The organism is Nocardioides salarius (assembly GCF_016907435.1).
Lineage (GTDB): Bacteria > Actinomycetota > Actinomycetes > Propionibacteriales > Nocardioidaceae > Nocardioides > Nocardioides salarius.
Genome location: NZ_JAFBBZ010000001.1, coordinates 55,726 through 110,552, shown reverse-complemented (window position 1 = coordinate 110,552; position 54,827 = coordinate 55,726). Strand labels below are relative to the sequence as shown.

57 protein-coding genes (2 of these 57 only partly in view) are annotated in these 54,827 nt (G+C 72.7%); 20 read left to right on the top strand and 37 right to left on the bottom strand.

The annotated features are described in order from the left end of the window. A protein-coding gene (locus JOE61_RS00555; RefSeq protein WP_193668784.1) for a lysylphosphatidylglycerol synthase domain-containing protein crosses the window boundary here: on the bottom strand, nt 1-108 show its 5' end (the start). It extends 777 nt beyond the left edge of the window; only the first 108 of its 885 coding nucleotides appear in the window; the start codon lies at nt 106-108; the stop codon falls past the left edge of the window. 146 nt (nt 109-254) lie between these two features. Between JOE61_RS00555 and JOE61_RS00550 the strand changes: the two genes are divergently transcribed. The 3 genes from JOE61_RS00550 (at nt 255) to JOE61_RS00540 (ending at nt 2,192) form a co-directional block, all read left to right on the top strand. Beyond that, entirely contained in the window at nt 255-1,106 is an 852-nt protein-coding gene (locus JOE61_RS00550) for a DUF1963 domain-containing protein (protein WP_193668785.1), read from the top strand. Between the two features lie 77 nt (nt 1,107-1,183). After that, the gene (locus tag JOE61_RS00545; protein ID WP_193668786.1) at nt 1,184-1,750 is read left to right on the top strand and encodes a nucleotidyltransferase domain-containing protein; all 567 of its coding nucleotides are present in this window, start codon (nt 1,184-1,186) and stop codon (nt 1,748-1,750) included. Nucleotides 1,751-1,799: 49 nt separating this feature from the next. Then, nucleotides 1,800-2,192 carry a VOC family protein gene (locus tag JOE61_RS00540; RefSeq protein ID WP_193668787.1) on the top strand — a complete coding sequence of 131 codons (393 nt, stop codon included), beginning with the start codon at nt 1,800-1,802 and terminating at the stop codon, nt 2,190-2,192. Here JOE61_RS00540 and JOE61_RS00535 read toward each other — a convergent pair whose 3' ends face one another. The 3 genes from JOE61_RS00535 to JOE61_RS00525 all read right to left on the bottom strand — a co-directional run bounded on the left by JOE61_RS00535 (nt 2,193) and on the right by JOE61_RS00525 (nt 4,399). Next, on the bottom strand, nt 2,193-2,633 hold the full coding sequence (locus JOE61_RS00535) for a DUF309 domain-containing protein (RefSeq protein ID WP_193668788.1): 441 nt from the start codon (nt 2,631-2,633) through the stop codon (nt 2,193-2,195). Nucleotides 2,634-2,804: 171 nt separating this feature from the next. Beyond that, on the bottom strand, nt 2,805-3,632 hold the full coding sequence (locus tag JOE61_RS00530) for a phosphotransferase family protein (RefSeq protein ID WP_193668789.1): 828 nt from the start codon (nt 3,630-3,632) through the stop codon (nt 2,805-2,807). Then, nucleotides 3,629-4,399 carry a 2-phosphosulfolactate phosphatase gene (locus tag JOE61_RS00525; RefSeq protein WP_193668790.1) on the bottom strand — a complete coding sequence of 257 codons (771 nt, stop codon included), beginning with the start codon at nt 4,397-4,399 and terminating at the stop codon, nt 3,629-3,631. The genes JOE61_RS00530 and JOE61_RS00525 overlap by 4 nt, the downstream gene beginning before the upstream one ends. Nucleotides 4,400-4,522: 123 nt before the next feature. On the opposite strand from JOE61_RS00525, the gene JOE61_RS00520 reads away from it, so the two are divergent. Beyond that, nucleotides 4,523-5,755: an HNH endonuclease signature motif containing protein gene (locus tag JOE61_RS00520; protein ID WP_193668791.1), complete on the top strand. Its 1,233-nt coding sequence runs from the start codon at nt 4,523-4,525 to the stop codon at nt 5,753-5,755. Between the two features lie 22 nt (nt 5,756-5,777). Beyond that, complete coding sequence (locus JOE61_RS00515; protein ID WP_193668792.1) at nt 5,778-5,921, top strand: hypothetical protein; 144 nt, start codon at nt 5,778-5,780, stop codon at nt 5,919-5,921. A 19-nt stretch (nt 5,922-5,940) separates the two neighbouring features. On the opposite strand, the gene JOE61_RS00510 is transcribed toward JOE61_RS00515, so the two are convergent. The 4 genes from JOE61_RS00510 to JOE61_RS00495 form a co-directional block, all read right to left on the bottom strand. Beyond that, on the bottom strand, nt 5,941-6,705 hold the full coding sequence (locus JOE61_RS00510) for a tyrosine-protein phosphatase (RefSeq protein ID WP_193668793.1): 765 nt from the start codon (nt 6,703-6,705) through the stop codon (nt 5,941-5,943). Beyond that, a complete protein-coding gene (locus JOE61_RS00505; protein WP_193668794.1) occupies nt 6,705-7,313 on the bottom strand; it encodes a GrpB family protein in 609 nt (202 codons plus the stop codon). Before JOE61_RS00505 ends, JOE61_RS00510 begins: the two co-directional genes overlap by 1 nt. 317 nt (nt 7,314-7,630) lie before the next feature. Continuing rightward, a complete protein-coding gene (locus tag JOE61_RS00500; protein ID WP_193668795.1) occupies nt 7,631-8,434 on the bottom strand; it encodes an alpha/beta fold hydrolase in 804 nt (267 codons plus the stop codon). A 9-nt stretch (nt 8,435-8,443) separates the two neighbouring features. Further along, nucleotides 8,444-9,370 carry a LysR family transcriptional regulator gene (locus JOE61_RS00495; protein WP_193668796.1) on the bottom strand — a complete coding sequence of 309 codons (927 nt, stop codon included), beginning with the start codon at nt 9,368-9,370 and terminating at the stop codon, nt 8,444-8,446. A 95-nt stretch (nt 9,371-9,465) separates the two neighbouring features. On the opposite strand from JOE61_RS00495, the gene JOE61_RS00490 reads away from it, so the two are divergent. Next, nucleotides 9,466-10,500 (top strand): YeiH family protein, encoded by a 1,035-nt coding sequence (locus JOE61_RS00490; protein WP_193668797.1) that lies wholly within the window; start codon nt 9,466-9,468, stop codon nt 10,498-10,500. Between the two features lie 190 nt (nt 10,501-10,690). Beyond that, nucleotides 10,691-10,882, top strand: coding sequence for a hypothetical protein (locus JOE61_RS00485; RefSeq protein ID WP_193668798.1), 192 nt, complete (start codon nt 10,691-10,693; stop codon nt 10,880-10,882). A gap of 19 nt (nt 10,883-10,901) precedes the next feature. Here JOE61_RS00485 and JOE61_RS00480 read toward each other — a convergent pair whose 3' ends face one another. Together JOE61_RS00480 and JOE61_RS00475 are read right to left on the bottom strand one after the other, a co-directional pair. Beyond that, a complete protein-coding gene (locus tag JOE61_RS00480) occupies nt 10,902-12,569 on the bottom strand; it encodes an alkaline phosphatase D family protein (protein ID WP_204797115.1) in 1,668 nt (555 codons plus the stop codon). After that, entirely contained in the window at nt 12,566-13,597 is a 1,032-nt protein-coding gene (locus tag JOE61_RS00475) for a zinc-dependent alcohol dehydrogenase family protein (protein WP_193668799.1), read from the bottom strand. Before JOE61_RS00475 ends, JOE61_RS00480 begins: the two co-directional genes overlap by 4 nt. A 97-nt stretch (nt 13,598-13,694) precedes the next feature. Between JOE61_RS00475 and JOE61_RS00470 the strand changes: the two genes are divergently transcribed. From JOE61_RS00470 to JOE61_RS00455, 4 genes are all read left to right on the top strand, one after another. Then, entirely contained in the window at nt 13,695-15,239 is a 1,545-nt protein-coding gene (locus JOE61_RS00470; RefSeq protein ID WP_193668800.1) for a helix-turn-helix domain-containing protein, read from the top strand. A 26-nt stretch (nt 15,240-15,265) separates the two neighbouring features. After that, the gene (locus JOE61_RS00465; protein ID WP_372440042.1) at nt 15,266-16,132 is read left to right on the top strand and encodes a glycerophosphodiester phosphodiesterase family protein; all 867 of its coding nucleotides are present in this window, start codon (nt 15,266-15,268) and stop codon (nt 16,130-16,132) included. Continuing rightward, nucleotides 16,110-17,477, top strand: coding sequence for an MFS transporter (locus JOE61_RS00460; protein ID WP_193668801.1), 1,368 nt, complete (start codon nt 16,110-16,112; stop codon nt 17,475-17,477). The genes JOE61_RS00465 and JOE61_RS00460 overlap by 23 nt, the downstream gene beginning before the upstream one ends. 126 nt (nt 17,478-17,603) lie before the next feature. Beyond that, complete coding sequence (locus JOE61_RS00455) at nt 17,604-17,990, top strand: RNA polymerase-binding protein RbpA (protein ID WP_193668802.1); 387 nt, start codon at nt 17,604-17,606, stop codon at nt 17,988-17,990. Nucleotides 17,991-18,000: 10 nt separating this feature from the next. On the opposite strand, the gene JOE61_RS00450 is transcribed toward JOE61_RS00455, so the two are convergent. From JOE61_RS00450 to JOE61_RS00435, 4 genes are all read right to left on the bottom strand, one after another. Further along, a complete protein-coding gene (locus JOE61_RS00450; protein ID WP_193668803.1) occupies nt 18,001-18,528 on the bottom strand; it encodes an FxsA family protein in 528 nt (175 codons plus the stop codon). Then, entirely contained in the window at nt 18,525-19,295 is a 771-nt protein-coding gene (locus tag JOE61_RS00445; RefSeq protein ID WP_307822725.1) for a polyprenol monophosphomannose synthase, read from the bottom strand. The genes JOE61_RS00450 and JOE61_RS00445 overlap by 4 nt, the downstream gene beginning before the upstream one ends. After that, nucleotides 19,292-20,872, bottom strand: a complete 1,581-nt coding sequence (lnt, locus tag JOE61_RS00440) for an apolipoprotein N-acyltransferase (RefSeq protein WP_307822724.1) — start codon at nt 20,870-20,872, stop codon at nt 19,292-19,294. The genes JOE61_RS00445 and lnt overlap by 4 nt, the downstream gene beginning before the upstream one ends. Nucleotides 20,873-21,246: 374 nt before the next feature. Further along, the gene (locus tag JOE61_RS00435) at nt 21,247-21,873 is read right to left on the bottom strand and encodes a TetR/AcrR family transcriptional regulator (RefSeq protein WP_193668804.1); all 627 of its coding nucleotides are present in this window, start codon (nt 21,871-21,873) and stop codon (nt 21,247-21,249) included. Between the two features lie 71 nt (nt 21,874-21,944). Between JOE61_RS00435 and JOE61_RS00430 the strand changes: the two genes are divergently transcribed. The 5 genes from JOE61_RS00430 to JOE61_RS00410 all read left to right on the top strand — a co-directional run bounded on the left by JOE61_RS00430 (nt 21,945) and on the right by JOE61_RS00410 (nt 27,959). Beyond that, on the top strand, nt 21,945-22,706 hold the full coding sequence (locus tag JOE61_RS00430; protein WP_193668805.1) for an enoyl-CoA hydratase/isomerase family protein: 762 nt from the start codon (nt 21,945-21,947) through the stop codon (nt 22,704-22,706). Then, entirely contained in the window at nt 22,699-24,177 is a 1,479-nt protein-coding gene (locus JOE61_RS00425) for an AMP-binding protein (protein ID WP_193668806.1), read from the top strand. Before JOE61_RS00430 ends, JOE61_RS00425 begins: the two co-directional genes overlap by 8 nt. Then, nucleotides 24,174-25,787: an amidohydrolase gene (locus JOE61_RS00420; protein ID WP_193668807.1), complete on the top strand. Its 1,614-nt coding sequence runs from the start codon at nt 24,174-24,176 to the stop codon at nt 25,785-25,787. Before JOE61_RS00425 ends, JOE61_RS00420 begins: the two co-directional genes overlap by 4 nt. Beyond that, complete coding sequence (locus JOE61_RS00415) at nt 25,775-26,413, top strand: GNAT family N-acetyltransferase (RefSeq protein WP_204797114.1); 639 nt, start codon at nt 25,775-25,777, stop codon at nt 26,411-26,413. Before JOE61_RS00420 ends, JOE61_RS00415 begins: the two co-directional genes overlap by 13 nt. A 79-nt stretch (nt 26,414-26,492) precedes the next feature. Beyond that, a complete protein-coding gene (locus JOE61_RS00410; protein WP_193668809.1) occupies nt 26,493-27,959 on the top strand; it encodes a KamA family radical SAM protein in 1,467 nt (488 codons plus the stop codon). A 42-nt stretch (nt 27,960-28,001) separates the two neighbouring features. Here the strand turns inward: JOE61_RS00410 and JOE61_RS00405 are convergent, their stop codons facing one another. Further along, a complete protein-coding gene (locus JOE61_RS00405; RefSeq protein ID WP_204797113.1) occupies nt 28,002-28,478 on the bottom strand; it encodes an Lrp/AsnC family transcriptional regulator in 477 nt (158 codons plus the stop codon). A gap of 85 nt (nt 28,479-28,563) precedes the next feature. On the opposite strand from JOE61_RS00405, the gene JOE61_RS00400 reads away from it, so the two are divergent. After that, complete coding sequence (locus JOE61_RS00400) at nt 28,564-29,472, top strand: 5'-3' exonuclease (protein ID WP_193668933.1); 909 nt, start codon at nt 28,564-28,566, stop codon at nt 29,470-29,472. A gap of 48 nt (nt 29,473-29,520) precedes the next feature. Here the strand turns inward: JOE61_RS00400 and JOE61_RS00395 are convergent, their stop codons facing one another. From JOE61_RS00395 to JOE61_RS00370, 6 genes are all read right to left on the bottom strand, one after another. After that, the gene (locus JOE61_RS00395; RefSeq protein ID WP_193668810.1) at nt 29,521-29,826 is read right to left on the bottom strand and encodes a hypothetical protein; all 306 of its coding nucleotides are present in this window, start codon (nt 29,824-29,826) and stop codon (nt 29,521-29,523) included. Nucleotides 29,827-29,956: 130 nt separating this feature from the next. Further along, nucleotides 29,957-30,601 carry a leucine-rich repeat domain-containing protein gene (locus JOE61_RS00390; RefSeq protein WP_193668811.1) on the bottom strand — a complete coding sequence of 215 codons (645 nt, stop codon included), beginning with the start codon at nt 30,599-30,601 and terminating at the stop codon, nt 29,957-29,959. A 235-nt stretch (nt 30,602-30,836) separates the two neighbouring features. After that, complete coding sequence (locus JOE61_RS00385) at nt 30,837-32,081, bottom strand: tyrosine-type recombinase/integrase (RefSeq protein WP_193668812.1); 1,245 nt, start codon at nt 32,079-32,081, stop codon at nt 30,837-30,839. Beyond that, a complete protein-coding gene (locus JOE61_RS00380) occupies nt 32,078-33,091 on the bottom strand; it encodes a tyrosine-type recombinase/integrase (RefSeq protein ID WP_204797112.1) in 1,014 nt (337 codons plus the stop codon). Before JOE61_RS00380 ends, JOE61_RS00385 begins: the two co-directional genes overlap by 4 nt. A gap of 627 nt (nt 33,092-33,718) precedes the next feature. After that, nucleotides 33,719-34,099 (bottom strand): hypothetical protein, encoded by a 381-nt coding sequence (locus JOE61_RS00375; protein WP_193668813.1) that lies wholly within the window; start codon nt 34,097-34,099, stop codon nt 33,719-33,721. A 56-nt stretch (nt 34,100-34,155) separates the two neighbouring features. Next, nucleotides 34,156-34,518 (bottom strand): hypothetical protein, encoded by a 363-nt coding sequence (locus JOE61_RS00370; protein WP_193668814.1) that lies wholly within the window; start codon nt 34,516-34,518, stop codon nt 34,156-34,158. Nucleotides 34,519-34,710: 192 nt separating this feature from the next. Between JOE61_RS00370 and JOE61_RS00365 the strand changes: the two genes are divergently transcribed. Continuing rightward, nucleotides 34,711-36,027 carry an HNH endonuclease signature motif containing protein gene (locus tag JOE61_RS00365; RefSeq protein WP_193668815.1) on the top strand — a complete coding sequence of 439 codons (1,317 nt, stop codon included), beginning with the start codon at nt 34,711-34,713 and terminating at the stop codon, nt 36,025-36,027. Here the strand turns inward: JOE61_RS00365 and JOE61_RS00360 are convergent. The 13 genes from JOE61_RS00360 to dop form a co-directional block, all read right to left on the bottom strand. Next, nucleotides 36,000-38,828: a DEAD/DEAH box helicase gene (locus JOE61_RS00360; RefSeq protein WP_193668816.1), complete on the bottom strand. Its 2,829-nt coding sequence runs from the start codon at nt 38,826-38,828 to the stop codon at nt 36,000-36,002. The two genes, JOE61_RS00365 and JOE61_RS00360, sit on opposite strands and share 28 nt — an antisense overlap. 52 nt (nt 38,829-38,880) lie before the next feature. Continuing rightward, the gene (locus tag JOE61_RS00355; protein WP_193668817.1) at nt 38,881-39,774 is read right to left on the bottom strand and encodes a YegS/Rv2252/BmrU family lipid kinase; all 894 of its coding nucleotides are present in this window, start codon (nt 39,772-39,774) and stop codon (nt 38,881-38,883) included. Between the two features lie 16 nt (nt 39,775-39,790). Next, nucleotides 39,791-40,228 (bottom strand): hypothetical protein, encoded by a 438-nt coding sequence (locus JOE61_RS00350; RefSeq protein WP_193668818.1) that lies wholly within the window; start codon nt 40,226-40,228, stop codon nt 39,791-39,793. Next, complete coding sequence (tatC, locus tag JOE61_RS00345; protein WP_307822722.1) at nt 40,225-41,064, bottom strand: twin-arginine translocase subunit TatC; 840 nt, start codon at nt 41,062-41,064, stop codon at nt 40,225-40,227. The genes JOE61_RS00350 and tatC overlap by 4 nt, the downstream gene beginning before the upstream one ends. 47 nt (nt 41,065-41,111) lie before the next feature. After that, complete coding sequence (locus JOE61_RS00340) at nt 41,112-41,411, bottom strand: twin-arginine translocase TatA/TatE family subunit (protein ID WP_227491661.1); 300 nt, start codon at nt 41,409-41,411, stop codon at nt 41,112-41,114. 73 nt (nt 41,412-41,484) lie between these two features. Further along, nucleotides 41,485-42,501: a helix-turn-helix transcriptional regulator gene (locus JOE61_RS00335; RefSeq protein WP_193668819.1), complete on the bottom strand. Its 1,017-nt coding sequence runs from the start codon at nt 42,499-42,501 to the stop codon at nt 41,485-41,487. Next, complete coding sequence (locus tag JOE61_RS00330; protein WP_193668820.1) at nt 42,498-43,484, bottom strand: helix-turn-helix transcriptional regulator; 987 nt, start codon at nt 43,482-43,484, stop codon at nt 42,498-42,500. The genes JOE61_RS00335 and JOE61_RS00330 overlap by 4 nt, the downstream gene beginning before the upstream one ends. A gap of 70 nt (nt 43,485-43,554) precedes the next feature. Beyond that, a complete protein-coding gene (locus tag JOE61_RS00325) occupies nt 43,555-44,631 on the bottom strand; it encodes an FKBP-type peptidyl-prolyl cis-trans isomerase (RefSeq protein ID WP_193668821.1) in 1,077 nt (358 codons plus the stop codon). 98 nt (nt 44,632-44,729) lie between these two features. Beyond that, a complete protein-coding gene (gene pafA, locus JOE61_RS00320; RefSeq protein ID WP_193668822.1) occupies nt 44,730-46,091 on the bottom strand; it encodes a Pup--protein ligase in 1,362 nt (453 codons plus the stop codon). 48 nt (nt 46,092-46,139) lie between these two features. Beyond that, entirely contained in the window at nt 46,140-46,892 is a 753-nt protein-coding gene (gene prcA, locus JOE61_RS00315) for a proteasome subunit alpha (protein ID WP_193668823.1), read from the bottom strand. A gap of 4 nt (nt 46,893-46,896) precedes the next feature. Then, nucleotides 46,897-47,742 carry a proteasome subunit beta gene (gene prcB / locus JOE61_RS00310; protein WP_193668824.1) on the bottom strand — a complete coding sequence of 282 codons (846 nt, stop codon included), beginning with the start codon at nt 47,740-47,742 and terminating at the stop codon, nt 46,897-46,899. Next, nucleotides 47,739-47,936 carry a ubiquitin-like protein Pup gene (locus JOE61_RS00305; RefSeq protein WP_193668825.1) on the bottom strand — a complete coding sequence of 66 codons (198 nt, stop codon included), beginning with the start codon at nt 47,934-47,936 and terminating at the stop codon, nt 47,739-47,741. The genes prcB and JOE61_RS00305 overlap by 4 nt, the downstream gene beginning before the upstream one ends. 27 nt (nt 47,937-47,963) lie before the next feature. Then, on the bottom strand, nt 47,964-49,472 hold the full coding sequence (gene dop / locus JOE61_RS00300; protein WP_193668826.1) for a depupylase/deamidase Dop: 1,509 nt from the start codon (nt 49,470-49,472) through the stop codon (nt 47,964-47,966). Between the two features lie 52 nt (nt 49,473-49,524). On the opposite strand from dop, the gene JOE61_RS00295 reads away from it, so the two are divergent. Then, nucleotides 49,525-50,151 carry a class I SAM-dependent methyltransferase gene (locus JOE61_RS00295; protein ID WP_193668827.1) on the top strand — a complete coding sequence of 209 codons (627 nt, stop codon included), beginning with the start codon at nt 49,525-49,527 and terminating at the stop codon, nt 50,149-50,151. A 20-nt stretch (nt 50,152-50,171) separates the two neighbouring features. On the opposite strand, the gene arc is transcribed toward JOE61_RS00295, so the two are convergent. The 3 genes from arc to JOE61_RS00280 all read right to left on the bottom strand — a co-directional run bounded on the left by arc (nt 50,172) and on the right by JOE61_RS00280 (nt 54,232). Further along, nucleotides 50,172-51,956: a proteasome ATPase gene (gene arc / locus JOE61_RS00290; RefSeq protein ID WP_193668828.1), complete on the bottom strand. Its 1,785-nt coding sequence runs from the start codon at nt 51,954-51,956 to the stop codon at nt 50,172-50,174. Between the two features lie 89 nt (nt 51,957-52,045). Further along, on the bottom strand, nt 52,046-52,957 hold the full coding sequence (locus JOE61_RS00285; protein WP_193668937.1) for a tRNA (adenine-N1)-methyltransferase: 912 nt from the start codon (nt 52,955-52,957) through the stop codon (nt 52,046-52,048). 129 nt (nt 52,958-53,086) lie between these two features. After that, the gene (locus JOE61_RS00280; RefSeq protein WP_193668829.1) at nt 53,087-54,232 is read right to left on the bottom strand and encodes a site-2 protease family protein; all 1,146 of its coding nucleotides are present in this window, start codon (nt 54,230-54,232) and stop codon (nt 53,087-53,089) included. An 86-nt stretch (nt 54,233-54,318) separates the two neighbouring features. Between JOE61_RS00280 and JOE61_RS00275 the strand changes: the two genes are divergently transcribed. Further along, nucleotides 54,319-54,827, top strand: partial view of a RecB family exonuclease gene (locus tag JOE61_RS00275; protein ID WP_193668830.1) — the 5' portion only. 382 nt of this gene lie beyond the right edge of the window; only the first 509 of its 891 coding nucleotides appear in the window; it begins with the start codon at nt 54,319-54,321; its stop codon lies off the right edge, out of view.

Genomic DNA, 54,827 nt, shown 5'->3' with positions numbered 1-54,827 from the left:
GCTGACCTGTGGCAGGCGGGGGAGGGTGAGCGCCGGCACGGCCAGGGCCACGGCGATGCCGACGACCATGAGGGCCCGCGAGTGCAGGACGGCGCGAAGACGGTTCACAGGTTCTCTCCCGTGGTCGAGTGTGCCGGTCGCTGACAACCTCGCCGTCGGGCGTCTCGGCCGGCGGGATGAGTGACAGGTGCACCGGGCGCTGCGATGCTGGGCGGCCCGTGCGGCGCCGGACCGTGCGCGGGAGGGGAGTGGTGGTGGGCTACACGGAGGCGCTCGAGGCGCTGGTGGCGGCGGCACCGCCCGGGTCGGGGGTGCGCTCGCTGGTGCGGCCGGGGGCGGCCGGGCTGGTCAGCGAGCACACGGAGCGCAGCGGCCTGCTGCGGCGGCGTACGACGGTGGCGCCCGAGGTGACGAGCTCCTACGTCGGCGGGCACCCCTTCCAGCCCGACGACGCGCAGTGGCCGCAGGACACCGATGGCTGGCCGATGCACTTCGTGCTGCAGGTCGCCTTCGCCGAGGTGCCGGCGCTGCCCGGCTTCCCGCGCGAGGGGCTGCTGCAGATGTTCGTGCGCGACGACCCGGTGCACGGGCTGACCTTCGACGACACCGCCGGCACGCGCGGGCTGCTGTGCCGCTGGTACGACGCCGACGCGCTCGCGCAGCCCGTCGAGGCGACCTCGACGACGCCGGTCTTCAGCAGCGACGACACCCCGTTGGCGGACCCGCAGCACCCGGTGGCGCTGGAGTTCGCCGCGATCGGCATGCTGCCGCTGGGCTGGGAGAACCTCGCCGACGACGTGGCCGACGCCCCCGAGGCCTTCGAGGCCCTCGAGGAGCTGCTCGAGACGCGCGAGGACCTCGTCGAGGCGCTCGAGCAGGCGGTCGAGGAGCACGGGCGCTGGAGCGGCGTGCACCTGGGCGGCTGGCCGTCGTTCGTGCAGTCCGCGCCGGACGTGCCGGCGTACGGCTCGAGCCGGCTGCTGGTCGGGATGAGCGGCGGGCTGTTCCAGTGGGGCGACGTCGGCAGCGCACACCTCTTCGGCGACCCGGAGGCCGTGGCCGAGGGCGACCTCTCGCACCTGTGGTGGGAATGGGCCTCCCACTGAGGGTCCCGGTCGTCCGCAGCGCTGCGGAGCAGGCGGAGGATGAGGCGTTCCTGCGGCTGTACGGCGAGTGGGCGCCCTTGACGCCGCTGCAGATGGCCGCCGAGCTGGAGGGCTTCGACCGGCCGTGGTGGGTGGTCGGCGGCTGGGCGGTCGAGGCCGCGACCGGCTTCCGGCGCGAGCACGAGGACCTCGACGTCTCCATCCTCGCCTGCGACGTGCCGGCCCTCGTCGCACACCTGCGTGGCCGGTGGCACGTGTGGAACAACGCCGGCGGCGTGCTGCGGCCGCTGGGGGAGCGGTGGAGCGACGTCGAGGACCCCGCCAGCCAGCTGTGGCTGCGCGCGAGCGCGGCCGACCCGTGGGTGGTCGACGTGCCGCTGACCCCCGACGTCGACGGCCGCTGGTCCCACAAGTTCCTGCCCGGCGAGGACACCGAGGTCGACGAGGTGACCTGGCTCGGCGCCGACGGCATCCGCTACCTGGCGCCCGAGGTCGTGCTGTCCTACAAGGCACGGCTGCGGCGCCCGAAGGACGAACCCGATCTCGAGGCGTGCCTGCCGGTGCTGTCCGCCACCCAGCGCGAGTGGTTGCGCAGCGCGGTCGAGCGGACCGACCCCGGGCACCCGTGGCTGGGACGGCTCTGACGCCCGAAACGGATCGCCAACGGGGGAGCGGTGTCCTAGTGTCCTGCGCATGGCTTCTCGAGTCGCCAACATCTCCGTCGACGCCCACGACCCGATCGCGCAGGCACGCTGGTGGGAGCAGGTGGTCGACGACTTCCACATGGTCCCGGAGGGCGTCTGGAGCGAGGACGACGCCGAGCTGCTCGGCCCGGGCGGGCGGTCGTTGGAGTTCCTGCGGGTGCCCGACGCCAAGACGGTCAAGAACAGGATGCACCTGTGCCTGCGCCCGGTCGGCACGACCGTCGACGCCGAGGTCGAGCGGATCGTGGCGCTGGGCGCCAGCGTCGTGGACGACCGGCGCAGCCTCGAGGACGGCGGCTGGGTGGTGCTGGGGGACCCGGAGGGCAACGAGTTCTGCGTGCTGGGCACCAGTGCCGAGGACGCCGGCATCGAGCCGGCCTGACTACTCGGGGACGGCGGTCTCCACACAGCGGCGCGCCCCGTCGAGCACCTCGTCGAGGTCGAGGCCGTACGTCGGCCCGCTGGTGCCGGCGTACGCCGTCAGGTGGCTGGTGGCGCGGTCGAGCAGGCGCCGCGCGCCGGTGGGGTTGCCACGCCGCGCATGGGTGACGCCGACACACAGCTGCGCCAGGCCCTGCCACAGCGGGCGCTCGGGCTCCGGGCAGTCCTTCCAGCGGGCCTCCAGCACCTCGTGGGCCGAGAACGGTCGGCCGTCGTCGAGCAGCGCCCGAGCGGCGGTGAGCGTCTCCAGCGGCGGCAACGGTTCCTCGGAGACCGGCTCGACGCCGACGGCGCCGTACGGCAACGGTCGGCCGAGGGCGTCACGCGGCCGGGCCTGCTTGGCCCTGCCGTCGTCGTCGCGGTCGCGGTCGGTGGTGGTCATCCGTCGACCCTACGTCGGGTGCCGGGAGAGGGGCGGAAGCACGACAACCATGTAGTTCTCCGGGAAGCCAGATCCACAGTAGTTGACATAATGTCAGTTATCGGCGACCCGTGGACGTTGAGAGAAGCGGCTCTCCGGCCGTGCTGACGCAGCACCGAGTGGGCCACGACGTCACAGTTGTTCCTGCCACCGGTCCAGCCGAGCTCGCAGTACGTCCGCCGAGATCTCTGGGCGCCCTATGCCGTCGTAGTTCTTGGACCAGGTCTCGACGTCGGAGTCGGCGAGAGCTGCGGCCTGCAGGTCCCAGGCCGACACGTCGTGACAGGGATGGCCGCTCCGGCGCCGGTACTCGTCGAGGAAGACGTCGGCAGCGCGGTGCGAGCCCAGCAGCACGAGGTCCTGGCGACACCAGGCGACGTCGACGCCGCGCGGCCCCTGCCGGGCGCCGGACCAGTCGACGATCCCCGTCAGGGCGTCTCCGGTCCAGAGCGTGTTCCCGCACCAGAAGTCGAAGTGGGTCAGCACCGGGCGGCCGAGGTCGAGAGAGCTCCAGGCGGCCCGGGCGCGACGGGCGACGGCCGTGGTGCCGGGCGGCGGCGACACGGGCGTGGTCCGCAGACCGTCGCCGGACAGGGCGTGGACCTCGGCGAGGGCGCGAGCCATCTCGGACGCCACCACTTCGAGCGGCAGGTCGGGCGCCGGCGGACCGCCGGGCAGGTGGGTCGTGACGAGGATGGGCCCGGCCCTTCCCAGGTCGGCGGCGACGACACGCGGCACCAGGTCCCCCAGTGCATCCAGGCTGCCCAGGACCTGCACCTCATGTTCCGGCGCTGGGTCGTGCTCCGGGAACATGCGCACCACGTAACGGGCGTCGGCGGCGTCGTCGACGAGCAAGGTCTCGGCGTGCTGACCACCCAGCAGTCGTCGTCGCGCCGTCAGCGGGACGCCCACGAGCAGCGCCGCCTCGGCCGCGAGCTGGTCGTCGGTCAGCGGGATCATGTGCGGGACTTCGTGAAGGCGCCGCGGTCGAGCACCGGGATCTCGTGGCACGCGTCGAGGTCAGCCGCGACGTCGACGTCTGCGCTGAACCCCTTGGCGGTGAGCTCGCGTCCGCCGACGCAGGCGTGCAGCGTGGGCACGAGCTGGTCTGCGGTCGCGTCCCACAGCGCTACAGCGGCTCTGGCCTCGGGGCTCAGGTCGCCTCCGTGCCCGAGCCGCACCAGCGCGCTGAGCACGGCGCCGGCGCCCAGGTGGTCCTCCAGGGCCGGGCGCAGGGAGTCGTCGTGGTGCCAGCGCTCCCCTGCGGCGACCACCGCGACAGACCGACCGTCACGCAGGTGGCGGGCCAGCTGGCGACCGACGGCGCTGGCGTTGCGCAGGCACCCGGCCAGCACGGTGGCACCGGTGGCCTGCAGGGCTGTCGAGATGGTCGACCCGTTGGGCGAGGGCAGCACCAGCCTCGACACCGGCTCGCACTCCATCAGCCCGGCCGGTGACAGCGACGGTGCCGGGACGGCTCCCGCGCACGTCGCCTCGAGCCGGCCGACGGCGAGCACGGCGTCGAGGTCTGCGGCGTACGACGCGGCACGCGCGTCGTTCCACGCGAACGGGAACACCCGCATGCCGCGCTCGACGGCGATCGTGACCGAGGTCGAGAAGCTCAGCACGTCGACGACGACGCACACGTCGGCAGCCGCGGCGAGCGCGCCGGACAGGCCCCAGTCGAAGCGGACCGCGTGGTCGCGCTGCCCGAAGATCTCGTCCACCGGTGCACCCTAGGGGACCACTCCCCTGGCGTCCTGGACCGACTGACGAATTGCCCGAAAAAAGTTTCGAGAAATGGTCTCTGACCAGGTCGGACTGTCGGTGCTGCCTGCTTGGATGAAGTCATGAGCACGACGCCCCGGCACCCCCTCGCCGAGGCCGTCGCGCGCCTGCACTCGATCTTGGACGAGGCGGCCCAGACAGCCGCGTGGTCGTTGGACCAGACGACCACCGCAGACCTCCTCGGCGACCTCGCCCGGGCCCAGTCGCGCTTCGCCGAGCTGCAGGCCCGGGTCCTCTCGCACGCCGAGACGGTGGCCGTCCACGAGCGCTCGGCGGCCCCGTCGGTGGCGGTCTGGCTGGCCAACGCCACCACCGCGACCAAGCGCGACGCGGTGCGACAGACCCGGTTCGCCGCGGCCTTGAGCCGGTACGACGAGCTGCGGCGCGCCCTCGCCGCGGGCGACCTGAACCTCGAGCAGGCGCAGGTCGTCGCCCGAGCGCTCGACGAGCTGCCCGACGACCTCGAGGCTGGTGTGCGGCGGGAGGCGGAGGTCGAGCTGGTGCGTCTCGCGCTGGTGCACGACGCCAAGGCGCTCCGCATCCTGGGTCGTCGCATCCTCGACGTCGTCGCACCCGAGGTCGGTGAGGCGTGGGAGGCCGAGAAGCTGGCCGAGGAGGAGCGCGAGGCCTACCGCACCGCCTCCTTCCGGATGCGCGACCAGGGCGACGGCCGTACCCGTGGCAGCTTCACGATCCCGACGCTCGCCGCCGAGATGCTGCAGAAGGTGTTGATCGCCTACGGCTCCCCGCACCGCGACGACCGGGCCGCCACGGATGAACCGACGCCGTCACGCTCGCGCTGGGGCCGCGCGTTCGTCGAGCTGGTCGAGCGGTTGGACCCACGTGCGCTCCCCCGCAGCGGCGGGGTCAATGCCGCCGTCGTGGTCACCATGACCACCGCCACGCTGGGCGGAGCGCTCGCCTCGGCCACGCTCGACACGGGGTCCCGGGTCTCCGCCGGCACGGCCCGTCGACTGGCCTGCACGGCGGGCGTGCTGCCCGCGGTCCTGGGCGGACCCAGCGAGATCCTCGACCTCGGACGCTCCCGGCGCTTCTTCAGCCCGCCCCAGCGCGTGGCGATGATCCTGCGAGACGGCTGCTGCACCGCCGTGGGGTGCGACGCCCCGCCCGGCATGTGCGACTCCCACCACGAGGACCTCTGGTCCCACGACGGCAGGAGCGACCTGGGCCGAGGCCGGTTGCTGTGCGGCCACCACCACCGGCGCGCCCACGACCCGGCCTACGAGACCCGCGTCGTGGAGCGCAACCAGGTCGAGTTCCATCGGCGGACGTAGGCCGACCTCTACCGTTCCAAGCGTGACCGTCGATCGTTCCTTCATCCGCGTGAAGGCGATGCTGCTCGCCCCGAACCCCGAGCGAACCGCGCACGCCGTCCGCGAGGTGCTGCCGCTCTACCCGGCGGTCCCGGGCAGGTGGAGCAACAGGCTGTCGGCGCTGTGAGCCGCACCGCCCACTGCGGCTAGTGCTGCTTGCTCGGCTCACTCCCCCGCAGCCGGTCCCCCAGCCGGCGCAGCAACAGGGCGTCGACGCCCGCCTCCTCCAGGTAGCCCGTGACGTCGAACGTGGCGTACCACTCGCGCAGCGCCGGACGGCGCGCCTCGATGGCCCGTTCGAGCTCGTCCGGGTCCCGGTCGGCGTCGGGCCGGTCGGGTGCCCAGGCTCCCGTAGTGGCGTCGTAGGCCATCGTGTGCCCGCGGTGCGCGGCGGCGCCGCGGAAGCCGCGCTCGTAGTTGAGCAGCAGGCCCTCGACGCCGACGCCGGCCAGGACCAGCAGCAGCGAGCCGATCATGCCGGTGCGGTCACGACCCCCGGCGCAGTGCAGCAGCACTCCCCCGTCGGCCTCGCTGACGGCCGTCATGGCGTGCGCGATCTTGTCGGGGTAGCGGCCCAGGTTGGGCGCCCACGACCTCGGATGGTCGAGCCACGGTCCGCACTCGGCGAGGAAGTCCTCGTCGTCGGGATCCTCGGTCGGGGCGTGCACCACGTCGACGCCCTCGGGCGTGACCTGCTGCTCGCGCTCCACCGCGTTGCGCAGGTCGACGATCCGGCGCAGCCCGGCTGCGCGGGCGTCGGTCCAGCCCTGCGCGCTGACGTCGTCGGGTGCCCCCGAGCGCCACACGATGCCGTACGCCGTGCGGCCGCCGTCGTGCAGCGGGAGTCCGCCCAGGTCGGCGAGGTTGCGGGCGCCCTCCCAGGGCAGCGACCCGTCCTGCACCGCCGCCATCAGTCCACCAGCCCGGCGGCCGCGAAGGCGCGCGCGTAGATCTCGCGCACGACCTTCTCCTTGCGCGCGTTGTACTGCATGGAGTGCTCCCCCGCGGCCCGCGCCGCCTCGGCCGCCTCCCGCTTGGTGGCGGCGTACAGGTCGCGCTCGTCGGCGTTGCCGCGCAGCCAGTCGCGGAAGACCCGGTGCTTGACCGGCTCGGGCGCCTCGGGGCCGAAGACGTGCAGGTGGCAGCGCGGGTCGGTGTGGCGCAGCACCCGGTGCTCGAACCACCACGGCTCGCGCACCCGCAGCTGGAAGCCCTGTGCCTCCAGCGCCGGCACGTACGCCGCCTCGTCGGCGGCGTCGGCGACCACCAGGTCGATGTCGATGATCGGCTTCGCGGCCAGGCCCGGCACCGACGTCGACCCGACGTGCTGAAGGTCCAGCACCCGCCACCCGAGGGCCCCGCGCACGCGCTCGGCCAGCACGTCGTACCACTGCGCCCAGCGCTCGTCGGGCTCGTCGACGCGGGCCCCGGTCCACGGGCCCGCACCCGGCAGGTAGCGCTGCTCGCCGGGCGGCGGGGGCGGGTCGTGGAAGGTCACGATGTCGGCGCGGGAGGGCATCCTCGGAGAGTAGGCGAGCCGGCGCCAGCGAACGTGAGCGACATCATGTGCTCGCCGGGTTGGGTTGCCCTGCTACGGGCCCCACACTGGTACATGAAGGCACCTGGTGGAGCCTTCTGACCCAGTCACCGATCACACCTGAGGAGGTGCGCATGACCACCATCATGACCCTGTTCCGTCGCTTCGACTCCGAGTTCCTCGAGGCGTTCGTCCCGTGGCACCAGCGCACCTGGGAGCGCACCGGCCGCTGAACCCAGCTGTGAACCGCACGGCCCCCGACGCACCGCGTCGGGGGCCGTCGTGCGTCCGGACCCAGGTCAGTCGTCGCGGCCGGCGCCGAGGAAGGTGCGCAGCGCCGAGACGAACGCCTCGGGCTTCTCCGAGTGGACCCAGTGGCCAGCGCCCTTGATTGTGACCTGGACCGTGCGCGGGAAGAGCCGCTCCATCTCCTCCTCGGCGTCGGCGGTGACGTAACCCGAGCGCTCGCCGGCCATCCACAGCACCGGGCGCTCGAAGGTCTCCTCGACGCGGGGGAAGTCGCCGATGGCGGCCAGCTCCTCGCGCAGCAGCCCCAGGTTGGCCTGCCAGGTGAAGCCTTCGCTGCCCGAGCGGAGGTTCTGCAGCAGGAAGCCCCGCACCCGCTCGTCGGGGATCGCCTCGGCTAGATGCTCGTCGGCGTCGCTGCGCCGCGACAACCCCTCCAGCTCGAGGCCGGCCAGGCTGCCGAGCAGGTGCTCGAACTCGCCGGCGCCGGTGCTGGGCGCCGGCGAGATGTCGACGACGACCAGCCGCTCGACCAGGTGCGGGTGGCGCAGCGCCAGCAGCATCGCGACCTTGCCGCCCATCGAGTGCCCCACGAGGTGCACCGGTCCGTCGCCCGCGAACCCGTCGGCCAGGTGCTCCGCGACCCGGTCGGCGGTGTCGGCGTACGAGAAGGTCTCGCTCCACTGCGAGCGGCCGTGGTTGGGCAGGTCGACCAGCAGGCTGTGGAAGGCGGGCGTCATCGCCTTGGCGATCTGGGTGAAGTTGCGGCCCTGGCCGAAGAGGCCGTGCAGGAACACCACCCGCTGCCCGGTCTCGCCGACCTCGGTGCTGTGGATGGCGGGGCTCGTCTGGCTCACGCGCCCAGGCTAGGGGGCGGTCCGGGGCACCTCGGCGCCCGGGCCACCGGTGGAGGCCGCCTCGACCGCGATGGCCAGCAGGTCACCGGCCGCCTCGTGCAGGCGCTCCTCGCCACGCCACACGCACGTCAGGGGCCGGGCCAGGTCGAGCTCGGTGGGCACGGCGACGAGACGTCCCAGCTCGAGCTCGGCGCGCACCGACATCTCCGAGACCACGCCGGGCCCCACCCCGGCGGCGGTGGCGCCGGCGAGCGCCGCCGTCGACGTCGCCTCGAGCGCGACGTCCGGCTGCTGGCCCAGCGCGGCGTCGAAGGTGCTGCGGGTGCCGCTGCCGCTCTCGCGCAGCACCCAGCGGGCCGCTCGCAGCTCAGTGGTCGACAGGGCCGCACGTCGACGGGCCCAGGCGTGCTGCGGTGCCACCACGACGACGAGCCGGTCCTGGCCGACCTGCCGGTGCGCCAGTCCGTCCGGCAGCACGGCGGACTCGATGAAACCGATGTCGGCCTGCCCCGATCGCACGGTGTCGGCGACCGTCTCGCTGTTGACCACCCGCAGGACCGGCTGCACCTCGGGGCGTCGGACGTGCAGCTCGCCGAGCCAGCGCGGCACCAGGGACTCGGCCACGGTCAGGCTGGCGGCCACGACGACACCGGCGCGCCGACGGGTTGTGAGTGCCTCGAGCGAGGCACGCACGGTGTCGACCTCGTGCAGCACGCCGCGCGCCCACGACACCACGGCCTCGCCGTCGGTGGTCATCCGCGATCCCCGGGCGGAGCGGTGCACGACGGCCAGGCGCCACCGGCTCTCGAACTCACGCACCCGCGCACTGGCCGCGGGCTGCGAGATGCCTCGGCGGGCGGCCGCGGCGCTGAGGCTGCCGGTCTCGGAGACCGCGACCAGCAGCCGCAGCGTGTCGAGGTCGAGGTCCGGGGTCACCCACCGACCCTAGCCCGCGACCCATCACCTCTGCTGATGGGTCGCCTGGTCCCGGAGGTCTTCTGCCGGCCCTCGGCGCGCCGCAGGCTGGTGCCGTGACCCTCCTCCGCGCCACCGCTCCGTCGCCCCGGCCGCTCCAGCACCAGGCCCGGCCAGGTCGTGTGACGGCCTACGGGCCACCGTTGGTCACCGCGGCGGTCTGCGTGCTGATCAGCCGGTGGGTCCCGCTGCTGGGGCCGCTGCTGCTGGCGCTCCTGGTCGGCGCGGTGGTCGCCAACAGCCGGCTGGCCGGGCACCGGGCGCTCCGGGACCATGCCCGGGTCACGCGGGCGCTGCTGAGGGTCGGGGTGGTGGCGCTGGGCCTGCGGCTCCCGCTGAGCGACATCGCCGGGATCGGGTTCGGCGGCGTGCTGGTCGTGGTGGTGACCGTGACGACGACCTACACCGTGACCCGTCTGGTGGGGAGCAGGACGGGGCTGCCCCCCGGGTTCGTGACCCTGCTGGCGGCGGGGTCCTCGATCTGCGGGGCCGCGGCGATCGCCGCGGTCAGCGACGCGGTGCGGGCCCGGGAACGCGACGTGGCCCACGCGGTCGCGCTGGTGACCCTGCAGGGCACCGCGCTGATCGTGCTGCTGCCCTGGGCCGCGCAGCGGCTGGGCCTGAGTGGCGAGCAGAGCGCGACCTGGGTCGGGGCGAGCATCCACGAGGTGGCCCAGGTGGCGGCGGCGGCCTCGGTCGTGGGCGGTGGTGCGATCGCGGTCGCGATGACGGTCAAGCTCGGCCGGGTGACGCTGCTGGCGCCGACCTACCTGGTCGCTGGCCGCGGCTCCGGGCCCTCGACCGGGCCCTCGACCGGGCCGGCCTCGGGGAGGCCGCCGCTGCTGCCGTGGTTCCTCGTCGGCTTCGTCGTGATGCTCGCGCTGCGTTCCAGCGGCTGGCTCCCGGGTGCCGTGGTCGGGGCGGCCGAGCCCGGCTCCACCCTCCTGCTCGCGGCGGGGATGGTCGGTCTGGGGCTCGGGCTGAGGGTCCGCGACCTGTGGCCGCTGCCCCTGCCGGCCCTCGCCCTGGCGAGCCTCTCGACGGTGGTGGCCGCTGGGACCTCGCTGGTGCTCGTCCTCGTGCTGGTGTGACCGGCCGGCGGCCTGGTGGCCGCGACCGCCCGTCCGGGCCGTCCGGCGTACCCCGTCTGGGGGATCTGCGTACCCCGCATCGGCGACACGCGGGCGTTCGTCCCACCGGCGCCGGCGTCGAGGCCTACCGTCGAGACGTGGACCGGGGCCAGGGGTGGCCCCGCGCAGGTCCGGCACCAGGAGAAGCACCATGTGGGACACCGTCGACGACCAGCCCGACCACTCCAGCCAGCCCGGGGACCCCGGCCGGCACCACGGCGCGCACCTCTCGCACGACCGGCCCTGCCCGCGCTGCGGGCACGCCATGCACGTCTTCCTGGCGTGCGACAGCGGCTGCGACTGCCAGCCCGCCGCCGTGCCCCAGCACCTGGCCCACGCCTGAGCGCCCCGGGCGCTCGGCCCTAGACGTCGACGCGCGCCACCTGCTGCCACTGCGGCCGCTCGTGGTCGCCGTCGACGACCACTCCGGTCGACCAGGTCAGCCGCAGGCCCTCGGGGCCGGCCTCGAGGGTGGCCAGGAGGTTCTCGAACCACGGCCCGTGTGTCATCCGCCAGTGCAGCGGCGAGGGCGGGACCCGGCGCCCGAGCATCCGCCCGGTCGGACGGGCCCGGCCCCTGGCCGCCACCCGCACCCCGGCCCGGACCGCGCGCGGCAGCGGGTTGCGCATCGGTGAGCAGACCGCCTGGAGGATCCGGCTGGCCGCCCCGGTGCCCGGCCCCTGCAGGTCCGGCCCGTCGGGGGCCGGCTCCGCCTCCACGAGGTAGCTGTGGTGCACGTCGCCGGAGAGGAAGGTGATCGTGGCCGGTGCGCGCCCGCGTCGCCCGGCCGCGACGTCGCGCACCATGGAGCCGACCTGGACGAAGCCCTCCTGGAAGGCGGCCCAGTGCTCGATGTCGAGCGCCCGGCGCAGCCACTCCCCCACACGCCTGCCGTGCCGGCCCAGGAGGCCGCCGTTGACCACCTCGACGGCCGCCTCGACGTGGTGCAGCCCCGGGGAGAGCAGGAAGGGCAGCGAGGTGGCGATCAGCAGGTGGTCGACGTCGCCGCGCAGCTGCCGGTCGAGCCAGTCCATCTCCTCGTCGTCGACCATCGAGCGGCGCTCGTCCTCGAAGACCCGCGCGGCGCGCGAGTCGACGACCACCAGCCGGACCTGGTCGTCGACCTGGCGCGCGAAGCTCCACCGGAAGGTCGTGGGCTGCTTGTCGGCGCGCTCGACCAGCTCGTCGAGCGCCGCGCTGAGGTCGAGCTCGTCCGGGCCCTCGTGGGCCACGACCTGTTGCCACAGCGGGTCCTCGGCGCGGGAGGCCGCGCCGAGGTTGCCCAGGTGCTGGTGCACCCAGTAGGCGCCGAGGCCACCGACGATCCGGTTGCGCCACCAGTCGGTGGCCCACATGTCGCGCCGCCAGCTGGCGCTGATGTTCCAGTCGTCGCGGATGTCGTGGTCGTCGAAGATCATCGCGCTGGGCACCGTCGAGAGCAGCCACCGCGTCGCCGGGTCGCTCCAGGCCAGCCGGTAGATCTCGGCGTACTCCTCGTAGTCGCGCAGCTCCCAGCCCGGCGGGCTGTCGGGGTCGCGACGGGCGCTGATGAAGGCGCGCATCGCCTCGCTGGTCTCGTCGGCGTAGACCTGGTCGCCGAGCAGCAGGAGCAGGTCGGGCGCCGCCTCGTGGCCGTCGGCCAGGTGCAGCCCGTAGGTGCGCAGCGCGTCGACCCCGAAGCGGGCGTGGGTCGCCTCGTCGTGCGGGGCGCTGACCCGGCACGAGCCGTAGGCCAGCCGCAGCGCACGCCCGGGCTGCAGGGTGTGGATCCGTGAGGGCGGGTGGGCCGACCCCGGCTCGGGCCAGACCTGCTCGCCGTCGACCTCGACGACGTACGCCGTCGCGCTGCCGGGCTCGAGCCCGGTGACCTCGACGAGCGCGTAGTGGTGCCCGTGCACCGCGAAGGTGCGCGCGCTGCCCGAGGCAGGCCCGGCCCGGACCACCACCGCAGCCGCCGACGCCGTCTCGACCCACACGGTGGCCGAGTCGGCGTCGACGTGCCGCAGCAGCGGGCCGAGCACGAGGCTCACGGCTCGAGGAGCACCTTGATCGCGCGGCGCTCGTCCATCATCTTGTAGCCCTCGGCGACCTGGTCCATCGGCAGCGTGGCGTCGAAGACCTTGCCCGGCTGGATGGTGCCGTCGAGGACCAGGCCCAGCAGGTGCGGGAGGTACTGGCGCACGGGGGCCATGCCGCCGGCGAGGCCGACGTTCTTCTGGAACATCCGGCGCACGGGCAGCTCGACCCCGTGCGGCACCCCGACGAAGCCGACGGTCGCGCCGGGACGGGCGACCGCGAACGCGGTGCCCATCGCCTGGTCGGTGCCCACGCACTCGAGCACGGCGTCGGCGCCGATGCCGGCGGTGATCTCCTTGATGGCCGCGGCGCCCTCCTTGCCGCGCTCGGCCACCACGTGGGTGGCGCCGAAGGCGCGACCGATCTCCTGGCGCGGCTCGTGGCGCGACATCAGCACGACCTTCTCGGAGCCCATCTGGGCCGCGGCGAGCACGCCGCACAGGCCGACCGCGCCGTCGCCGACGACCACGGTGGTGCCGCCCGCGCGCACCTGGGCGGCCACGGCCGCGTGCCACCCGGTCGGCATCACGTCGGAGAGGGCCATCAGGTGCGGCACGAGCGCCTTGTCGGGGCCCTGCTCGCCGACGTCGGGCACGACGACCAGGCTGCCGTCGGCCTGGGCGACGCGGGCGAGCTCGCCCTGGCCGCTGCTGGTCATGCCGAGGTTGACGCAGGCCGACTGCATGCCGGCGCGGCAGTGGGCGCAGGTGTTGTCGCAGTGGTCGAAGGGCACGACGACGAAGTCGCCGACCCTGACCTCGCGCACGTCGGCCCCGACGGCCTCGACGACGCCGATGCATTCGTGGCCGATCGTGTCGCCGGCGGTGATGTCGTTCTCGCCGCGGTAGGGCCACAGGTCGGAGCCGCAGATGCAGGCGCTGGTCACCCGCACGACCGCGTCGGTCGGCAGCTGGATCGTGGGGTCGGGGACGTCGTTCGAGAAGCGGATGTCACGGGCGGCGTGGATGGTGGTGGCTCGCATGCTCCGAGCATGGCATCCGTCACCCCCACCCCGCCTCACCGGCGCGTCACCCCCCGGTGGCGTGCCTCTATCTCACATGTGAGTTACCGTCGACGCCATGAGTGACGACGTACGCAGCAGCGACGGCTACAAGGGCCGCATCGGCAACCTCATCCGCGACGCCCGCAAGCACCGCGGCCTGACCCAGCACCAGCTCGCCGAGCTCCTCGCGACCAGCCAGAGCGCGATCAACCGGATCGAGAAGGGCCACCAGAACCTCTCGCTCGAGATGCTCGCCCGCATCGGCGCGGCCCTCGACTCCGAGATCGTCGCCCTCGGCGCCGGTCCCACGCACCTGCGGATCCAGGGCCCGACGACGCTGTCGGGCTCGATCGAGGTCAAGACCTCCAAGAACGCCGGCGTCGCGCTGCTGTGCGCCTCGCTGCTCAACCGCGGTCGCACCACCCTGCGCAAGGTCGCGCGCATCGAGGAGGTCAACCGCCTGCTCGAGGTGCTGGGCAGCCTCGGCGTGCAGACGCGCTGGCTCAACGAGGACAACGACCTCGAGATCATCCCGCCCAAGACCCTGCGCCTCGACGCCATCGACGAGGCCGCCGCCCGGCGCACCCGCTCGGTGATCATGTTCCTGGGCCCGCTGCTGCACCGCGCCGAGACCTTCGACCTGCCCTACGCCGGCGGCTGCAACCTCGGCGAGCGCACCGTCGAGCCGCACATGTCGGCGCTGCGCCCCTTCGGCCTCGAGGTCAAGGCGACCGAGGGCAGCTACCACGCCAGCGTCGACCGCGCCGTCGAGCCGGTCCGCCCGATCGTGCTGACAGAGCGCGGCGACACCGTCACCGAGAACGCCCTGATGGCCGCGGCGCTGCACCCCGGCACCACCGTGATCCGCAACGCCTCGTCCAACTACATGGTCCAGGACCTCTGCTTCTACCTGCAGCGCCTCGGCGTGCAGGTCGAGGGCGTCGGCTCGACGACCCTGACCGTCACCGGGCGCACCGAGATCGACGTCGACATCGACTACGCCCCCTCCGAGGACCCGATCGAGGCGATGTCGCTGCTCGCGGCCGGCATCGTGACCGGCTCGACCATCACCATCCAGCGGGTGCCGATCGAGTTCCTCGAGATCGAGCTGGCGACGCTGGAGGAGATGGGCTTCGGCTACGACCGCTCCGAGGAGTACGTCGCGCGCAACGGCCAGACCCGCCTGGTCGACATCACCACGCGGCCCTCGGTGCTCAAGGCCCCGCTCGACAAGATCCACCCGATGCCCTTCCCCGGCCTCAACATCGACAACCTGCCGTTCTTCGCGGTGATCGCGGCGGTGGCCACCGGCCAGACGCTGCTGCACGACTGGGTCTACGAGAACCGGGCCATCTACCTCACCGAGCTGACCAAGCTCGGGGCGCAGGTCAAGCTCCTCGACCCGCACCGGGTGATGATCGAGGGTCCCACGCACTTCTCCGGCACCGAGATCGTCTGCCCGCCGGCGCTGCGCCCGGCCGTGGTGATCCTGCTGGCGATGCTGGCCTCGAAGGGCACCAGCGTGCTGCGCTCGACCTACGTCATCCACCGCGGCTACGAGGACCTCGCCGAGCGTCTCAACGAGCTCGGGGCCAACATCGAGACCTTCCGCGACATCTGAGGCCCCGGGGAGGCGATACTGCTCCGGTGACCTCCCCGGCGACCTCCCCCACGACGGGTCATCCCTACCTCGACCGGGTGCTCGACCGCCCGGGCACCGTGCTGGCGCTCGCGCACCGCGGGGGTGCCTTCCACCCCGAGATCGAGGGGCTGGAGAACACCGTCGCGGCCTTCGAGCACGCCGTCGCGCTGGGCTACGGCTACCTCGAGACCGACGTCCACCTCACCCGCGACGGCGTGCTGCTGGCCTTCCACGACAGCGTGCTCGACCGGGTCACCGACCGCAGCGGCGCGATCCTCGACCTGACCCTGGCCCAGGTGCGCGAGGCCAGCGTCGGGGGGCGCGAGCAGGTGCCGACCCTGGCCGAGCTCTTCGAGCGCTTCCCGCACGCGCGGTTCAACATCGACATCAAGTCCGAGGGCGCCGTGGCGGCGCTGGCCGACTTCGTCTCGGCCCACGACGCCTGGGAGCGGGTGCTGGTCGGCTCCTTCTCGCCCGGGCGGCTGGCGACGTTCCGCAGGCTGACCGGGGGCCGGGTCCCGACCTCCGCGCACCCGTGGGAGGTGCTGGCCTTCCGGCTGCTGCCCAGCGCGCGGCTGGCCCGCGCGCTGACCGGGGGCAGGGTCGCGGCCCTGCAGGTGCCGCACCGGCGCCGGCTGCCGCTGGCCGGCGGGCGCTCGGTGCGGGTGGTCACGCCCGGCCTCGTGCGCCGGGCGCACGCCGCCGGCGCGCACGTCCACGTCTGGACGATCGACGAGCCCCAGGAGATGCGCCACCTCCTCGAGCTGGGTGTGGACGGTCTGTTCACCGACCGCACCGACGTACTCCGCGACGTGCTCCGCGCGCGCGGTCAATGGGAGGAAGCACGCGATGAGCCGCGCAACGAGCACTGACCCGGCCGGCCCGGCCACCGCACGCAGCCGCTTCGGCTGGCCCGTCTACGCGTGGGGGCTGTGGGACTGGGGGTCGGCGGCCTTCAACGCCGTCATCACGACCTTCGTGTTCAGCGTCTACATCACCTCCGACGACTTCGGCCCCAATGCGGACACCAACCTGGGGTGGGCCCTGGCCGGGGCCGGGCTGCTGGTGGCGCTCTTCGCGCCGATCACCGGCCAGCGCGCCGACCGGTCGGGGCGCCGCGGCTTCTGGCTGGCGGTCAACACGATGCTGGTCGTGGCGGTCTCGGCAGCGTTGTTCCTGGTGCAGCCGTCCGAGGAGTACCTCTGGCTCGGCCTGGTGCTGCTGGCCAGCGGCAACATCTTCTTCGAGTTCGCCTCGGTCAACTACAACGCGATGCTCAACGAGATCTCCACGCCCACCACGATCGGACGCGTCTCGGGGCTCGGCTGGGGCCTGGGCTACATCGGCGGCATCGTGCTGCTGCTGGCCGTCTACTTCGGGCTGATCAGCCCCGACGTCGGGATCTTCGGGATCACCGGCGAGAACGGCATGGACGTGCGCGTCACCATGCTCGTCTGCGCGGTCTGGACCCTGGTCTTCTCGCTGCCGGTGCTGGTGACGCTGCGCGACGACAAGGCGCTGCGCACCCCGCGGGGCCCGCGGGTGGGCATCGTCGACTCCTACCGCCACCTGATCGCCATGGTGGCCGACCTGTGGCACACCGACCGCAACACGGTGCGCTTCCTGCTGGCCTCGGCGGTCTTCCGCGACGGCCTGGCCGGCGTGTTCACCTTCGGGGGCGTGCTCGCCGCGGGGACATTCGGCTTCAGCGCCGGCGGCGTGATCATCTTCGGCGTGGCGGCCAACGTCGTGGCCGGGCTGGCGACCATCGGCTTCGGGGTGCTCGACGACCGGATCGGCCCCAAGCGCGTCATCGTCTTCTCGCTGGTGTGCATGATCGGTGCCGGCCTGGCGGTCTTCGCCCTCAACGCCGGCGGCAGCACCGTCTTCTGGACCTTCGGGCTGATGCTGGCGGTCTTCGTGGGCCCGGCCCAGAGCGCCTCGCGCACCTTCCTGGCCCGGCTGATCCCCGAGGGCCACGAGGGCCAGGTCTTCGGCCTGTACGCCACCACCGGCCGCGCCGTGAGCTTCCTGGCCCCGGCCGCCTGGTCCCTCTCGATCGCGCTCGGCGCGGCGGTGACCGGGGTCGCCGACAAGGACGACGCGCAGTACTGGGGCATCCTGGGGGTGCTGGTGGTGCTGGTGGCGGGCCTGCTCCTGCTGCTGCCGGTGCGCTCGGGCGTGCGCGACGACTCGGCCCTGGTCACGCACGCGTAGCGCAGGTCTCACCCCCGGCGGCGATTGCCGGAATTGTCGGGCCCTCGCTACCGTTGAACACTTCGAGAGCGCGACTGCGAGCGCAGTCGGAACCCCACCAGGCACACGAGAGGACGGGAGCGTCCCATGGCAGAGCGCACGCTACGAGGGGCACGGCTCGGAGGCCAGAGCTTCGAGGACGAGCGGGGCATCGAGTTCGCCGCGCGCCAGCAGGTGGGCTACCGCTGCCCGCAGGCGCACGAGTTCGAGATCACCATGTCGGTGGAGGCCGAGGTCCCCGCGGTGTGGGAGTGCCCGCGCTGCGGCGCCGAGGCCGAGAGCACCTCGGGCATCGAGCGCCAGGTGAAGGCCGAGAAGCCGGTCCGCACCCACTGGGACATGCTGCTCGAGCGCCGCTCGGAGAAGGAGCTCGAGGAGATCCTCAAGGAGCGCCTCGACCTGCTGCGCGGCGGCCAGATCGGCCCCGCCCACCTGCACAAGGCGAACGCCAAGCGCCGCCAGGCCAAGGCCTGAGCAGCACCCGCTAGGCGCTCGGCCCGGAGGGGTCCTCAGGATCCTCCACCACGTCGCCCCGGACCACCGGCCCCGTGCCCGGTCCGGGGCGTCCTGCGTCTGCGGGGCCGCTCGTCGCCCCCGGTGCGCCCGGCCAGCCCCCGAACGTCACCGGCACCAGCCTGGTCGCCAGCGCCCGGGTCAGCAGGCCGCGGAAGAGCGGGCGCGAGAACGGCAGCACCAGCAGCAGCCCGAAGGCGTCGGTGACGAAGCCCGGGGTCAGCAGCAGGGTGCCGCCGACCAGCACCAGGGCGCCGTCGGCGAGCTCCTTGGCCGGCACTCCCCCGCGCGCCAACGTGTCGCGCAGCGCCCGCCACGCCCGCGCGCCCTCACGGCGTACGACGACGGCGCCGACGACGCTGTCGAGCACCAGCAGCAGGATGGTCCAGGCCGCGCCGATGACCTGGCCCACCTGGATGACCATGTAGAGCTCGAGCAGCGGCAGTGCCACGAACAGCACCAGCAGCACCCAGCCCAGCCGGCCACGGCGGCGGCTCATCGCGCTCCTCGCACCAGTCGGGCGGCCTGCTCGCGGCGCTCGGCCAGGCCCCACGCGGTGATCCGCTTCAACGACTCCACCGCGACCGCCCCGCTCATCTTGGAGTCGCCGCGCACCCGCTCCACGAACTCGATCGGGACCTCGCGCACGACGAGGCCGGCGCGCAGGGCACGCACCACCAGGTCGGTCTGGAAGACGTAGCCGGTCGAGCGCACCGAGGCGAGGTCGATCCGCTCGAGCGTGGAGCGGCGGAAGAGCCGGTAGCCGGCCGTGGCGTCGCGCACCCGGACGCCGAGCAGCAGGCGGACGTAGAGGTTGCCGCCGCGCGAGAGCGCCTCGCGGCGGCGCGGCCAGTTGACGACCGACCCACCGGGCACCCAGCGCGAGCCGATCACCAGGTCGGCGGGCGAACGGGGGTCGTCGAGCGCGTCGAGGAGGCGCTGCAGCTGCTCGGGCTGGTGGGAGCCGTCGGCGTCCATCTCGCCGACGACCTCGTAGCCCGCCTCGAGCGCGACGTCGAAGCCGGCGCGGTAGGCCGCGCCCAGGCCGCCCTTGGCGGTGCGGTGCAGCACGCTGACGCGCGGGTCGGCGGCGGCCAGGTCGTCGGCGACCCGGCCCGTGCCGTCGGGCGAGTTGTCGTCGACCACGAGCACGTCGACGCCGGGCTGGGCGGCGTGCAGCCGCTCCACCACCCAGGCCAGGTTCTCGGCCTCGTCGTAGGTCGGCACCACCATCACGACCCGGGCGCCGGTCTCGGCGCGGCTCACGGCTGGTCGACCATCGCGTCGTCTCCTCGTCGTGACGGACCCTGGGCGCCGTCGTGTCGCGGTGCGGTCGCGCGGCTGCGCTCCCGGCGCGCGCGACGATACGGGAGCAGTGCGGCACCGAGGGCCAGGAGGGTCGCGACGACCGCGACCTGCCAGGGCAGGCGCCCCATCCGGACCGCCGGGGTCAGTGCCTCGTGCAGCGCGAGCTCCTCGACCAGCACCTCGGTCTCCTGCAGCCCGGCCCTCGCGACCACCTCGCCGTCGGCGCCGATCACGCCGCTGACGCCGTTGGTGGAGGCCACCACGGTGGCCCGGCCGGTCTCCAGCGCGCGCAGCCGCGTCATCGCGAACTGCTGCTGCACCTGGTCGGAGAAGATGAAGGTGGCGTTGGAGGTCTGCACGCTCACCAGCTGCGCCCCGCGCGCGACCTGGTCGTAGATCGCGTCCTCGTAGGCGACGTCGAAGCAGATCGCGTCGGCGACCCGGGTGCCGGCGATGCTCAGCGGCTCCTTGCCGGTGCCGACCAGCATGTCGCGCTGGATCCGCGCCAGGTCGCCGAAGCTGAGCTCCAGGGCGGTGCCCCGGAACGGGATGAACTCGCCGTAGGCGACCGGGTGCCGCTTGGTGTAGCGCTCCCCCGCCCCGGTGACGGGGTCCCAGACGATGCCCTGGTTGAGCACCGCGCCCGGCGGGCCGTCGACCAGGGCCCCGACGAGCACCGGCACGCCGATCGCCTCGGTGGCGCGCAGGATGCCGGCGTTGGTCTGCGGGTCGCGCCAGGGGTCGGTGGCCGTCGAGTTCTCGGGCCACACCACGAAGTCGGGGCGCGGCTCGAGCCCCGCGGCGACGTCGGCGGCCAGGTCGACGGTGGCCTGCACGTGGTTCTCGGTCACCTGGCGGAAGTCGTAGAGGATGTCGTTGCCGGGGCCCGGCACGTCGCCCTGCACCACGGCCACGGTCGCGGTGCCGGTGCTCGGGCTGGTCCAGGGCAGCGCCACCGAGGCCGCGACGCCGGCGACGACCGCGCCCAGGGCGACGAGCCCGACCAGCCGGTCCCGGGCCGTTGCGGCCACCAGCGCCGCGAGCGCGGCCCCGGCGAGCGCGAGCAGGAAGGTGACCCCGGCCATGCCGACGTACGGCAGCGTGGCGGCGACCGGGGTGTCGACGACCGCGAAGCCCAGACGGCCCCAGGGCATCCCGCTGAAGGGCCAGCCGCTGCGCCAGACCTCGACGGTGACCCACGCCGTGGCCACCCACAGCGGCCACAGCGGCAGCCGCGAGACCAGCGCCACGGCGCTGCCGAGCAGGCCGTAGAAGAGGGCCTGCGCCGCGGACAGCCCGAGCCAGGCGGCGAGGGCGACCGTCGTCATCCAGTAGATGTGGACGTAGTAGAAGCCGACCCCGAAGGCCAGCCCCACCACGAACGCCCGGCGCAGGCCCAGGCCGCGGGTCAGCAGCGTGTGGGCGGCCACGGCCAGCGGCACCAGCACGGGGACCAGCACGGGCACGGCGAACGGCTCGTAGGCCATCGCCAGGGCGACGCCGGCGAGCAGGGCGAGGACCGAGCGCTGGAGCACGGTCCCAGGCTACGGGGCGCCGGTGCGGGAGCCCGCCGCCGGGCGCAGAGGTGCGGGAGGATCCTGGGCGCCTTCGGTCCAGCCCGGTGCACGACCGGCTGCCGGGGCGGGCTGTTGTCTAGGGGGCTCAGGATTCCTCCCGCGACCGCTCCCGCGGGGCGGACCGACCTCCGCGAACAGTGTCGGACAGGTGTTTGGCACCCCACCCTCCGACACGGCCACTCGGACGTCGGTCCGCTCACCACGATCTGCACGAGCGGACGACCCACCTTGGCGCGGGCCGCGAGGGGGTGTCAAGGAGACGCTGACCTGCGCAGACGCCTAAAACCGCAGGTCACGGCGGGTGCCCTTGAACGCCGGAAAGCCCAGGAAATCTAGACCGGTGACGGCGTGTCGTCCCCGACACGCCGGGCCCCCGCCGCGGCCGTCCGCGTGTCGGCCCCGAGCAGGCGCAGCGCGAGCAGGGCGTACTGCTCGGCGAGGGCCGGCAGGGCCGTGGGACCAGCGGGGTCGAACCAGCGGGCGACACCGCTGCACATCTCCAGCAGTGCGCGCCGAGCCACCCCGGCCGACTCGACCCTGAAGGCGCCCTCGGCCAGGCCCTGGTCGATGACCTCGCGCCAAGCCGCCTCGTAGCGGTCGCGCAGCGCGACCACGTCGGCGCGGCGCTGGGGCGACAGGGCGTGCACCTCGTCGTCGACCACGCGCGTCTCCAGGGGGCGCTCGGCGTGGCTGGTGACGTGCAGCCGCACCAGCGCGGTCAGCCGTGGGACGGCGTCGTCGTGGGTGGCGAGCACCTCGGCGGTCGCGTCGAGCAGGCGCTCCAGGCTCGTGCGCATCAGCTCGACGAGCAGGTCCTCCTTGGTGCCCATGTAGTGGTAGAGCGACGCGCTCGAGAGGCCGGCCCGCTCGGCGAGCTGGCGGATGCCGGTGCCGTGGAAGCCCCGTTCGGCGAAGAGCTCGAGCGCCGCGACGCGCACGCGTTCACCGGAGGAGGTCATGGGCCTATGCTATCGATCGATCGATCGAGAGGCCACGGCGGTGCCGGGCCACGGACGCAGGGAGGACGCCGGTGCAGCCGGTCGAGTACAGCCACGACAGGTCCGCGGGGCCCGGGGTGGCGCTGGTCCACCTCAACCGGCCCGAGCGGCTCAACGCCGTCGACGAGGCGCTGACCCGTGGCCTGGTGGCCGCGCTGGAGCGCGCCCTCGCGGAGGACGCACGTGCGGTGGTGCTCGCGGGACGCGGACGCGCCTTCTGCGCCGGCCACGACCTCAAGGCCGAGCCGCCGGTCGAGACGCCGCTGCAGACCCGCGAGCGGCTCGAGGAGATCCAGGACGTCACCCGGCTGGTGCGCCGCTTCCCCGGCCCCGTCGTGGCCGCGGTGCACGGCTACGCCCTCGGGGCCGGCTGCGAGTTCGCCCTGGCCTGCGACGTCGTCGTGGCCGCCGAGGACGCCGTCCTCGGGTTCCCCGAGGTCTCGGTCGGCCTCTCGGTGACCGGCGGGGTCTCGCGGCTGCTGCCGGTGCTGGTGGGCTGGGCCCGCGCCAAGGAGCTGCTCCTGCTGGGCGAGCGGGTCTCGGGCAGCGAGGCCGCCGCGATGGGGCTGGTCGCGCGCGCGGTGCCCAGCGGCACCCACGAGGAGGTCGCCCTCGACCTGGCCACGCGGATGGCCCAGCGCCCCGCGCTGGCGCTCTCGCTGGCCAAACGGGTGCTCGACGGCGGGCTGGACTCCACCCTCGAGGAGGCGATGGGCCGCGAGGTCGAGCACGCCGTGCTGACCTCGCTCTCCGGCGAGGGCGAGGCGCCGCGCGAGGGGTTCGGTCGTGGCTGAGACCCTCGTGGCGCACCTCGAGGACGCCGCCCGGCGCCGGCCCGACGGGCCCGCCTGGACCTTCGACCTGGGCGCCGGGGGCTGCACGACGTGGACCTTCGGCGACGTCGCCGCGACCAGCGCGTCGTACGCCGCCGCCCTCGCCGCCCGTGGTGTCGGCGCCGGCGACCGCGTCGGCGTGATGCTCGGCAACACCGCCGACTCGCCGCTGGTCTGGCTGGCGCTGCAGCGGCTGGGGGCCGCGGCGGTGCCGCTCAACGTGCGCTACCGCCACGACGACCTGGGCCACGTGCTCGCTGACTCCGGGGCGCGCCTGATGGTCGCCGCACCCGAGCACCACGAGCTGGTGCGCAGCGCCGCCGACCTCACCGGCGGCGTCGAGGTCCTCTCCCCTGCGGACCTGGAAGGGTCGGCCGAGCCGGCGCCCGCCGCCGACGACCCCGACGCGGTCGTCAACGTGCAGTACACCTCCGGCACGACGGGGCGGCCCAAGGGCTGCCTGCTGACCCACCGCTACTGGACGACGCTGGGCGGCTCGATGGTCGAGGAGTTCCCCCGCCTGGGCGCCGACGACGTGATGCTCACCGCGCAGCCCTTCCACTACGTCGACCCCCAGTGGAACGTCGCGGCCGCCCTGATGGCCGGCGCCCACCTGGTCGTCCTCGACGGCTTCCACCCCTCGACCTTCTGGGCCAAGGTGCGCGAGCACCGCGTCACCTACTTCTACTGCCTGGCCTCGATGCCGACCCTCCTGCTGCGGATGCCGCCCGACCCGCTCGACCGCGAGCACGCCGTGCGCGTCGTGCAGTGCTCTGCCATCCCCCCGGCGCTGCACGCCGACCTCGAGGCCCGGTGGGGCGTGGGCTGGTACGAGGCGTTCGGGATGACCGAGACCGGCGCAGACATCCGCGTGGGTGCCGACGAGCACGCCGCCCTGGTCGGCACCGGCTGCCTGGGCCGCCCCGCCGCGCACCGCGAGGTCCGTCTCGACGAGCAGGGCCAGCTGTGGCTGCGCGGCCCGGGGATGATGCTGGGCTACCTGGGGCTGGAGCCGCCCTTCGACGCCGACGGCTGGTTCCCCACCGGCGACCTGGCCCGCCTCGACGACGTCGGTCGGGTCTACCTGACCGGTCGGCTCAAGGACATGATCCGGCGCAGCGGCGAGAACATCGCCGCCGTCGAGGTCGAGGAGGTCCTGCTGGCCCACCCGGCCGTGCGCCTCGCGGCCGTCGTCGGGGTGCCCGACGACGTGCGCGGCGAGGAGGTGATGGCCTTCGTGGTGGCCCCCGGGGCCGACGAGCACGAGCTGGCGCGGTGGTGCGCGGAGCGCCTCGCGCCCTTCAAGGTGCCCAGCCGCTGGGCGCTGCGCGACGACCTCCCGCTCACCGCCTCGCACCGCGTCGAGAAGGCCCGGCTGCGCGCCGAGGCCGTCCGCGTCGCGACGCCCGGCACGGTGGGAGGAGCCCGGTGAAGGCCGACCTGCTGCTCACCAACGCGCGGGTCCGCACCCTGGAGGGCCCGGGCCGCGACCACGTGGCCCGCAGCGTGGCGATCTGGCGCGACCGGGTCGTGGCCGTCGACGACGACGTGGCCGCCCACCGGGTGCTCGACCTCGACGGGGCCGTGGTCGCCCCCGGCTTCCACGACGCCCACAACCACATGGCCTGGTTCGGGCAGTCGCTCGACGAGGTCGACCTGCGCCTGCCCAGCCTCGAGGCGCTGTACGACGCCGTGGCCGCCCGGGCCCGCGACCTGCCGCCCGACGCGTGGGTGGTCGGCGCCGGCTACGACGAGAACAAGATCGGTGCGCACCCCGACCGCGACGGGCTCGACCGGGCCGCCGGCGGCCGCCGGGTCTGGCTGCGGCACACCTCGGGGCACATGTGCGTGGTCAGCAGCGCCCTGCTCGACGACCTCGGGCTGGGCGACGCGGCGGTGGAGGTGCCCGGCGGGCGCGTCGTCGTCGACGGCCGCGGGCGGCCCACCGGGCTGCTGCAGGAGCAGGCCCAGCACCTGGTCAACGACCTGGTGCTTCCCTACCCCGTGGCCGGGCTGGTCGACGCGATCGAGCGGGCCGGGCAGGTCTACCTGGGCCAGGGCCTGACCTCGGTGGTCGAGGCCGGCGTGGGCGGCGGGTGGATCGGACGCAGCCCGGTCGAGGTGGCGGCGTACCAGGAGGCCCGGGCGCAGGGCCGGCTGCCGCTGCGCGTGGAGCTGATGGTGGCCGCCGACGTGCTGCGCCCCCTGCAGGGCCACGCCGACGACGACCTGGGGCTCGGGCTCGACCTCGGCATCCGCACCGGGCTCGGCGACGACCGGCTGCGACTGGGACCGGTGAAGATCTTCTCCGACGGCTCGCTGATCGGGCACACCTGCGCCCTGACCGACGAGTTCGCCGACACCCCCGGCGAGAAGGGCTACCTGCAGGACGACGCCGACGCGCTGCGCGAGCGGATCCTCGGGGCGCACCGCTCGGGGTGGCGAGTCGCGGCGCACGCGATCGGCGACGCCGCCATCGACCTCGTCCTCGACGCCTACGACGAGGCGCAGCGGCGCTGGCCGCGCGCCGACGTGCGCCACCGCATCGAGCACTTCGGCGTCTCGCGGACCGACCAGGTCGCCCGGGCCGCGGCCCTGGGCGTGGTGCCGGTGCCGCAGGGGCGCTTCGTCGGCGAGATCGGCGACGGCATGCTGCGAGCGCTCGGACCGGAGCGGGCCTCGTGGATCTACCGCTACCGCTCGCTGCTCGACGCCGGCATCGTCGCGCCGGCCAGCTCCGACCGGCCGGTCGTCGACGGCACCCCGCTGAAGGGCATCCACGACATGGTCAACCGGCGCACCGACTCCGGCCAGGAGTGCGGCCCCGAGGAGGCGATCAGCGGCCTCGAGGCGCTCACGGCGTACACGCTCGGCTCGGCGCACGCCTCGCACCAGGAGCACGAGAAGGGGACCATCGCGCCCGGGAAGCTCGCCGACCTCGTCGTGCTCGACGACGACCCGGCGGCCGTGTCCCCCCGGGTGATCCGCGACATCCAGGTCCTGCGTACCTTCCTGGGAGGAGAGGTGGTGTGGGAAGCATGATCGTGCAGCCCCAGGACGACCACCCGCTGGTGGAGGCCGCGACCCTGACGGCCGACCAGCTGGCGCTGGTGCAGGAGATCTACGACGAGGCGTTCCCCGAGGACCTGCGGGTCCCCTTCGACGACCTGCTCGTCGACCGTGTGCTGGTGCGCCTCGACCCGCAGGGACGCCCCGAGGGGCTGGCGGTGGTGCGCGCCCTCGGCGGCACCGGCTGGACGTTCCTGCGCTACTACGCCGTGGGCGCACGCGGCGGCGGCACCGGCTCGGCGATGCTCGAGCAGCTCGCCGCCCGGCTGTCCCGCGAGGGCGGCTCGCTGCTGGTCTGGGACGTCGAGGACCCCGACGAGCCGGGCCTGGGCCCCGACCACGTCCTCGAGCACCAGCGCCGCATCCGCTTCTACGAGCGCAACGCCGGCGAGCTGCTGCCGGTCGCGGAGTACCGCCCGCCGCACGACGGCGGCCTCGAGGGCCACGCGCCGCCGATGCGGCTGATGTGCCGCACCCTGGGCGCCTGGGTGCGGCCACCGGTCGCCGACATCGTCCGCGGCGCCTACCAGCACCGCTACGGTCTGGCCGGCGACGACCCCGTCGTACTCCGGACCCTGGAGGCCAGCGCGCTGCCCTGACTCCCAGCCGCCCCACAGGCGAAAGATCTTGCGGCGTTTCGTTCGACATCCCGCAGATCCTTCTGGCATCGTTGCTCCCATGAGCATCGAGACCTCCATCGCATCCCTGGTCGAGGACGCCACCGGGCAGCCCTACCCCTACCGGCGTCCCGAGCTGGTCGAGCCCGACTGGACCCGCTTCCCGGGGTGGCGCGACGTCACCGCCGCCGACTGGACCTCGGTGCAGTGGCAGCGTTCGCACTGCGTCAAGAACGTGCGCCAGCTGCGCGAGCTGATGGGCGACCTGCTCGACGAGCGGTTCTACGCCGACCTCGAGCGCGACCAGGCCGAGCGGGCCACCATGTCGATGCTGGTGCCGCCGCAGATGCTCAACACGATGGTGCCCTTCGCCGAGCCCGCCGGGCCGGGCTCCTTCACCGAGGCCTTCTACGCCGACCCGGTGCGCCACTACATGCTGCCGGTCTTCTCCGACCGCCGCACCGACTGGGCCTCCCACCCGCACGCCACCCGCGACTCGCTGCACGAGCACGACATGTGGGCCACCGAGGGCCTGACCCACCGCTACCCCACCAAGGTGCTCGCCGAGCTGCTGCCGACCTGCCCGCAGTACTGCGGCCACTGCACGCGCATGGACCTGGTCGGCAACTCGACTCCGGTCATCGAGAAGCTCAAGTTCGCCGGCAAGCCCAACGACCGCATCGGCGACATGCTCGACTACCTGCGCCGCACCCCGTCGGTGCGCGACGTCGTGGTCTCCGGCGGCGACGTGGCCAACATGCCCTGGCCCCGCCTCGAGGCGTTCCTGACCTCGGTGCTGGAGATCGAGAACGTGCGCGACATCCGCCTGGCCACCAAGGCCCTGGTCGGCCTGCCGCAGCACTGGCTGCAGCCCGAGGTCGTCGAGGGGATGAGCCGGGTGGCCGGCGTGGCGCGCTCGCGCGGGGTCTCCCTGGCCATCCACACCCACGCCAACCACGCGCAGTCGATCACCCCGCTGGTCGCCGAGGCCTCGCGGGCGATGCTCGACGCGGGCGTGCGCGACGTGCGCAACCAGGGCGTGCTGCTCAACGGCGTCAACGCCGACCCGCACGCGCTGCTCGACCTGTGCTTCGCGCTGCTCGACGGCGCCCAGGTGATGCCCTACTACTTCTACATGTGCGACATGATCCCGTTCTCGGAGCACTGGCGGGTCTCGGTCGCCGACGCCCAGCGCCTGCAGCACCACATCATGGGCTACCTGCCGGGCTTCGCCACGCCGCGCATCGTCTGCGACGTGCCGTTCGTCGGCAAGCGCTGGGTGCACCAGCTGGCCGACTACGACACCGAGCGCGGCATCTCCTACTGGACCAAGAACTACCGCACCTCCATCGAGGCCGACGACGCGCAGGCGCTCGAGCGCACCTACGAGTACTACGACCCGATCCACACCCTGCCCGAGGCCGGGCAGCGCTGGTGGGCCGAGCACGGTCGGCTCGACGAGTCGGCGCTCAAGGCCGCCGAGGTCGCGGAGGCCTCGCGGCGTACCGCTGCGCTGCAGGCCTGGTAGCGGGACGGTAGCCGGCCCGGCGCGCTGCGACGGCCCGGGGGCTCAGGCCTCCGGGTCCTCGCCGGTGCCGGTGACCGGGCGGTTCTCGTAGTAGGTCGTCAGCACGATGGTGGTGCGGGTCGAGACGTTGGCCGCGGCGCGCACCCGGGCGAGCAGGTCCTCCAGCGCGGCCGGGGAGGTGCAGCGCACCAGCAGCACGTAGGACTCCTCCCCCGCCACCGACCAGCACGACTCGATCTCCTCGATGTGCTCGAGGCGGGCCGCGCAGTCGTCGGGCTGCGAGGGGTCGATCGGGCGGATGGAGATGAAGGCGGCGAGCGGCACCCCGATCTCGGCGTGGTTGATCGTCGCGCCGTAGCCCTGGATCAGGTCGCGCTGCTCGAGCCGCTTGACGCGCTGGTGCACCGCCGACGTCGACAGGCCCGTCGCCTTGCCCAGGTCGGTGAAGGACATCCGGCCGTCGTGGGCCAGCAGGGCCAAGATCTTGCGGTCGGTCGCCTCGACTCCGGGATGGCTCACTCCTGCACCCTAGTGCCCGGCGGGGTCGCGGCGCCGTCACGACCCCTGCAAGACTGCGCCGGTGACCCAGCAGCCCGGCCGCCTGATGCTCCTCGACACCGCCTCCATGTACTTCCGTGCCTTCTTCGGGGTGCCGGAGATCCTGGCCCCCGACGGGACCACCCCGGTCAACGCCGTGCGGGGCCTGCTCGACTTCATCACCCGGCTCGTCGACGAGTACCGCCCCACCGACCTGGTCTGCTGCTGGGACGACGACTGGCGCCCGCAGTGGCGCGTCGACCTGGTGCCGACCTACAAGTCGCACCGTGTCGAGGAGGAGGTCGAGACCGCCCCCGACGTCGAGGAGGTCCCCGACCCGCTGCAGGTGCAGGTCCCGATCATCCGCGACGTGCTGGCCGCCTACGGCATCAAGGTCGTCGGTGCCCCCGAGGCGGAGGCCGACGACGTGATCGGCACGCTCGCCACCGGCGCCGGCCAGCCGGTCGACATCGTCACCGGCGACCGCGACCTCTTCCAGCTCGTCGACGACGAGGCCGACGTGCGGGTGCTCTACATCGCCCGCGGGGTGGGCAGGCACGAGCGGGTCGACAACGCGTGGGTGCGGGCCAAGTACGACGTCGAGGCCGCACAGTACGCCGACTTCTCCACCATGCGCGGGGACGCCTCCGACGGCCTGCCCGGGGTCAAGGGCGTCGGTGAGAAGACCGCGGCGACGCTGCTGGCCCGCCACGGCGACATGGCCGGCATCATCGCCGCCGCCGAGGATCCCGACTCCGGGATGGGCCCGGGCCCGCGGGCGAAGATCAAGGCCGCGGCCGACTACCTGGCCGTGGCGCCCGAGGTCGTGGCCGTACGCCGCTCGCTCGACCTCGAGCGCACTGGCTTCGCGCTGCCGCACTCCCCCGCCGACCCCGACCGTCTCGCCGAGCTGGCCGAGCGGTGGGGCCTCGACAGCCCCGTCGAGCGTCTCAACGCGGTCCTCGCCACCCTCTGACGGGTCTGCCGGCGGCGCTCGCTGGACGGCGGCCGAGCGGCCGGCGGATCAGGGACCGATGACGAGGAACACGAAGACGATGAGGGCGCTCCAGGCCAGGAGCAGGCCCAGGACCGCCCCGGCGGCCACGCCTGCACCGAGCGCCCGAGTCCTCGCAGGCACGCACAGCGCGAGTCCAGCCAGGGCGATCGAACCGCCCACAGCGACGACGGCGTCCGCCAGTGGTGACAGGTCTCCGTGACGGGGCACCAGCACGAAGCAGGCAACGGCTACGGCGGCGATGCCGACCAGCACGCCCGCGAAGGCCGGCACAGCGAAGGCCCGGCGCGGTGTCTCGGGGAGTGTCGTAGTCACCCAGACAGGCTAGCTGCGGGCAGCGGCACCTACGGCCGTGGCTCGCGGCGCGGCAGCCCCGATCGCGGAGCGGACACTTCCTTGGGGTCCGTCCTCGTTCGGAGTACATCGCGTCAGAAGCGGGCGTTTCTCAGGCGCGCTCGGCAAGCCAGTCCGCGGGCATGACGGCGCGGGCCGCGGGCTTGTCGACCACCTGCACCACCGGCACCCAGACCCGGTCCGGTACGTCCTGTGCGAACCACGAGAACGCCTTGATCTGGGACGCGTCGCGGATGCGGAGAGGGTCGTTGGCCTCCATCGACACAGCACTGCTGAGACACAACTCTTCAAGTGCGGGTGCGTCGAGTGCCGGTGCGATGCTTCCAAGGCCCTTGAGTGAACCGAGTTCCAGCCGAGCAAGAGACCGCAGTCGAGCCAGACTGGGAAGGGCGGTCACCTTGGGGAGCCCGTAGAGGTCGAGCAGTTCCAAGTTCACAAGATCCCCAACCGCAGATACGTCTGACAGGTCCCTGACCTGGTTAATCGCGAGGTATCGAAGTCGCTCACAGCCGATCACGAAGTCCGCAGACGCGCCGGACCCTCCCCTGACGTCCAACCAGTCGAGGTTCGGCAAGGTCCCAAGGAAGCCCCCGGGCACGTCGACGGCCCACAGAGTGAGCCTCCGCACGGGCGCGAGCCAGGCCAGGTCGTCGGGCTCGATTACCGCGTGATCTATCCGAACCTCAGCCGTACCCCGCCCTCGTGCGACGTCACGCGCCCGACCCTTCTTCGCCATGGCCGCAAGTATGAAGGTCCGCTTGCCAGACGACCGCTCTTCGACAACTGCGCGCGATCGCGGCATGAGAGCGCTTTTGTAGCCAGAAGGACCGAACGACCGAGCGACGCCAGGTCGCCGCGGAGCTGACGCCGTTGTATAGCCCTTCGGTCCTCTTGCCTACGGCGCCACCCACAGTCATCTCGGCACGACCGCGCCCTATCAGCGGCATTATGCACAGGATCGGGGCGGTCGCTCATGATGCTTCGCCTTCCGTGAGGCCGGTGAGGAGCTGGTTGAAGAGGTCGGCTCGGTGGTGTTGGCCCTTCTTCTCGGCGTCGTCGTGCTGGGCCTGGAGTGTGGGTCGGAACTCGATGCTGGTTTGGAAGAAGCTGCAGTTCTCGCAGATCGACTCGAAGGCGCAGTCCAGCTCGGCGGGGCGGGTGCAGTGGCCGTTGCCGAGGAGTCGGTGGTGCTCGCGGCGCAGCCGGGCCATTTTGGGTCCGATGGCGTCGGCGGGCAGCGGTTCGGTCTTGGCGTAGAGGGCGTCGACCTGGTCGGTGACGGCGAAGTACTCGTCGGCCACGGTGCGGTTGGCGATCTTGGCGTAGCGCAGCGTCATGTCCATGCTGCGGTGGCCGAGCATCGCTGCGATCGCCTCGAGCGACATGCCGCGGTTGATGGCTTGGGTGGCCAGGGTGTGTCGCAGCTGGTGGGGGTGGATGTGCGCCAATCCGGCTGCGGTGCCGGCCTTGTTGATGAACCTGGTGACGGTGTGGCGGTCCAGCGCTCGTCCGTTCTCCCGGGGCAGCAGCAGCGGGTGTTCGGCGGGCACGTGAGCGCTGCGGTACTGCTCGATGAGAACCACCAGGTGCGGGTGAAGCGGCAGGTAGCGGTCCTCGCGCAGCTTGCCGACCGGGACGTGCAGCCAGGGTGCGGCACCGATCTGGACCACAGCGTCGGCAGACAGCGCGGTGAACTCGCTGACCCGCAGCCCGGTGCGCAGGAGCACCTCGATGGTGACGCGGACCAGCAGCCGGGGCTCGGCCTGGGCGGCGCGGAGCAGCTTCGCGGCCGCGGCATCGTCGAGCGCCTTGGGCAACGGATGGTCTTGGCGGGGCAGGTCGCCGGGGAACATCGGCACCCGTGGTGGTGCCTGGTCCCAGCCCCACTCATCGATGCGGACGAAGAACATCCGCAGTGTGCCGAGCCGGTGTGCCAGGGTCGCGGTGGTGACCCGGTCCTTGTTCTGGCCCGGACGGGCCGCCAGCCAGGGCTTGTAGTCCTCGACGTGGCGCCGGGTGACCTGGGCGATGCTGGTGACCTCCGGGGCGGCCTCGACCAAGTACGCCGCGAACGAGCGCAGCGCCAGGTCGGCGCCAGCGACGCTGCCCGGACGCAGCACGCATCCGATCTGCTCCAGGTAGCGGCGCATCGTGGCCACCACCTGCGGGCGCACGCCCAGCTGCTCCCAGGTCGGCAGCAGCAGCGGCCCGCTCACCGGGCGCTCCCACCGGTGGTGTCCTGGTGCCCGGCGTAGAGCTGGGCGTCGAGGACCTCAGCGGCCTTGCGGTACTGCGCCGAGAGCCAGTCATCGGCCAGGTGCAGGTAGATCCGGGTGGACTCGATCGAGGCGTGTCCGGCCTGGGCCTGGACCGCCTCCAGTGCCATCCCGGCCTCGCGGAGCCGGGTCAGGCAGGTGTGGCGCAGCTCGTGGCAGGTCGCGTGCGCCAACCCTGCCCGCCGCTTCGCGCCGGCGAGCACCTCGTCCAGCCCGCGTACCGACAACGCGCGACCGCGGGTGGGCCCCTTGAGGACCACGAAGACCCGGTCGGTGTCCGCATCGGCTGGGCGTTCGGTGTCCAGGTAGGCCGCGAGGGCGGCGAAGAAGCGCGATGAGACCGGCACCAGCCGCTGGTGGCCGCCCTTGCCGTCGGCGATGAACACCCGCCGTTCCGCGACCCGCAGGTCCTCCAGCCGCAGCCCCAGGACCTCGCAGCGCCGCAGCCCACCGAACACCATCGCCGCGACCATCGCCCGGTCGCGGTGCGTGCGCAGCGCGGCGGTGAGCTGGTCAACCTCGAGGGGAGTCAGGATGCGCGGCAACCGACGCGTGCGCCGGGTCAGCGGCACCCCCTGCCCCGCACGCGAGCGTTCCCTCCGCGTGGGCAGACCGCGCGGCACCGGGTTCGCGGTGATGTCACCACGAGCCTGCAGATAGGCGAAGAACCCCGAGATGATCGACAACCGCCGCGCCACCGTACTCATCGACACCCCCACCGTGCCGTCGTCCTCACCGACCGGCTGCAGCGCCTCGGTGCTGGTGCGACCAGTGCGCTGAGCGGTGATGAAACCGAGCACGTCCCCAGCACGGACCTCGTGGGCCGGCTTGGCCACCACCGCGAAGAACACCCGCAGGTCATAGGCCGCAGCGAGCACCGTGTTCGGCCGACACCGCCCCTCCAGGAACTCCAGGTAGTCATCGACCAGCGGCATCCCGAGCCGGGCCACCACCTGCCCCGACGGCCCTCGAGAACGGATCAGACACGGATCGAGCAGCGACATCTCGGGGCCTCCAGCTCCGTCGACAGGCAGCCACAACGGCTGGTCGAAATGTCCTGCTGGATCACGTGCATAACAAGCAGATGCGGATGCTTCAGCCTGGCGCATTGTCCTGCGAGGATGAGTGCCATGACGACGAGTTCGGGCTCTCGGAATTCCATTCCCATGACACCCCGCTTGCTGCTCCTGAGCAGGTCCGCGGGAGTAGGGCTACTCGCCGGACTGTCCTTCCTCGCGGCTTCTTACCTCAGGTCTGTTGCGCAGGCGCGAGGGGACGATTCCTGCTCTACGTGTGCCGTGGAAACCTCGCTGTACGACTACTGGGCAGGCATCTCCATGGCGGTGGCTCTCGGAGCGTTGCTGCTTTGCGCTCTCTGTCTGCTCCTTTTGGGGCGCGCGAGGCGCGACACGTCTGCGCTCGCGCCCGAAGACTCGCCGCCGTGCAACGAGGATGACCGTCACGAAGCCTTCAGGAGGCCCACGCAAGCCACCTCCGACCCGGCCAAGTAGCGGCAGAACCGGATGGTCGCGGGCGCACGCTACGCGGCAGAAGCGTGCGTCGACGGTCCTGGCCGATCATCCGACCTCCGTGCGTTGCCATGCCCGCCCCTTCCGCTCCAAGGTCGCGACCAGCGCGGTCATCGCTAATCCGTAGGCACCCGTCAGCACCGCTACGCCGATGTAGGTGCCTCGGGAATCCTCACTGGCTCCAGCCGCCGCGACGGCGAACCCGATGGCTACCGCGAGCATCGCGATGCAGAACCCGATGCCGTAGAGACGCATCCCCGTCGTGATGTCCTGCGGACCATTTACCGTTCGCGAAGGCCGGAACACGGTCCAGCCGATGAACAGCGCGACCCCTCCCCAGACTGCTGCGGTCACGAGATGCGATTGCACAACATTGGCAACGGCCCAGGCGGCGGCGGCGAGCGCCCCGACGATGCGTAAAGCCTTCATGGCGTCATTGTGTCTGCCACAGCACCCTTGGTCGTACTGGGCACCGACTCGACCGCTCATCGGCAGATCCGGACGCCTCGGCTCACAGGGCTTGCTGTGGGGTCGCCGACGGTTTCGACTCCGCTGAGAACAATTGGGCTGCCGTCCGCTAAGAGGAGGTAGGGCTCGCTGGTGACGACTGTGTAGGCGGCTTCTCGCTCCGTCGCAGCGTCTGGGGCGACGGCGAGGCGCACACCCCATGCGCCGTCACTCTGGATACCGATTGGAACAAGTTCCCCGGATTGGATCGCGTCATCGAGGCGATCGTTCACTCGCTCCTCCCACACCTCGTAGCCATCGACATCGGCAAAGGCTGAGGACCTCCAGAGAGCGAGCATTCCGGCGTTGGTCGCAACGGTGGCGATGTCGTTCGCAGGCACGCGCAGAGACTATGCGAACCGCTGGACACCGCGACCGCTCATCGTCAGAGCCGGACCATTCGGTTCGTCATCACGACGACCGCGCACGACCCTGGCCGTCGACGTCCTCGCTGGGGACACCCGATCGACAGCATCGTCGCAGGTCAGCACGGGTGCAGCGCGACTGTCGGTGCCTGGTGCTTGAGTGGATGCATGCTGATCGAGACGGACCTCGCGGGTGGTCCGGTTCGGGTCGATGACCTGGACCGGGACTCGGTGCTGTGGTTCGCCGAGCAGGCCAAGGCACGCGAGGCCGCCGCAGCGCTGGCGGTGCTGCACGCCACGATCCGCTGGTGCGAGACCAACACCGTCGACGATCCCAAGTGGGCGGCGGGGTTCGGGGAGGTCGGGGGCGACCTGGACTGTCCGGAGAAGATCGGTGGGGACGGGCGCCCGATGGTCGCGGCGTTCTCCGCCGAACCCCTCGCCGCAGCGATGGAGATCTCCACCACCGCCGCCCTGACCCTCATGGCCGACGCGCTCGAGCTGGCGCACCGGCTGCCGCGGGTGATGGCACGAGTCGAGGCCCTCGAGGTGCCCGTGTGGCGCGCACGCAGCATCGCCCAAGCCACCTCGTCGCTCTCCCCCGACGCGGCCGCCTACGTCGACGCTGAGATCGCCGCCCGCGCCCACCGGGTCGGCCCCGTGGTGCTGGCCCGGCTCGTCGAGACCGCCCGGGCCCGCTACGACACCGACGCCCATCAAGAGGCCGAGCAGCAGGCGCGGGAGTCGTGGGACGTGACGCTGACCCACGGCGACGGCCGCGACCAGCGGTGGTTGGGGACCTCGTGGATGCAGATCACCGGCGACACCGCCACCCTGGCCGACCTCCACGACCTGGTGGGGCGTGTCGCCCACGACCTGCTGGCCACCCACCCCGACTTGCCCCTGGCGCGGCGTCGGGTGCTGGCGCTGCAGGTCATCGTCGACCGGGCCCGCGCCCACGGCGAGAGCCCCGCACCGAGCCGGCCGTACAAGGCCTACGTGCACCTCACCGCGACCCCCGAGGGCGAGATCACACCCCTGGGGCGAGTGGAGGACCTCGGCCCCGCGACCAGCGCGATGATCCGCGACTGGCTCACCGGCGCCCGGGTCACGGTGACCCCGGTCCTCGACCCCGACCGCGGCGACCCCGTCGATGCCCACGACCCGCCGCAGTGGATGCGCGAGCTGGTCGTCCAGCGCGACCAGCACTGCGTCTTCCCCGACTGCCGCCGCCCCGCCAGGCGCTGCGACCTCGACCACATCGACCCCTACGACCCCCACGGACCACCCGGCCAGACACACCCAGGCAACCTCGCCCCACTCTGCCGGCGACATCACCGCGCCAAGACCACCACCGACCCCACCAAACGATGGCGCTACCGACGCATGGACCACGGCCACTACACCTGGACCGGACCCCAGGACCAACGACTCGTCGTCGTCCCCGGCATCGGCACCTACTCCTCCTCGGTGACTCCGGAGTAGGCCACGACGCCGCGCCGCATCGAGGCGATGGCCTGGCGCGCCGTGCGCCGCACCGGCGAGTCACCGGCGGCGTCGGCGACCTGGCCGGCCAGGTCGAGCAGCTGCTTCATCCACCGCACGAAGTCACCGGCGGCCAGCTCGCTCTCACCGAGCACGTCGTCGAGGTCGTCGCCCTCGCACCAGCGGTAGGCGATCCAGGCGAAGCCGAGGTCGGGCTGGCGCAGGTAGTCGAGCTTGTGGTCCTTCTCGAGGCGGTCCAGGTCGCCCCACAGCCGCACCATCGCGCCGATGGCGTCCTTGGTGGGCCCACCAGGCACCCGCGGCGACGAGGCGTCGTCAGGTCGGCGAGCCTCGAAGACCAGCGTCGACAGGGCGGCGGCCAGGCCGGAGGGCGACAGGTCGTCCCAGACCCCCAGGCGCAGCGACTCGGCGGCCACCAGGTCCATGTCGGAGTAGAGCCGGCGCAGGTGCATGCCCTGCTCGGTCACCACGGCGTCGACACCCTCGTCGCTCAGGTAGCCCAGCGCCGTCAGCACCTCGCACACCCGGTCGAACTGGCGGGCCACGGTGTTGGTGCGGCTCTCCACCCGGCGGGCCAGGGTCGCGGCGTCGCGCTCGAGCTTGAAGTAGCGCTCGGCCCAGCGGGAGTGGTCCTCGCGCTCGGCGCACTCGTGGCACGGGTGCGCCTTGAGCCGGCGGCGCAGCTCGGTCACCTCGCTCTCCCACACGCTGGGCTCGCCACCGTGGGGACGGCCCGGCGCCTGCGCGCCCTTGCGCAGGTGGCGCGGCGGCAGGTCCCGGGTGCGCATCCGCAGCTGGGCGGCCAGGTCGCGGCGCATCTGCGGGTTGCGGGCGTTGAAGGAGCGCGAGATCTTCAGCCGCGTCAGGGCCTCGACCGGCTCGGGGAAGTCCATCATCGCCAACCGGCGCGACTGCTTCTCCAGCGTGACCACCAGCGGCCGGGGCCCGTCCGGCGACCAGCCGGGGTCGACCACCACGGCGTACCCGGCGAACTTGCCGGTGGGCACCTCGATGACGTCGCCGGGCTTGAGGTGGCGCAGTGACTCGATGGCCTCCGCGCGGCGGTCGGCGCGCCGGGCCTTGTTGGCGCCCTTCTCGACGTCGCTGATCTGGCGGCGCAGCGCGGCGTACTCCATGAAGTCGCCCAGGTGGCACTGCGCGGCCTCGGCGTAGCCCTCCAGCGCGTCCTCGCTCTTGCGCAGCTGGCGCGCCAGGCCCACGACGGCCTTGTCGGCCTGGAACTGCGCGAAGGACTGCTCGAGCAGCTCGCGCGCGGTGTGCCGCCCGAACTGGTGCACCAGGTTGACGGCCATGTTGTACGACGGGCGGAACGACGAGCGCAGCGGATAGGTGCGCGTCGAGGCCAGCCCCGCCAGCTCGCGCGGGTTCATCCCCGGCTGCCAGAGCACGACACCGTGGCCCTCGGTGTCGAGGCCGCGGCGCCCGGCGCGTCCGGTGAGCTGGGTGTACTCCCCCGGTGTGATGTCGGCATGGGTCTCGCCGTTCCACTTCGAGAGCTTCTCGATGACCACGGTGCGCGCCGGCATGTTGATGCCCAGCGCGAGGGTCTCGGTGGCGAAGACGACCTTGCACAGGCCGCGCTCGTAGAGCTCCTCCACGCACTGCTTGAAGGCCGGCAGCATGCCGGCGTGGTGCGCGGCCACGCCACGGGTCAGTCCGTCGAGGAAGTCGTGGTAGCCCAGCACGTGCAGGTCGTCGGCCGAGAGGTGCGAGCAGGCGTTCTCGACGTAGGCGAAGATCTCGTCGCGCTCGCGCGGGCTGGTCAGCCGCACCCCGGCGTTGAGGCACTGGGTGACCGCCGCGTCGCAGCCGACCCGGCTGAAGATGAAGACGATCGCCGGCAGCAGGCCCTCGCGGTCGAGCCGGTCGATGACGTCGGCCCGGCTGGGGATCCACACCCGGCGACCGTTGCCGACCTGCTTGGCCGGCGACGAGCGGCCGGGCTGCGAGCGCCCCCGCGGGGAGCGGCGGTCCTTGATGCGCGAGGCCGCCCAGTCGTCGCGGGCGACCTTGAGCAGGTCGTCGTTGACCGGGGCGCCCTCCTTGACGAAGCCGGCCGCGGCGTCGACGTCGGAGGAGGCGAAGAGGTCGAGCAGGCGGCGCCCCACCATCACGTGCTGGAAGAGCGGCACCGGCCGCTTCTCCTCCACGATCGTGGTGGTCTCGCCCCGCACCGTCTCGAGCCACTCGCCGAACTCCTCGGCGTTCGAGACCGTCGCCGAGAGCGAGACCAGCGCCACCGACTCGGGCAGGTGGATGATGACCTCTTCCCACACCGCGCCCCGCGAGCGGTCGGCCAGGTAGTGCACCTCGTCCATCACCACGAAGCCCAGGCCCATCAGCGTCGAGGAGCTGGCGTAGAGCATGTTGCGCAGCACCTCGGTGGTCATCACCACGATCGGAGCCTCGCCGTTGACGGTGTTGTCACCGGTCAGCAGGCCGACCTGGTCGGCGCCGTAGCGGTCCACCAGGTCGTGGTACTTCTGGTTCGACAGCGCCTTGATCGGCGTGGTGTAGAACGCCTTGCGGCCCGTCGCCAGCGCCAGGTGGATCGCGAACTCGCCCACGATGGTCTTGCCGGAGCCGGTGGGCGCCGCGACCAGCACGCCGCGGCCCTCCTCGATCTCGCGGCACGCCTGCACCTGGAACTCGTCGAGCGGGAAGGCGTAGAGGGCGCGGAAGTCCTTGAGCACCGGGTGCTCGCGGGTACGCCGGAACTGCGCGTACCGCTCCGACGGGGACAGCTCGTCGGTCGTCATGGTCCCAACCTACGCGAGGCCCCGAACCACGTGTCGTACGCCGCCGGCGCGCTCAGCCCAGCACCCGCAGCGCGCCCGGCACCGCCTCGATCTCCAGCGGCAGCGCGCCGAACCGCTCGCCGTCGGCGTACCCGACGATCCCGGGCGCCGAGACCCGCACCCGGCGGACGCGGTGGTGCTCGTAGGCGGGGTGCGAGGCGACGCTGCCGGTGAAGAGCCGGGGGTAGGTGCGCACCAGGGCCGGCTTGCTCATCGGCTTGATCACCACCACGTCGAGCAGGCCGTCGTCGAGCAGCGCCCCCTCGGTGATCCGCAGCCCGCCGCCGAAGGACGGGCCGTTGCCCACCGAGACCATCATCGCCTCCAGGTCGCGGGTGGCGCCGTCGAGCTCGAGGACGTAGGGCAGCGGCGCGAAGGTGCGCAGCTCGGCCAGGGTGGCGATGTTGTAGCGCATCTGGCCGTGCGGCCAGGTCATCCGGTTGGCCCGCTCGTTGACCACCGCGTCGAAGCCCGCGCACAGCACCGTCACGAAGCAGCGGCCTCGGCTCTCGCGGGCCAGGTCGATCGCCCGGCTGCGGCCCGCCAGCACCGCCGCAGCCACCTGGTCGGCGGCCGCGGCGGGGTCGCGGCGGGGCAGGTCGAGGTAGCGGGCGACGTCGTTGCCGGTGCCGGCCGGTACGACGCCGAGCGGCGTCGCGGTGCCCGCGAGCACCTGCGCGGCCAGGTGCACCAGGCCGTCCCCACCGACGACCACCAGGGCCTCCACCCCGGCCGCGACGGCCTCGGCGGCCAGGTCGGCCGCCTCCGCCGCGTCGGCGCCCTGCAGGTCGCGCACCGCCAGGCCCGCCGCACGCAGCCGGGGCAGCGCCGCGCCGCGTGCCGCGGCACCGCGACCCTTGCCCGCGGTCGGGTTGGTGAGCAGCGCGATCTCGCGCGGGGGCGGCATCCGCCGACCCTAGCGCTCAGCCGCGGCCCGGTCCGGCGTCGTGGCCGATGCGCAGCAGCACCGCGTAGTGCTCCGGGGACGCGCCGACGGCCTTGGCCAGCCGGCTCAGCGCGTCGAGGGCCAGGTCGGCGTCGAAGGCGGTGCCGGGCACGGCGAGGGTCAGCGGCGAGCCGTCGGTGGCCAGCAGCAGCACCTGGCCGTGGCGCCAGGCGAGGTGGGCGCGCGAACGGGTCTGGTCGTCGAGCACCGGGAGCGGGTAGGCCTCGTCCACGGCCAGCAGGTCGCACGGGTGGTGGTCCTGCTCCCCCGGCCCCTCGAGCCGCCCGGTGACCCGGTGGCCCGTGCGCAGCCCCGAGCCGGCGCGCCACGTCACGTCCTGCTCGCCCAGCCACTCGGGCAGGTCGAAGGGGTCGACCTCGGTGACCGGCCCGGTGTCGTCGGCGCGGCGGGTCACAGGGGCGAGGCCTCGTCGGGCGAGAGCCCGGCGTTGATCTTGCGCTTGGCGCGACGGCGGTCGTTGAAGCGGGCGATGATCTCGGCGACGAAGAACAGCAGCACCATCGGCACGGCCATGAACGTCATCGTGAACGGGTCGGCCGAGGGGGTGGCGATCGCGGCGAAGATGAAGATGCCGATGACGACCCAGGGCCGGTGCTTGCCCAGGCTGGCCCCGGAGACCACGCCGGCCAGGTTGAGCAGCACCACGAAGACCGGGATCTCGAAGGCGATGCCGAAGACCAGCAGGGTGCGGGTGAAGAACTGCAGGTACTCGGAGAACTCGACGATGTTGACGATGCCCTCGGGGTTGAACCCGATCAGGATCTCCAGGCCCTTGGGCAGCGTCAGGTAGCCGAGCAGGATCCCGCCCAGGAACAGCGGCCCGGCGATCGCGGCGAAGACCCGGGTCCACTTGCGCTCGTGGGCGTGCAGGCCGGGCAGGATGAAGGCCCAGATCTGGTAGAGCCAGACGGGGCTGGTGGCCACCAGCGCGGCGAAGCCGCACAGCTTGAGGTAGAGCAGCAGTCCGCCACCCGCGCCGCTGGTCGAGGGGAAGGTGACCTCGTCGCCGAGCTTCTCCCGGGCGCTGTTGTAGGGACCCAGGACCAGGTCGAAGAGCTGGTCGAAGAAGAACAGGGAGACCGCGACGGCCAGGACCAGGGTCAGTGCGACCTTGAGGACCCGGGCGCGCAGCTCACGCAGGTGGTCCGAGAGCGCCATCCGGCCGTCGGCGCCGACGGGGTGCATCGGCTTGCCGAGGAAGAGCTTGGCGATCCCGGAGAGTGTCGACACGAGGGCAGGGGTGTATCAGACGAGAGCGCTGGGCGGGACCGGGCGGCTCAGCCGTGGTGCTTGTCGGCGGGGTTCGGGGTGGTCGCAGTGCCCGTCTGGGGCGCGGCGTCGTCGGTGCGCGCCGGCGGCAGCTCGCTGGGCGACGGGTCGGGAGTCACCGTGGCCTGGGCGTCCTGGTCGTCCTTGTCGTCGTCGCGCAGGCCCTTGGTCTCGGACTTGAAGATCCGCAGCGCCTGACCGGTGCCGCGCGCGAGCTCGGGCAGCTTGGCGGCACCGAACACGATGATGACGATGGCCAGGATGACCAGCCACTCAGCACCCTGGGGCATTCCGATCATGGGGGTCATGGAGCTTCACTACCTTCTGTCGTGTGGGGGTCGCACGCGGACGGCTCGGCCGGCGAGCGCGAACGTGTCCATGCTACGTGAGGTGTTCGTAGAGACCGAGCGTCCGGCTTGCCTCGTCGAGGAACGTGTCGGTGAACTCTTCGGGTCGCACCACGCGCGCGCGCGGGGCCAGGCGCAGCAGCAGCCGGGTGAGCCAGCGCCCGTCGGCGACCAGGAGGTCGACCTCCCAGGGTGCCTCGGGCCCCTCGCCGAGCGGTCGTACGGCCTCGACGGGGTAGTAGTCCACGACCCAGCGTGCGAGCGGCGCCAGGCGCAGGGTGGCCACCGTCGTGCTGCTCGAGCGGGCGAAGAGGCCCTCGGACAGGTCGCGTGGCGGCTCGGGGTCGGTGGTGGTGCGCGAGTCGAGCACCTCGGCCGCGCTGACGCGGTCGAGCCGGAAGAGCCGGGGCGCGTCGGCGCTGTGGCAGTAGGCGTCGAGGTAGCTCCACCCCTGCCCGCTCACCACGCCGCGCGGGTCGACCACGCGCACCGACTCCTCGTCGCGTGCGGGCACGAAGTAGGTCAGCCGGACTTGGCGGCGCTGGGTGGCGGCCTCCTGCAGCCGCCGCGCCAGCAGCGCGGTGTCGACGTCGGCGCCGTCGCGGCCGGGGTCGATGCGCGCCGAGCCGGCCTCGGCCGCTGCCGCCTCGAGCTTGGCCAGGGCACGGTCGACGACCTGGCGGGTGTCCTGGCTCGCGCCGTTGCGCAGCGCGCGCAGCGCCACGATCACCGCGCTGGCCTCGGTCGGGGTCAGGCGCAGCGGGCGGGCGAGGTAGTCGGCGTTCGAGATCCGGATGACGCCGTCGCCGCCCGGATCCTCGAGGGCGTCGAGGTCGACGTCGATCAGGTCGTCGGGGTAGCCGCCCGGCAGACCGCACATCAGCAGGACCTTGAGGTCCTTGAGCAGCTGGTGGGGGCTGACGCCCAGCGCGACGGCGGCCTCGTCGAGGCGCACCGAGTCGCGGGCGTGCAGGTAGGGCACCAGGGTCAGCAGCCGGGCGACCTGGTCCTTGGCGCCCGAGGCCGCCGGGCGCGGTGTCGTCTCGCTCATCGGCGCTCCCCCGCGGCGGTCTCCAGCGTGGTGCGCAGGCGCGCCACGACCTCGGCCCGCAGGTCGAGGGGCTCCTCCACGACCACGGCGCTGCCGTGGCCCAGCACCTCGTCGGCCAGGCCGAGCGCGCTGCGCGTGAGCACGAGGCGGTCCCACGTCGTGGTGTCGTCGGGGCCCACCACGTCGGTCTCGATGCTGTCGGCACCACGGCGCAGCAGGTGGCCGGCGCCGCGCCGCACCAGCAGCACCGCCTGCTCCGGCGCGGGCGTGGGGGCCAGCCGTCGGGTCAGGGCCTGCAGGTCGGTGCCCGGCGGCACGTCGTACGCCGCCGCGGGGCCGCGGCGCCGCGCCTGGCCCTGCACGCGCGAGAGCCGGAAGACCCGCTCCTCGCCCCGGTCGGTGTCGTGGCCCACGACGTACCAGCGCCCGGAGTGCCGCGCGACGCCCCAGGGCTGCAGGTGCCGGGTGATGGTCTCGGCGGAGCCGGCGGTGCGGTAGTCGAACTCGACCTCGCAGCGCTCCTGGGTGGCCTCCCAGAAGACGTCGAAGGACGGCTCGTCGGCGCTCAGGCGCGGCTCGACGATGTCGAGGGCGCTGACGTCGACGTCGATGCCGGCGGCGCTCAGCTTGCGCACCGCGTCGGTCGTGGCCTCGGCCAGGCGCGCGTGCTGCCAGACCCGGGTGGCCAGGCCGATCACCGCCGCCTCGTCGGCCTCGAGCTCGATGGCGGGCAGCCCGAGCTGCTCGGGCTGGATGCGGTAGCCGGGCTCGTCGTCGAAGTAGGCGTCCATGTGGCCCACCTCGATCGGCACGCCGAGGCTGCGCAGCTCCTCCTTGTCGCGCTCGAACATCTTCTCGAAGGCGTCGTCGGTGGAGCCGGGGTAGAGGATCGAGCGGATCCGCTGCTTGGGCACGAAGTGGCGCTGGACGAGCAGCATGATGAGCAGGTTCATCAGCCGCTCGCTCTTGCGTACCGCCGCCATGCCGCTCCTCCCCTGCTCGTCTCGTCGTGCTGTCGTGTGCTGCGTCGTGGTGCGTCGTGCCGGTGGCCTGCTACTCGGCGGCCGGGCTCTCCTGCTCGCTCGGCGAGCCGGAGACCGCCGGGCTGGGCGCCTCGGGCTCCTCCTCGCTGAGCTCGGGCTCCTCCGCGGCCGCCTCGTCGGCGGCGTCGGCCGCCGCGGGCCGCGGGGCCACGCCGAGGATGTCGACGAGGAAGTAGAGCGTGTCGGTGCCCTTGATCTTGGCGCTCTCGCTGCCCTGCGGGCCGTAGCCCAGCTCGGGCGGGACCACCAGCCAGACCCGGCTGCCGACGCTCTGGCCGGCCAGGCCCTGGTTCCAGCCCGCCACGAACCCACCGGGGCCCAGCGTGCCCACCAGCGGGGTCGCGCCGAAGCTGGTGTCGAACGGCTTGGGCTTGGCGTAGACCGAGCCCAGGTAGTCGACCATCACCGAGTCGCCCTTGCGCACGACCGGGCCGGCGCCCTCGACGACGGTCTCGACCTGCAGCTCGCCGGTCGGCTTGGGGATGCCCTTGAAGCGCATCGACTCCGGCAGCCCGTCCTCGTCGAGCACCAGGTCGGGCGCGATGCCCTCACCCTCCTCGGCGTAGGGCACGTCGACGGGGGTCGGGCCCAGCACGTCCATCACCAGCAGCAGCGGGTCCTTGTTGTTCACGCCGAGGGCGGCGTTGCCGACCTCGCCGAAGAGCTCGGAGGACTCGAAGCCCACCGCGACCCGGTCGCCGACCCGGCGCCCGGACAGGGCCTCGGTGAAGACCTCGGGCAGCTCGTTCGAGCCCAGGTCCAGCACCTCGGGGGTGGCCTCGGCGTAGGTGCTGATCGCCGTGGACTCGTCGAAGCCGTTGCTGAGCAGGTACTGCACGAGCACGGACGAGTCGTCGTCGAGCTCGGCGCCGTCGCCCTCCGCGAGCACCTCCACCTCGACGTCGCCGGTCTGGTCGACGTCCTCGGTCCACTCGACCTCGGGCTCCTCGCCGACCTCGCCGGTGACCTCGACCGAGGAGACCACGCTGCGCACGTCGTCGGAGCCGTCCGACCCGCAGGCCGCCAGGGCCGGGATCAGCAGAGCAGGTACGAGGAGGGCCATCGGCCGTCCGGGGCGTCGCAACACCGGGAACATCCTTCACGTCGCAGGACTCGGGCGCCACCGCGCTCGCGCCGGTGACCACCGGCACCCTATCCGCCCGGCACCAGCCGGCGGGGCCGGGGCTACATGCCCTCGATGAGGCGCTGCACCCGGTCGTCGTGGGCCTTGAAGGGGTCCTTGCACAGCACCGTGCGCTGGGCCTGGTCGTTGAGCTTGAGGTGCACCCAGTCGACGGTGAAGTCGCGCCGCCGCTCCTGGGCGCGCCGGATGAACTCGCCGCGCAGCCGGGCACGGGTGGTCTGGGGCGGCACCGACTTGGCCTCGAAGATCTTCAGGTCGGTGCTGACGCGCGCGACCTGGCCGCGCTTCTCGAGCAGGTAGTAGAGGCCGCGCCCGCGGTGGATGTCGTGGTAGGCCAGGTCGAGCTGGGCGACCCGGGCGTGGCCGAGCGGCAGCCCGTGCTTGGCCCGGTAGGCCTCCATCAGCTTCCACTTGATCACCCAGTCGATCTCGCGGTCGACCAGGCCCAGGTCGTCGGACTCCACCGCCTTGAGGGTGCGCTCCCACAGGTCGAGGGCCTGCTCGATCACCGGGGTGCTGATCTCGCGCCGGTCGACGAAGTCGCGTGCCTTGGAGAGGTACTCCGCCTGGATCTCCAGCGCGCTTGCCTCGCGGCCGTTGGCCAGGCGCACCTTGCGCCGCCCGGTGGTGTCGTGGGCGATCTCGCGGATCGCGCGGATCGGGTTCTCCATCGTGAGGTCGCGCATCACCACGCCCTCCTCGATCATCCGCAGCACGAGGTCGCAGCTGGCGACCTTGAGCAGGGTGGTCGTCTCCGACATGTTCGAGTCGCCCACGATGACGTGCAGGCGCCGGTACTTCTCGGCGTCGGCGTGCGGCTCGTCGCGGGTGTTGATGATCGGCCGCGAGCGGGTGGTGGCGCTGCTGACGCCCTCCCAGATGTGCTCGGCGCGCTGCGAGACCGAGTACGACGCCCCGCGCGGGGTCTGGGTGACCTTGCCGGCGCCGACGATGATCTGGCGGGTCACCAGGAACGGGATGAGGATGTCGGCCAGCCGGGAGAACTCCCCCGCCCGCCCGACCAGGTAGTTCTCGTGGCAGCCGTAGGAGTTGCCGGCGGAGTCGGTGTTGTTCTTGAACAGGTAGATCTCGCCGGCGATCCCCTCGTCGTGCAGGCGCTGCTCGGCGTCGAGCAGCAGCCCCTCGAGGACCCGCTCACCGGCCTTGTCGTGGGTGACCAGCTCGGCGATGTCGTCGCACTCCGGCGTTGCGTACTCGGGGTGGCTGCCCACGTCGAGGTAGAGCCGGGCGCCGTTGCGCAGGAAGACGTTGCTGCTGCGCCCCCAGCTGACGACCTTGCGGAACAGGTAGCGCGCCACCTCGTCGGGGCTGAGTCGTCGCTGCCCCTTGAACGTGCAGGTGACGCCGTACTCGTTCTCGATCCCGAAGATCCGGCGGTCCATGTGTGAACACTACGACCAGCGTGGTCGTCGTGGGGGGACCTCCGGGACTCAGGGGGCGATCGGGGGCTCGTCGTCGCCCGCCGGGGCCGCGGGGGCCGCCGGGGACACGTGGGCGAGGACCTGCTCGATGCGCGCCGGGCTCAGCCTGCTGAACTTGCGCGGCTGGCTGCGGGTGCGGTCGAGGACGGCGACCTCGAGGTCCTTCGCCGCGATCGTGCGGTCCTCGGTCTCGCTGTGGCCCAGCGCGGCGACGGCGAGCGCCAGGGCGCTGTCGAGGTCGGCGTCGGGACGGTAGTGCTGCTCGAGGTAGCCGGCGACCGACTCGGCCGCGCCGCCCATGACGGCGTACTGGTGCTCGTCGGCGACCTGGCCGTCGTAGGTCAGCCGGTAGAGCTGGTCCTCGACGCTGCTGCGCCCGATCTCGGCCACGAACAGCTCGACCTCGTAGGGCTTCTCCCCGCCGCTCGAGAAGATCGTGCCCAGCGTCTGGGCGTAGGCGTTGGCCAGCCCCCGCCCGCTCACGTCACGGCGGTCGTAGGCGTAGCCGCGCATGTCGGCCAGCCGCACCCCCGCGATGCGCAGGTTCTCGAACTCGTTGTAGCGACCGACGGCCGCGAAGGCGATGCGGTCGTAGATCTCCGAGACCTTGTGCAGCGCCTGGGAGGGGTTCTCGGAGGCGAAGAGGATGCCGTCGGCGTACTGGACGGCCACGACCGAGCGGCCGCGGGCGATGCCCTTGCGGGCGAAGTCGGCCCGGTCCTTCATCAGCTGCTCGGGCGAGACGTAGAAGGGAGCGCTCATCGGCTCAGGCACCTCCGGTCAGCGGGGCGTGGGGTCCGTCGGGCCGGCCCATCCGGCCGGCGATGACGCGCTCGGAGACCTCCGCGACGCGCTCCTCCTCGATCGTGCGCCCACCCTCGGCGCCGATCAGGTGCACCATCGGGAAGATCCGCCGCGCCACGTCGGGCCCGCCGGTGGCGGAGTCGTCGTCGGCGGCGTCGTAGAGCGCCTGCACGGCCAGGGTGATGACGTCGTCCTCGCCCAGGTCGGGGCGGTAGAGCTTCTTCAGCGCGCCCCGGGCGAAGAGCGAGCCGGAGCCCACCGCGTGGTAGCCGGTCTCCTCGTAGCGCCCGCCGGTCACGTCGTAGCTGAAGATGCGCCCGGCCGCGGCGTCGACGTCGTAACCGACGAAGAGCGGCACCACGGCGAGGCCCTGCATGGCCATCCCGAGGTTGCCGCGGATCAGCGCCGAGAGCCGGTTCGCCTTGCCGTCGAGGCTGAGCCGGGTGCCCTCGATCTTCTCGTAGTGCTCGAGCTCGGTCTGGAAGAGCCGCACCAGCTCGACGGCCAGCCCGGCCGTGCCGGCGATGCCGGCGGCGGAGAACTCGTCGGTGGCGAAGACCTTCTCGATGTCGCGCGAGGCGATGATGTTGCCCATCGTGGCGCGGCGGTCACCGGCCAGCAGCACCCCGCCGGGGTACGTCGCCGCCACGATCGTGGTGCCGTGCGGCGCCAGGTCGTGGGCCTGTCCCGCGGGCAGCGTGCGGCGCCCCGGCAGCAGCTCGGGCGACTGGGAGGCCAGGAAGTCGGCGAAGGACGACGTGCCGGGCTGCAGGTAGCCGGCCGGCAGGCGCGGGTCGCCCCCGCTCACTGGCCGCCCTTCTGGATGAACGACTTCACGAAGTCCTCGGCGTTGGACTCCAGCACGTCGTCGATCTCGTCGAGGATGTCGTCGACGTCGCTGTCGAGCGCCTCCTTGCGCTCGGCGACGTCGGTCTCCGGGGCGGTCTCGACCGACTCCTCGGTCTCCGTCGACTTGCGCGGCTGCTTCTGCTCCTGGGCCATGCTCCGACCCTAGCCGACGGGCCCGCCTCAGCTGGTGAGGGCCGCGAAGAGCTCGGAGGCGCTGGTGCAGCGGTCCATCAGCTCGCCCACGTGGGCCCGGCTGCCGCGCAGCGGGTCGATCGTCGGCACCCGCTGCAGCGACTCGCGCCCCGGCAGGTCGAAGATCACGGAGTCCCACGACGCCGCCGCCACGGCGTCGGGGAACTTCTCCAGGCAGCGGCCCCGGAAGTAGGCCCGCGTGTCGTGCGGCGGGTCGTGCATCGCGTCCTCGACCGCGGCGTCGTCGAGCAGCCGCTCGATGCGCCCGGCCCGGACCAGGCGCTGGTAGAGCCCCTTGTCGGGACGGATGTCGGAGTACTGGTAGTCGATGAGCTGCAGCTTGGCGTCGTCCCAGGCCAGGGCGTCGCGCTGGCGGTACTGCTCGAGCAGCTTGAGCTTGGCCACCCAGTCGAGCTCGCCGGCCAGCGACATCGGGTCGCGCTCGAGCCGGTCGAGCACCGACTCCCAGCGGGCGAGCACGTCGACGGTCTGGGGGTCGGCGTCGGCACCGAGCCGGTCCTCGACGTACTTGCGCGCCAGGTCGAGGTACTCCATCTGCAGCTGCACCGCGGTCAGGCGGCGCCCGTCGCGCAGCGTCAGCAGGTGCGTGAGGCCCGGGTCGTGGGAGACCGCCCGCAGAGCGGAGACGGGGCTCTCGACGCTCAGGTCGGCGTCGATGAACCGGTCCTCGATCATCGCCAGCACCAGGGCGGTGGTGCCGACCTTGAGGTACGTCGAGACCTCCGCGAGGTTGGCGTCGCCGATGATGACGTGCAGGCGGCGGTACTTCTCGGGGTCGGCGTGCGGCTCGTCGCGGGTGTTGATGATCGGGCGCTTGAGCGTCGTCTCGAGACCGACCTCGACCTCGAAGAAGTCGGCGCGCTGGCTGATCTGGTAGCCGTGCTCGCGCCCGTCGGGGCCGATGCCGACACGTCCGGCGCCGCAGACGACCTGGCGGCTGACGAAGAACGGCGTCAGGTGGTGGACGATGTCGGCGAACGGCGTGGAGCGGCGCATCAGGTAGTTCTCGTGCGCGCCGTAGGAGGCGCCCTTGCCGTCGGTGTTGTTCTTGTAGAGCACGATCGGCGCCCCGCCGGGGAGCTGCCCGGCGCGCCGGGCGGCGTCGAGCATCACCAGCTCGCCGGCCTTGTCCCAGCGCACGATGTCGAGGGGCGTGGTGACCTCGGGGGTGGAGAACTCCGGGTGGGCGTGGTCGACGTAGAGGCGTGCGCCGTTGGTGAGGATGACGTTGGCCAGCCCCAGGTCCTCGTCGGTGAGCTGGGACTGGTCGGCCACCTGGCGCGACATGTCGAAGCCTCGGGCGTCGCGCAGCGGCGACTCCTCCTCGAAGTCCCACCGGGCCCGGCGTGCCTTCACGGTCGCGCTCGCGTAGGCGTTGACCACCTGCGAGGACGCGACCATCGGGTTCGCGCCCGGCTGGCCCGGCACCGAGATGCCGTACTCGACCTCGGTCCCCATCACCCGTCTGACACTCATGCCCCGAGCCTACGCGGGGCGCCTGCGCGAGGTCCGGCCGTAGGGTCGGGGCATGAGCATGTGGGAGGAACGCGTCCTGCCGCGCCTGGTCGACCGGGCGCTGGCCACGCCGCCGGTGCAGCAGCTGCGGGCAGCCACCTGCGCGGGCCTCACCGGCCGTGTCCTGGAGATCGGGTTCGGGTCCGGGCTCAACATCGAGCACCTGCCGCCGGAGGTGGTCTCGCTCGACGCGGTCGAGCCCTCCGACCTGGGCTGGTCGTTGTCGCAGGACCGGCGCAGCGAGAGCCGGGTGCCGGTGCGGCGGGTCGGCCTCGACGGCCAGCGCCTCGACGCACCCGACGCGGCGTACGACGCCGTGCTGTGCACGTTCAGCCTGTGCACCATCCCCGACGCCGCGCTCGCGGCGCGCGAGGTGCACCGGGTGCTGCGACCGGGCGGCCGGCTGCACCTGCTCGAGCACGGCGTCTCTCCCGACGACCGGGTGCGTGCCTGGCAGCACCGTCTCGAGCCGGTGCAGCGCCGCGTGGCCGGCGGCTGCCACCTGACCCGCGACCCGCTGCGGCTGGTGGCCGACGCCGGCCTGAGGGTCGAGGACAGCGAGCAGCGCTACCTGCCCGGCCCCGCGGTCGGCCGCCCCTGGACCTACGGCTACCGCGCCGTGGCCACCCGGCCCACCTGAGCCGAGCTCGTGCGTGCGGCCTAGAGGTACTGGCCGGTGTTGGCCACGGTGTCGATGGAGCGGCCCGGCTCGGTGCCCTGCTTGCCGGTGACCAGGGTGCGGATGAAGACGATGCGCTCGCCCTTCTTGCCCGAGATCCGTGCCCAGTCGTCGGGGTTGGTGGTGTTGGGCAGGTCCTCGTTCTCCTTGAACTCGTCGACGCACGCCTGCAGCAGGTGGCTGACGCGCAGCCCGTGCTGGTCGTGGTCGATGAAGTCCTTGATCGCCATCTTCTTGGCGCGGTCCACGATGTTCTGCAGCATCGCCCCGGAGTTGAAGTCCTTGAAGTACAGGACCTCCTTGTCGCCGTTGGCGTAGGTGACCTCGAGGAAGCGGTTCTCCTCGGTCTCGGCGTACATGCGCTCGACCGTGGCCCGGATCATCGCGTCGACGCACGCGGAGCGGTCGCCGCCGAACTCGCCCAGGTCGTCGCTGTGCAGCGGCAGGCCCGGGGTCAGGTACTTGCTGAAGATGTCGCGGGCCGACTCGGCGTCAGGGCGCTCGATCTTGATCTTCACGTCGAGGCGACCGGGGCGCAGGATCGCGGGGTCGATCATGTCCTCGCGGTTGGAGGCGCCGATGACCAGGACGTTCTCGAGCAGCTCGACGCCGTCGATCTCGCTCAGCAGCTGCGGGACGATGGTGTTCTCGACGTCGGAGGAGACCCCGCTGCCGCGGGTGCGGAACAGCGAGTCCATCTCGTCGAAGAACACGATGACCGGGGTGCCGCTGCTGGCCTTCTCACGGGCCCGCTGGAAGACCAGCCGGATGTGGCGCTCGGTCTCGCCGACGTACTTGTTGAGCAGCTCGGGGCCCTTGATGTTGAGGAAGTAGGACTTGACCTCGGTGCCCTGGCCCGACTCCGCGTTGCGCGCCGCGACCTTCTTGGCCAGCGAGTTGGCCACCGCCTTGGCGATCAGGGTCTTGCCGCAGCCCGGCGGGCCGTAGAGCAGGACGCCCTTGGGCGGCTTCAGCTCGTGCTCCTTGAACAGCTCGGGGTAGAGGTAGGGAAGCTCCACGGCGTCCTGGATCGCCTCGATCTGGCCGCTGAGGCCACCGATCGACTCGTAGGCGATGTCGGGGACCTCCTCGAGCACCAGCTCCTCGACCTCGGACTTCGGCACCTTCTCGTAGACGTAGCCGGCGCGGGCGTCGAGCAGCAGCGAGTCGCCGGCGCGGATCGTGTCGCCGCGCAGCGGCTCGGCGAGCCGGACCACGCGCTCCTCGTCGGCGTTGGCGATGACCAGCGCTCGATCGCCGTCGGCGAGCAGCTCCTTGAACATCACGACCTCGCCGACCTGCTCGAAGTCGAGGGCGGCCACGACGTTCATGGCCTCGTTGAGCATGACCTCCTGGCCGCGGGTCAGCTCGTCGAGCTCGACGCCCGGGCTGACGTTGACGCGCAGCTTGCGACCGCCGGTGAAGACGTCGACGGAGTCGTCGTCGTTGCGGGCCAGGAAGGTGCCGAAGCCGGCCGGTGGCTGGGCCAGCCGGTCGACCTCCTCCTTGAGCTTGGTGATCTGGTCGCGGGCCTCGCGCAGGGTCTGGGCCAGGCGCTCGTTCTGCGAGGTGACGGCGGCCAGCGAGCGCTGGGCGTCGCTGAGGCGCATCTCCAGGCCGCGGGAGGACCCGGGGCTCTCGCTCAGGCGGCGGCGCAGGTCGGAGACCTCGGCCTCCAGGAAGCGGACCTGGCCGAGCAGCTCTTCCGGGCTGCGGCCGGACGAGCGGGACTGACCGGTGTTCGAGTTGCCATCGGATGTCGACATCAGCGCACCTCCTGTGTGGCTCTCGACCCTACCCGCGACACCTCGTCAGGGAAGAGGCTCGCCGAGGTGCGGGCGAGATTTGCCGAGGCTCAGTCCTGGGGGTCCGGCTCCACGGGCAGCCCCGGCGGCCGGGGCCCGGAGTAGTCGGGGCCGTAGGCGCCCGGTGCCGGGCGCCGGGTCTTGCGCAGCGGCTTCTGGCCGGGGGCCAGGCGCCGGGCGGTGACCAGGAACGCGGTGTGACCGATCATCTTGTGGCCGGGGCGCACGGCCAGGCCCTCGACGTGCCAGTCGCGCACCAGGCTCTCCCAGGGCTGCGGCTCGGTGAAGCCGCCGTGGGCACGCACGGTCTCGACGAAGCGCGAGAGCTGGGTGGTGGTGGCGACGTAGGCGCACACGATGCCGCCGGGCACGAGTGCTCCGGCGGCGGCGTCGAGGCACTCCCACGGCGCGAGCATGTCGAGGATGATCCGGTCGCAGCGCTCGCCCGACGCGGGCAGGGCCTCGGCGAGGTCGCCCAGGGTGAGCTCCCAGGCGGGGTGGGTCGCGTCGGCGGGAGCACCGAAGAACTGGTTGACGTTGCGGCGGGCGACGTCGGCGAACTCCTCGCGGCGCTCGAAGGACGACACCCTTCCCCACGGCCCGACCGCCCGCAGCAGCGAGCAGGTCAGGGCGCCGGAGCCGACCCCGGCCTCGACGACCCGGGCGCCCGGGAAGATGTCGGCCATCGCCACGATCTGGGCGGCGTCCTTGGGGTAGACCACCGCCGCGCCGCGCGGCATCGAGACCACGAACTCCGAGAGCAGGGGGCGGAAGACCAGGTACTCGCCGCCGGCGGAGCTGGCGAGGGTGAAGCCCTCCTCGCGGCCGATCAGGTCGTCGTGGTCGAGGTGGCCCTTGTTGGAGAAGAAGCGCTTGCCGGCCTGGAGCTCGAAGTTGTGCTTGCGCCCCTTGCTGTCGGTCAGGCGCACCCACTCGCCCTCGCGCAGCGGGCCCCGGTGCACGCCGGACCAGGCCTCGGCGGGCACGTCCGGGTACGCCGTCCCCGGCTGCTGCTGGCTCGGGGTCGGCTCGTCGATCTCGGTCGGGTTCGGCTGCTCGGACACGGGCGAACCCTAGGCGCCGCCGCGGGGTCAGCGCGATTCGCGAAAGGCGCGGTCCACGTCGTCGGTGGCCAGCACCCCGTAGATCGACTCGTCGGGGTGCACCAGGAGGTACTCCGCCGACGGGGTGGAGGTGATGGCGCGCACCAGCTCCTCCCCCGTGATGCCCAGCGGCAGGCGCAGCCCCGCCTCGAGGGTCCGCGCCACGCTCGAGGCCGGGACCCAGGGCCGGCGCTCCTGCGGCGTGGCCAGCAGGGCCGCCTCGCTCACGAGGCCGACGGGGCGACCGCTCGGGTCGAGGGTGACGATGCCGCCGGCCTGCGCCTCGTTGGCCCGGCGCACGGCCTCGGCCAGGGGCAGCTCGGCCGGCACGCTGACGGTGCGGCGCGCCAGGTCGCGCGCGACCAGGCGGGGCAGTCGCGCGCGCAGGCGGGCCGAGGTCATCGCGGCGGTCGCGCCCGACCACAGGAAGACCGCGATCACCAGCACGAGAGCGAAGTCGAGCAGGTCGGGCCGCGCCCCGGTCAGGGGCTCCTGGACCAGCGGCCAGACCAGCACGGCGACGGCGGTGGCACGCCCGCCCCAGCCGGCCACGACGGTGCCGCGGTGCATGTTGCCGGTGATGCCCCACACGGCCGACTTCAGGACCCGGCCCCCGTCGAGCGGCAGGCCCGGCACGAGGTTGAGCACGCCCACCAGGAGGTTGGCGAAGATCAGGCCCTCGACCGCGAGCAGCAGCAGCCCGTCGGGGGTGAAGGGGTGCACGGCGAGAGCGACCAGCCCGACGGCGATGGAGGTGAGCGGGCCGACCACGGCGATGAGGAACTCCTCGCGGGGACGCCGCGCCTCCCCCTCGATCGAGGTCATCCCACCGAGGAAGTGCAGGGTGATCGAGCTGATCGTGAAGCCGAAGCGGCGCGCCACCACCGCGTGGGAGGCCTCGTGCAGCAGCACCGAGCCGTAGAGCAGCACCGCGAAAGCGGCCCCGGCGAGGTACTTCAGGCTCCCCAGCCCCGGTTGCACGTCGTCGACGAGAGGTGCCACGAGCACGGCGATCAGCCCCGCGACCAGGAACCAGGACGAGGAGACCAGCACGTCGCTGCCGGCGATCGTGCCGACCTTCAAGGTGCCCGGCGGTCGCGAGGACGCCCTGGGCTCGGGCGGGGTCGCGGACATCCCTCGAGGCTAGTCGACCCTTGCACGGACCCTCGTGCTCGCCCACTCCACCGAGGCTGTCGGCGCCCGCGCCTAGGGTTCCCCACATGAGCTGCACGGTCCCCTCCCCCGACGTCTCGCCGGCCGAGCGCGTCTCGACGCCCGTCGACGGGGTCCGGGTCGTGGGCGCCCTCTCACCGAGCCGGGCGGGCGACTTCGTCACCTGCCCGCTGCTCTACCGCTTCCGCACCATCGACCGGCTTCCCGAGCCGCCGTCGGCCGACGCGGTGCGCGGCACCCTGGTGCACAAGGTGCTGGAGGACCTGTTCGACCTCCCGGCCGCCGAGCGCACCCCTGCCCGGGCGGGCGAGATGCTGGCACCGGCCTGGCAGGCCCTCGTCGACGCGGAGCCCGAGCTGGCCGGGCTCTTCGACCCCGGCGCGGCGGGGCGGACCGACGGCGGGCCCCCGCCCGACCTGGCGCACTGGCTCGCCTCGTGCCGCACCGTGCTGGAGCGCTGGTTCACGCTCGAGGACCCGACGCGCCTCGAGCCCGCCGAGCGCGAGCTCTACGTCGAGGCGGTGCTGGAGTCGAGGCTGCTGCTGCGCGGCTTCGT

What these genes read in the sequence shown, in the direction of transcription:
- JOE61_RS00540 (WP_193668787.1), top strand. Translation starts at nt 1,800, where the DNA reads ATGGCTTCTCGAGTCGCCAACATCTCCGTCGACGCCCACGACCCGATC.
- JOE61_RS00535 (WP_193668788.1), bottom strand. Translation starts at nt 2,633, where the DNA reads ATGACCACCACCGACCGCGACCGCGACGACGACGGCAGGGCCAAGCAG.
- JOE61_RS00530 (WP_193668789.1), bottom strand. Translation starts at nt 3,632, where the DNA reads ATGATCCCGCTGACCGACGACCAGCTCGCGGCCGAGGCGGCGCTGCTC.
- JOE61_RS00520 (WP_193668791.1), top strand. Translation starts at nt 4,523, where the DNA reads ATGAGCACGACGCCCCGGCACCCCCTCGCCGAGGCCGTCGCGCGCCTG.
- JOE61_RS00510 (WP_193668793.1), bottom strand. Translation starts at nt 6,705, where the DNA reads ATGGCGGCGGTGCAGGACGGGTCGCTGCCCTGGGAGGGCGCCCGCAAC.
- JOE61_RS00505 (WP_193668794.1), bottom strand. Translation starts at nt 7,313, where the DNA reads ATGCCCTCCCGCGCCGACATCGTGACCTTCCACGACCCGCCCCCGCCG.
- JOE61_RS00485 (WP_193668798.1), top strand. Translation starts at nt 10,691, where the DNA reads ATGTGGGACACCGTCGACGACCAGCCCGACCACTCCAGCCAGCCCGGG.
- JOE61_RS00475 (WP_193668799.1), bottom strand. Translation starts at nt 13,597, where the DNA reads ATGCGAGCCACCACCATCCACGCCGCCCGTGACATCCGCTTCTCGAAC.
- JOE61_RS00470 (WP_193668800.1), top strand. Translation starts at nt 13,695, where the DNA reads ATGAGTGACGACGTACGCAGCAGCGACGGCTACAAGGGCCGCATCGGC.
- JOE61_RS00460 (WP_193668801.1), top strand. Translation starts at nt 16,110, where the DNA reads ATGAGCCGCGCAACGAGCACTGACCCGGCCGGCCCGGCCACCGCACGC.
- JOE61_RS00455 (WP_193668802.1), top strand. Translation starts at nt 17,604, where the DNA reads ATGGCAGAGCGCACGCTACGAGGGGCACGGCTCGGAGGCCAGAGCTTC.
- JOE61_RS00450 (WP_193668803.1), bottom strand. Translation starts at nt 18,528, where the DNA reads ATGAGCCGCCGCCGTGGCCGGCTGGGCTGGGTGCTGCTGGTGCTGTTC.
- JOE61_RS00435 (WP_193668804.1), bottom strand. Translation starts at nt 21,873, where the DNA reads ATGACCTCCTCCGGTGAACGCGTGCGCGTCGCGGCGCTCGAGCTCTTC.
- JOE61_RS00410 (WP_193668809.1), top strand. Translation starts at nt 26,493, where the DNA reads ATGAGCATCGAGACCTCCATCGCATCCCTGGTCGAGGACGCCACCGGG.
- JOE61_RS00400 (WP_193668933.1), top strand. Translation starts at nt 28,564, where the DNA reads ATGCTCCTCGACACCGCCTCCATGTACTTCCGTGCCTTCTTCGGGGTG.
- JOE61_RS00390 (WP_193668811.1), bottom strand. Translation starts at nt 30,601, where the DNA reads ATGGCGAAGAAGGGTCGGGCGCGTGACGTCGCACGAGGGCGGGGTACG.
- JOE61_RS00375 (WP_193668813.1), bottom strand. Translation starts at nt 34,099, where the DNA reads ATGAAGGCTTTACGCATCGTCGGGGCGCTCGCCGCCGCCGCCTGGGCC.
- JOE61_RS00365 (WP_193668815.1), top strand. Translation starts at nt 34,711, where the DNA reads ATGCTGATCGAGACGGACCTCGCGGGTGGTCCGGTTCGGGTCGATGAC.
- JOE61_RS00360 (WP_193668816.1), bottom strand. Translation starts at nt 38,828, where the DNA reads ATGACGACCGACGAGCTGTCCCCGTCGGAGCGGTACGCGCAGTTCCGG.
- JOE61_RS00355 (WP_193668817.1), bottom strand. Translation starts at nt 39,774, where the DNA reads ATGCCGCCCCCGCGCGAGATCGCGCTGCTCACCAACCCGACCGCGGGC.
- JOE61_RS00340 (WP_227491661.1), bottom strand. Translation starts at nt 41,411, where the DNA reads ATGACCCCCATGATCGGAATGCCCCAGGGTGCTGAGTGGCTGGTCATC.
- JOE61_RS00335 (WP_193668819.1), bottom strand. Translation starts at nt 42,501, where the DNA reads ATGAGCGAGACGACACCGCGCCCGGCGGCCTCGGGCGCCAAGGACCAG.
- JOE61_RS00330 (WP_193668820.1), bottom strand. Translation starts at nt 43,484, where the DNA reads ATGGCGGCGGTACGCAAGAGCGAGCGGCTGATGAACCTGCTCATCATG.
- pafA (WP_193668822.1), bottom strand. Translation starts at nt 46,091, where the DNA reads ATGGACCGCCGGATCTTCGGGATCGAGAACGAGTACGGCGTCACCTGC.
- prcA (WP_193668823.1), bottom strand. Translation starts at nt 46,892, where the DNA reads ATGAGCGCTCCCTTCTACGTCTCGCCCGAGCAGCTGATGAAGGACCGG.
- JOE61_RS00305 (WP_193668825.1), bottom strand. Translation starts at nt 47,936, where the DNA reads ATGGCCCAGGAGCAGAAGCAGCCGCGCAAGTCGACGGAGACCGAGGAG.
- dop (WP_193668826.1), bottom strand. Translation starts at nt 49,472, where the DNA reads ATGAGTGTCAGACGGGTGATGGGGACCGAGGTCGAGTACGGCATCTCG.
- JOE61_RS00295 (WP_193668827.1), top strand. Translation starts at nt 49,525, where the DNA reads ATGAGCATGTGGGAGGAACGCGTCCTGCCGCGCCTGGTCGACCGGGCG.
- arc (WP_193668828.1), bottom strand. Translation starts at nt 51,956, where the DNA reads ATGTCGACATCCGATGGCAACTCGAACACCGGTCAGTCCCGCTCGTCC.
- JOE61_RS00280 (WP_193668829.1), bottom strand. Translation starts at nt 54,232, where the DNA reads ATGTCCGCGACCCCGCCCGAGCCCAGGGCGTCCTCGCGACCGCCGGGC.